Origin of the sequence: Cryobacterium gelidum (genome assembly GCF_004403985.1) — a bacterium.
Lineage (GTDB): Bacteria > Actinomycetota > Actinomycetes > Actinomycetales > Microbacteriaceae > Cryobacterium > Cryobacterium gelidum.
This window is the reverse complement of the sequence record NZ_SOHL01000027.1, coordinates 346,029-402,130: the sequence shown is the minus strand read 5'-3', so window position 1 is coordinate 402,130 and position 56,102 is coordinate 346,029. Positions and strand designations below refer to the sequence as shown.

Genomic DNA, 56,102 nt, shown 5'->3' with positions numbered 1-56,102 from the left:
GACGATGCCGGCAATCTCGTGGCCGGGAACCATCGGGAACAGTCCCACGCTCCACTCGTCGCGGGCCTGGTGGATGTCGGAGTGGCAGATGCCCGCAAACTTGATGTCGATGGCCACATCGTGGGCGCCGGGAGTGCGTACCTCGATCGTGGTGCGTACGAGAGGCTGGCCGGCCGCGGGGGCGGCGAGGGCGGGAATAGTGGTCGTCATAAAGAAGTCCTTCAATGCCGGTGGTGGAATGCGGGGGAACCCCGTGCCGTGGCACGTGTCGACGGTGACATCCGCTGCTTCAACGCTACGCCGTGTCAGCCCTTTTGTCAGGACAGAGGGGGGCACTGATTGACCCACCCACCAATCTGATCGGGCGAGACCTAGGCCTTCTGCACGGTGATGGTCCAGGCGGCGTCGCCGACGCGGTCGAAATTGGTGACCGGGTAACCTGCCTCCGCGGCCCAACGCGGTAAGGCATCCGTCGCCTGGGTGCAGTCGAAATTGATAACCAGCTCATCGCCGACATCGAGCAGGGCAATGGTTTCTTTGGCCTCGACGATGGGGAACGGGCAGACCTGACCGTCGGTTTCAAGTATGTGAACTGCCATGGTGAATCTCCTTGTTGGGTGGGGAATGGTTGAACTGGAATATGGCGCAGGGTGATGGACGCTAGCGGCGAACGGATGTCCGTGTCGCGTGCGCCGTCTGAGTGGGTGAACCCAGCGCTGCTGCACCCTGCCCGGGCGACTCGCGGGCCGCCGCGTTTCGGGCGGAGCGTGCCTTGGAAGGTCCGGTGATGAAAAGCCGGGTGGCGAGGCCGGTGCCGAGGATCATGAAGCCGAAGGCCACCCAGCCTTGAAGCTGGAAGGAAGCCGTGTTGACCATGGCATTACCGATGGTGCAACCGCCCGCCAGGCTGGCGCCGATCCCCATGAGGGCACCGCCGGCGATGCTGCGAACGGTGGTGACGGCGTCTGGAATTCGAATGCGGAATTCTCCGCTGCCCTTGGCGGCGATGAAGGCACCGGTGAGGATTCCGAGCACCAGATAGACACCCCAGTCGATGACCTCGGCGTCGCCGCTCACGAGATAGTTGACGATGTTCGATGACGGGCCAGTGATTCCGAGACCGGCTTCGCGGCCGGTGGCCCAGCTCAGCGGCCAGGCCAGAATCGCGAGGCCGGCGATCACGAGCGCGGTAGTGAACGCGCCCCACTGCTTCTCGAAGAGGAGGTGAGCGATTCCGTGTTTGCGGGGCGGCAGGGTGGCCAGGCGTGCTCCCGGGCGTTTGCGCAGGTGATGCCGGGCCAGCAGAACGACCGCGGTGGCGAGCAGGGTGACCATGAGCCAGGGCGAGACGCCGAGCAGCCCGTGCACAGTCGAGGCCTCCACCGTCACGCTGCGGATGCCTGAAACCCCGGTCGCCAGCACGCCGGTCTTCGAGATCGCGGAGAACAGCGCATAGAAGATGAGGGCCAGCCAGCTGCCCACCAGGCCCTCACCGGCCCGGTAGTAGGTGCCCGTGGCGCAGCCGCCCGCGAGCACGATGGCGAAGCCGAAGAGGAAGGCGCCGAGAACCGTGGCGAGCCAGGGAAAGGCGCTGGACGACAGCGAGATAACGCCGACGGCATCCAGGGTGAATACCCCGACGCTCTGCACGGCGATAACAATGAGAAAGGCCGTGAGCCAGCGGGTGTTGCCGGTGACCCAGAGATCGCGGAATGCACCGGTCACGCAGAAACGACCGCGTTGCATCGCGAAACCGAGGGCAATGCCCAGGACCAGACCGGTGAGAAGCATGTCGTATCCCCGTTCGTGTCGCGCCCTCCGCGAAGTCGTGAAGGCACTACCGACGCTACGACTCATTGACGACTCGGCGGCTCAGAAGTCGTGCAGTGACCGTGTGCGACGACACATTTGACTGCCACGCTGTGGAGTGTTACTAATCGCGGGCATGGACGCGCGAAGGTCGACGGTGATCGCGCCAGGAACCCACCACGCAAACACATCTCCGGTGTTTCACCGGGGGAAGCGATTTCGGGCGGCCTGCAGGCGAGCGGCTACGATTGGCCCATGAGCGACTTTGACGGGTTGCGGCCGGCCAGTCGGGGTTTCTTCGCCCGCGATGTGCTCGAGGTTGCACCGGAGCTTCTCGGCTGCGTCCTCCAGCGCACCGATCCCGAGGGCACCGTCTCCATCCGGATTTCCGAGGTTGAGGCGTATGCGGGCGAACGTGATCCCGGTGCCCATGCATACCGGGGTAAGACGAATCGGAACAAGACCATGTTCGGTGCGCCCGGGCATATCTACTGCTATTTCACCTACGGGATGCATCACGCTCTGAATCTGGTCACCGGGCCGCTCGGGCAACCATACGGTTGCCTCATTCGAGCCGGTGACGTCATTGCGGGCGCCGGTCTGGCCCGCGCCCGTCGCGAGCGGAAGCCACGGAAGATTCCGCTATCGGAACATGCCCTGGCGCGCGGTCCCGGGTGCGTTGCGCAAAGCTTTGGGGCTGACCTCAACAACGATGGCGACGATCTTTTTGACGGCCAATGGCGTCTCCTCATCCCGGAAAATGGAGCTGTGTTGCCACATGCGCGAGGTCCACGTGTCGGCCTCAGCGGGCCAGGCGGTGATGGAACCGCGTTTCCCTGGCGGTTTTGGCTAACGGATGCGCCCTCTGTCTCGGCATACAAGCCCGGACGCAGGTAGGACCGTCCCGGACTCCGACTGCTCTACGCGGTATGTCAGTTCATTCTTTGAGTGCGGTACGCTGTGCCGCATGAAAGCTGCCGTGTACCGTCGGTACGGACCACCGAACGTGATCCGGGTAGAGGATGCCTCGGCGCCGGTTCCCGACAGCGACGAGCTGCTGGTGCGAGTCTTCGCGTCAACGGTGAACCGCACGGACTGCGGGTTTCTGAGCGGCAAACCACGCATCGTACGCGTGTTCAGCGGGCTGCGAGTGCCCCGCGCGCCAATTCTCGGTTGCGAGTTCGCCGGCGAAGTCGCGAGTGTCGGTGCCGGCGTGACCGCCTTTGTGGTCGGCCAACGCGTGTTCGGCTATAACGGCGTGAAATTCGGCGGCCACGCGGAGTACGTCACCATCGCCGAAACCGGACTCGTGGCCGAGATTCCGGCGGGATTGGCCTATGCCGAGGCCGCGCCGACCATCGAGGGCGCCCATTACGCGCTCAATATGATTCGCGCGGCGAAGATCACGGTCGGGCAGAATGTGCTGGTCAACGGCGGTACGGGAGGTATCGGCTCAGCCGCCGTGCAACTGCTCGCACACCTCGGCGCTCGCGTCACGGCGGTCTGCGCCACGGCGCACCTGTCCACGGTGCAATCGCTGGGCGCGGAGCGAGTTGTGGATTACACCCGGGAGGATTTCACGGCGCTCGATGACCAGTTCGATGTGGTGCTCGACGCGGTCGGCAAGAGCTCCTTCGGGCGCTGCCGTCGGCTGCTCGCGCCGGGCGGCTTCTACGTCTCGTCGGAATTGGGCCCGATGTGGCAGAACCCGGTGCTGGCACTGACGACGCCGCTGCTGAGAAAGAAACGGGTGCTGTTTCCCATTCCGAAAGACACCCGAGCTGACGCGCTTTTTCTCCAGGGATTGATCGAGACCGGCGAGTTTCGGCCGCTACTGGACCGCAGCTTTCCGCTGGAGAAGATTCGTGAGGCCTACGAGTACGTGGCGGCCGGTCAGAAGATCGGCAACGTTGTCATCCGCGTGCGCGACGAGACGCCTCCGGCGTAGGTTCGGCGGCCTGGCGCTCGCGGAAGGCGATCATGTTCATGCGGTTGCCGCAGCGCACGCTGCAAAAACGCTTGGACCCGTTGCGGGAAAGGTCGAGAACCAGGCCGGTGCAGGCATCCGCTGCGCAGATTCGCAGGCGTCCCATCTCGTCGCTGCGGATCACATCGATCAAGGCGAGGGCAGCCTCGACGCGCATCCGCTCGCCGAGCGGCGCCTCGGGCACGGTCGCGTGCAGATGCCAATCCGACACGTCGTGCCGCGCGAGTTGGGGGAGTGCCCTGGCCTCGCGCAAGATGCGGTTGACCTCGATGACGGCGTCGTCGCGGTCGAGTGTCCAGACTCGCCGCAACAGGGCGCGGGTCTGCCGCACATCGCGCAGTTCGGCGGCGTCGGCGTCGATGCGGCCCGTGAACGGGATCGGGGCGAGCAACGCGGCGAGGTCGGCGAGCGTCTCGAGCTCGTCACGGCCACTGCGGGAGGCCCCGGGGTCGGTATCGCCGAGCGCCACCACGAATTCGAGGGCCCCCTCGGTGTCAGGGGCAAAATGCAAGTTGACTCCTTGTGATTCCAGTCATATTGTCAGAGGTGTAAGCCAGTTTAGACCATGACAAGATGGACCGGAGGGCTCCCATGCAGCTGTCATCGATTCCCGGCGGCCTGATGGTCGCAGCGGTCGCCGCTGTCTCCTTCGGTACCTCCGGTGCACTGGTCAAGCCGATGCTTGAGGCCGGATGGTCGCCGACGGCGGCGGTCACCGCCCGCGCAATGACCGCCGGACTTGTGTTGCTGCCGCTGGCGCTGTATTCGCTGCGCGGGCGCTGGGCGGCGCTCTGGCGGGGCCGGTGGCGGGTGCTCGGCATGGGGATGGTCGGTGTGGCGTGCACGCAACTCGCCTATTTCGCTGCCCTACAGACCATTCCGGTCTCGACCGCGCTGCTCATTGAATTTCTTGCCCCGCTGCTCCTCGTCGCCTTCGTCTGGGTGACGACACAACGGATGCCGCGCCGCACCGTTCTGCTCGGCTCGGCTCTCGCCGTGGCCGGCCTGGCGCTTGTCATCGGGCCCGGTGCGATTCGCGCCGTCGACCCCGTGGGTGTGCTGTTCGCGTTCGGGGCCGCGGTTGCCTGCGCGGTCTTCTTCGTCGTGGCCGCACGCCCAGCGGAGGGGCTGCCGCCGATCGCGCTCGCGGCGTTCGGGCTGCTGGTCGGCGGTGTGGCACTCGGCCTGCTCGGCGTCACGAGACTGCTGCCGTTCACGGCGTCATTTGCAGACCTGTCGTTGCTCGGAGCGGTGACACCCTGGTGGGTGCCGCTCCTCGCGCTCGCCGTCATCAGCACGGCGATCGCCTACGCGGCGGGGATCACCGCGGCCGGGGTGCTCGGGTCGAGGCTCGCGTCATTCGTCGGGCTCCTCGAGGTGATCTTCGCGTCTCTGTTCGCGTGGTTGTTGCTGGGCGAACTGCTCACGCCACTCCAACTGTTCGGCGGGCTGCTCATCCTGGGCGGTATTGCGGCCGTGGGGGAGGAACGCGTCGAGCTGGCCGCAAAGTCGCGAGTGCCGGACGAACCGGAACAGCACGAGGCGAGCGCCGCGGGGGAATCGACGGTTGCAACGTCCGCTCGCTGAACGGATCAGGGTCCCCGCACGTTGCCCCGCCCCGCGGTCGGCGGCGGGGCAACGTGCGGCGTTCTCTGGTCGACTCCGAGACCACCGCGACCTAGGCTGGCAGCCATGACCGGCAAGAAAGACCGCAGCGACTCTCGACGGAATGTGGCCCACTACGAGATTGACCGGATGCTGCCCCCCGGGCGCGTCGATATTCCCGAGCCCCGGCAGAACACGCCCGAGCAGAACACGCCCGAGCAGAACACGCCCGAGCAGAACACGGCCGGGCAGTCCGTGATGGAGGCGCGCGCCCAGTACGTGGAAATGGCTATTCAACAGGCTATTCGCCGCGGCGAGTTCGACAACCTGCCCGGAGCTGGCAAGCCACTGACGAATCTCGAGCGCGGCTACGACCCGGACTGGTGGATTCGCCAGAAGATCGAACGCGAGAAGATCACCGGTCTCGGGCCGCCTGCCCTCACCCTGCGCACCGAGAATGTCGAGCTCGACGCCCGCCTCGACCAAGCACACTCCGAGGCCGCAGTGACAGCGATTCTCAATGATTTCAACAGCCGCGTCGTGTCGGCACGCCGTCAGTTGCAGGGCGGGCCACCGGTAGTCACACCCACCCGCGATGTGGCAGGACAGCTCACGCTCTGGCGGGATCGCCGGGCAGCGCGAAGCGAGGCCGCGCGGCAGGAGCGCGACCGCGAAGCAGCCGCGCTCGCCGCGATGACCTGGCGTGAACGCCGCCGCGCTCGCTCCCGTTGAACCACCTTCGCGCCGGCCGTGAAATCACGACGGAATAACCGTGTCCCGGGGAATGGAAACATTCCCGCGCCTGTGGTGTTGGGCCTCATATGAAGACCATTGTGTATCGCGAGACCGGTGACCCGTCTGTACTTCAACTTGTCGATCGGCCGGTGAGCGATCCCGGGGCTGGCGAGGTGCGCGTGCGGATCGTGGTGAGTGGGGTGAACCCGACCGATTGGAAATCGCGCCGTGGCTCGGCACCGGGGGAGCCGCTCGCGTTCGCCGACGTCGTACCGAACCAGGATGGCGCCGGGGTCGTCGATGCCGTCGGCAGCGGAGTTTCGAATGTGGCCGTCGGTGACCGAGTCTGGCTCGCCCTCGCCGCGTACCAGCGAGCGCAGGGCGGCACCGCCCAAGAGTACGCGGTGCTCCCGGCAGACCACGTTTTTCTTCTGCCCACGCCGGCCAGTTTCGATCAGGGAGCCAGCCTCGGCGTGCCGGCGATCACCGCCTACCGGGCGCTGACGGTGGCCGAAGACGGGCCGCGGCGGCTGCATCCGGGGGCGCTTGACGGCAAGATCGTGCTCGTGGCTGGCGGTGCCGGTGCTGTCGGTCACGCAGCCATACAGCTCGCCGGCTGGGCGGGCGCTACCGTGATAACGACCGTGAGTGGGCCGGAGAAAGGAGCGCTGGCGACGGCCGCCGGCGCACACCACGTGCTCATCTATACCGACTCCGATGTCGCTGATGAGATTCGACGAATTGCGCCAGACGGCGTGGATCTCATCGTCGAGGTCGCCCCAGCCCAGAACTCCACCCTCGACCTCGCCGTTATTCGCAACCGCGGATCGATCGCGGTCTACGCCAATAATGGCGGCGACGAGATGACCCTCGACGTGCGCAAGCACTTCAGCCTGAACGTGCGCTATCAGTTCGTGCTGCTCTACACGGTCGGCGCCGAGGTCGTGCTACAAGCTGCCGCCGGCATCAATGAAGCACTGGTCGATGGCGCGCTGGCTATCGGAGCGGATGCCGGGCTGCCGCTGCATCGCTTTGACCTGGCGCACACAGCGGGTGCGCACGCCCTCGTCGAAAGCGGCGTCACCGGTAAGGTTCTCATCGACGTGTCGGCGGGCTGACCGCCATGCTGGCTTGAATGCAGAGAGCACCCTCGTCGTGAACGACGAGGGTGCTCTCTGGTATGGCTTAGGCCCTAGTACTCGCGGCGCGGAGCCCGCGGCGGGCGATCGCCCTGCTCGGCCGAGCGCGACGCTCCGCCCTTGTCAGCACGCAGCTCGATCAGTTTGCCGCTGATGCGGGTGTTCTCCAGCTTGGAGAACACGTCGCTCGACAGATCAGCGGGCAGCTCGACCAGCGAGAATTCCGGCAGAATCTTGATGTGCCCGAAGTCGTCACGGCTCAGGCCGCCTTCGTTTGCCAGGGCGCCGACAATCTGACGTGGCTCTACCTTGTGGCGCTTGCCGACCTCGATGCGGTACTGCGCCATTGGCTTGCCGCTGGAACGCACCGGGCGTTCGCTGCGCACCGGCCGGTCATCGCGGGCGCCGTAGCTGCCGCGATCGTCGCGGCTGCTGCGGTCGTCGCGGCCAAATCGGTCTGAGCGGTCCGGGCGGTCTGAGCGGCCACCACGTTCCGGACGGTCGCCGCGTTGTTCCGAGCGCTCGACCCGCTCGTCGCGTTCGACGCGCTGCTGCGCCCGAACATCCTCGGCCGAGAGCAGCAAGGGAGTCTCGCCCTGCGACACCACGGCGAGGGCCGCGGCCACGTCAACCTCCGGCACGTCGTGGTGGGACACGTAGTGCGCGATGATGTCGCGGAACTTGCTGATGCGATCGGTCTCGTCGAGTGCTGCGGTGATCGCATCGTCGAAGCGATTCAGGCGCGTGACATTGACGTCTTCTACGCTCGGCAGCTGCATCTGCGTCAGCGGCTGACGGGTGGCTTTTTCGATTGCGCTGAGCAGGCGCCGTTCGCGCGGCGTGACGAAGCTGATGGCTGCGCCACTGCGGCCGGCGCGGCCGGTACGGCCGATTCGGTGCACGTAGGATTCGGTGTCAATCGGAATGTCGTAGTTGACCACGTGGCTGATGCGCTCCACGTCGAGGCCGCGAGCGGCGACATCCGTTGCCACCAAAATGTCGAGCTTGCCGCTCTTGAGCTGGTTGACCGTGCGCTCGCGCTGCACCTGCTGCACGTCGCCGTTGATCGCCATGGCGGAGTAGCCGCGGGCGCGAAGCTTTTCGGCGAGCAGCTCGGTCTCGTTCTTCGTGCGGGCGAAGATGATCATGCCCTCGAAGTTTTCCACTTCGAGAATGCGGGTGAGCGCATCGAGCTTCTGCGGGTACGACACCATCAGGTAGCGCTGGGTGGTGTTCGACGAGGTGGTGGTCTTGGTCTTGACGGTGATCTCGGCGGGATCGTGCAGATATTTCTGGGAGATGCGGCGAATCTGCGCGGGCATCGTGGCCGAGAACAGGGCTACCTGCTTGTCGTCGGGGGTGTCGGCGAGAATCGTTTCGACGTCTTCCGCGAACCCCATCTTGAGCATCTCGTCGGCCTCGTCGAGCACCAGGTACTTGAGCTCCGAGAGGTCGAGGGTGCCCTTTTCGAGGTGATCCATGATGCGGCCGGGAGTACCGACGACGATGTGCACTCCGCGACGCAAGGCCGACAGCTGGACGCCGTAACCCTGTCCGCCGTAGACGGGCAGCACGTGCACGCCGCGAATGTGGGCGCCGTACTTCTCGAAGGCCTCACACACCTGCAGCGCGAGCTCGCGCGTGGGCGCGAGCACGAGGGCTTGCGGGTTCTTCTGCGAGAGGTCGAGTCGGTTCAGAATAGGCAGCGCGAACGCAGCCGTCTTACCGGTACCGGTCTGGGCGAGCCCGACAACGTCGCGACCCTCCAAGAGCGGGGGGATTGTGGCGGCCTGGATGGCCGAGGGGGTTTCGTAGCCAACGGCTTTGAGCGCCTTGAGCATGGCGTCATTGAGCCCGAGATCGGCAAATGTCTTGGATGCAGTGGCAGTTTCTGCCTCGTTCTGCGCTGCGGTGTCTGGTGCGGTCATGCTACCAACGGTAGTCGAAGAGTTCGTCCTCGGCGTAAAGGCTCGTGGGCACATTACCTTCTTGTCGCTGGGCGCAGTCGAGGCGCACAGTCCAGGCGCACAGTCGAGGCGCGCCGTCGCGGCGGCCAGTCGGTGAAGAGTGACCGGGAGCGGGCGCCCCCAACGCCGCACCGGTCTGGAATATATTGCCGTCGCTGGGTCTTGCAGCCCGTGTGACTACTATCGCGATTATCGGTGCAGGAGCAGGACTCGGGCAGCAGTAGCGCGTCGCTTTGGAGCAGAAGGGTTCACCGTTGCGCTAATTGCGCGAAACCAGGCGCGAGTAGATGCTGTCGCCGAAGAACTGGGCACAGAGGGAATCTCGGCGAAGGGTTTTGTCGCCGACGTGCGGGATACGGCAGCGATTACCCGGGTGCTGGAGCAGGTCGCTGAAACTCTCGGCCCGATCGAGGTCTTGCAGTACAGCCCCCTGCCGCAGAAGGACTTCATGCGTCCGGTGCTGGAAACAACGCCGGCTGATCTTGTCGGGCCGATTGAATTCTCGGTCTACGGCCCCGTCGCTGCGGTGCACCAGGTTATTCCCGGCATGCGTTTTCTGGGCAAGAACCGAGGCACCATCCTGTTCGTCAACGGCGGGACGGCCGTGACTCCGGCGAGCCACCTGACGGGGACGTCGATTGCCTTCGCCGGACAGGCTGCTTACGCGCAGTTGCTCAACGAGGTTCTCGGCAAAGAAGGCATCCAGGTGTCCCAGCTCATCATCGGCGGTGGCATCATTGCCGGCCACCCCGAGAAGGATCCGTCGAAGCTGGCCGAGCACCTCTGGGACTTCCACGCCATGCGCGACCGGTTCCGCCACCAGATCAGCGCCGACTAAGCGCTTTCCACTCGACAAATTGGGCGGCACGTGTTTGAGACGTTGGCCCGGGTTCACACCGGTGTCAGCCGCTCAAGCGCGTGCCGCGATGAGTCTGCCCTGCCATGATCGTGCGCGAACCCGCCCAGGACGGCGCCTTCGGCGGCATCTTTCACGGACACGTCGCCAACCCGAACAAAGTCATCGGGGAGATCGCGCATAACCTCGGATGGCGCGTCGACGACACCGGAACCGGTTCGCTCGGCTGATCCTCGGTCTTCTACGCCTTCAGAAACGCGATCGCTGCCTCCCGGAACGGGCGTGACGTGGGCGCGTTGAAGTGATTGCGGCCGGGAATCTCGAAGAAACTGCCGTGCGGTGTGGCTTTGGCCAGTGCCCGGGAGGCGTCGAGAATGGTGTCCTCGCTGCCGGTCGCGAAGAGCACCGGCTGCGTGGGCGCATTCGCGGCGCCGGGCTGCGGGCCATCGCGCAGGCCTTCGACCAGGGCGACGAGTGCCGCGAGGTCGTTGCCCGGCAGCGCCTTCGCCATCTCGAGGTACACGCCGGTGAGGTGATCGGTGATCTCGCGGCCGCTTTCGAGGTGGGCGCGGGCATCCGCTATCTGAAAACGCTTCAGCGGATCACCATCGGGGATGCCGCCGAGCACCGCCTGCGTGATGCGAACGCCGAGCTCTCGGGCAGCCTGCCATCCCACTCGGGCGCCGAGCGAGTAGCCGACGTAACGCACCTCGGTCAGGAGGTAGGCGTCGAGAACCGCCTCGACGTCGGCGACGAGCAATTCCATCGTGTACGCGTCGGCCGAGTCGGGCTTGTCACTCGCACCGTGACCACGCTGATCGATGCCGATCACGTGAAAGCCGGCCCGGGTCAGGTCGCGGGTCCATCCGGTAGCGTGCCAATTGGCGATTGCACTCGAGGCGAAGCCGTGCACCACGAACACGGTCGGATGCTCGGGGTCGCCGAGCTCGTAGGTGGCCAATTGCACGCCGTCGAGGGACGGAACAAAACGGTGCTCGGGGGTAATTCGGTGCAACATTCCCCTATTTCACCACGGATGCCGCGGCGCAGGTCCACCTCGCTTGCCACCCCTACCGGGGCGGGGCCGCTCGGACTATTCTGGAGCGAACACCGGCACGCTACGACCGGCCGTCGTGGCGGCTACGCGTGGAGTGGAGAGCGTCGTGACGATCGTCTTCGCTGATCGGGAGGATGCCGGGCGGCAGCTGGCCGCCCGGCTGGAGTCCCTGCGTGGTTGCGACGTCGTCGTCGTGGGGCTGCCGCGCGGGGGAGTCCCGGTTGCTTTCGAGGTGGCACGGGCGCTGGGCGCCCCGTTGGACGTGATCGTGGTGCGCAAACTCGGGGTGCCGAGTGAACCCGAGGTGGCCATGGGCGCCATCGGGGAAGGGGGAGCGCGGGTGCTCAACGACGATGTGATAGCGCAGCTAGGCGTGAGTGCGAGGCAGCGTGAAGTGGTTGAGGACCGTGAGCGGGTGCGGCTGGACGCCCGCGTCGCGTTGTTGCGCGGTGGTCGAGCGCGCGTCGATCTGGCCGGTCGCGTAGTGATCATCGTGGACGATGGCATCGCCACGGGTGCCACGGCACGCGTGGCCTGCCAGGTAGCCCGGCGCTTTGGAGCCACCCGGGTGGTGATAGCTGTGCCCGTTGCGCCGGATATCACGTCGCTCGCGCTGGGAGCTGACGAGGTGATCTGCGTTTTCGTGCCGGTGTGGTTCACCGCGGTTGGCGCGTACTATCGTGATTTCGCACCGACGACCGACGACCAGGTCGTCGCCCTCCTCGCCTTCGGCGCACTGAGCTGACCGGGTTACGGATATCTTCGATGCCGATACGGGAGCTCAGGACGATGACGGCTGTGCCGGCGACCGGCCGGCGAAAGTGAGGAAGTATTCAGGAAAGCCGTGCATACTGGAACCTTCGCCCGCGGACGCCGCCTGCGGAGTGCCGATTCAGAACCGCCCGCACGACAGCCAGCGATTCGTCTTTCCGAAAGTCAGGCCTATTTCTTCTTCAACCACGCCCACCACATCCCTTGAGACTGACGCCAGCCGCCTTCAAGCTACGCGTCGTCGCCGGAGCCGGAAGCGGAGTCGCTTCCTGGCAGCCGGCGCCATCATTGCCACCGCCGCGGTTGTCGGCACCGGCTTCGCGGTGCAGTCCAATGTCGCAGACGCAAACAAGCGCACAGCCGTCATGACAGCGCTTGCCTCCAGCGGCGCTGGACACGACGAGCAGTTGGAACTCAATGCGGAGCGCCTGCGAGTGCGCGCCGAGCAGGCCTCTGAAATCGCCGTATCTGGGGCCAGCGTCGTAATCGTTGCAGCGCAGGGCAAAACGGATGCCACGGGCCTGTCGGAGTCCGTTGCCGCGCTCTCCCACGTCACCCTGCTTGCTCCGGAGCGCATTTTCGAACTCGTCGACGTAACGACAACCGAAACCGCCAACGTGCAGGCCTCCACGACCGAGGTCGATCGCGTTGCCGCCGAGCAGGCAGCGGTCGCCCAGGCTGGCGCTGAGGCCGCTGCTGCTGAGGCTGCTGCTGCCGAGGCCGCTGCTGCTGCTGCTGAGGCTGCTGCCGCTAAGGCTGCTGAGGCTGCTGCTGAGCCCGCACCTGCCGCTGCCGTCCGGGCGGCACCGGCTCGCCCGTCCGCTCCAGCTGATCCCAACGCGGCGCAGCAAATCGCCCGTCAGCTCATGGCGAACCAGTACGGCTGGGGTGACGATCAGTTTGGTTGCCTGGTGAGCCTGTGGGACAAAGAATCAGGCTGGAACGTAAACGCCTACAACTCCTCCAGCGGCGCCACCGGCATCCCGCAGGCACTGCCGGGCAACAAGATGGCCTCGGCCGGAGCCGACTGGCAGACCAGCCCCGCGACCCAGATCACCTGGGGCCTGGGTTACATCGCGAGTCGGTACAGCACACCCTGTGCTGCCTGGGACAAGTCGGAAGCGTCGGGCTGGTACTAGCGCGCGGTAGCGGTACGTCGCAGCCAGCAGGCCAGGCGGTTCCGGATCTGTCACGTTCTGGTCAGGCAGGAGCCAGGGCTTGTTTTCGACCCGAAGGTCAGGCGGATGGTGCCTCCTCGGGGACGCGATCCGCGCCGACGAGTTCAGCTCGCGGGCAACAGGGCGGGCTGTACGATAACGACGTCGGGGCCGTATCGCTCGTCTACATAGTGCTGAATGGTGCCGTCGTCGTAGAGCACGGACACCCAGAGGTAGCCGTTCATCGGTACAGACGAGAGTGTTTGCGAACCGGCTAGTTCGTCGCTGATGCGCTGCAGAGTCGCGTCATCGCTCGCGCCCGCGTTCGTCGCATCCTGCCGCGGGTCGGGGGAACCGACCGGTGAGTAGAGAGAGAGCGGAATCGGAGGCTGCGTCTGGGTGAAGGCCGTGCCGTTCCACGTTCCAAAGACCGCGTACGTTCCCCAGGTCACCGTCGAGGCAGTTTCGGAGTACTTGGCCAGCGACCAGTCCCAGCCGCGAATCGCCGGTCCGTTGCACTGTGGAGGGTACGACTCCATGATCGCGCCCAAGCACAGTTGCGGCTCGCCCTCGCCCTTCTGCAAGACGGTGCCCTGGCCGACGAGTTCGTCGGTGTTCGTCACTGGCTCAGGAAGAGCTGCGGGCACTCCGGCACCCGGTACTGCCGTACCCGCGCACGCGGTCAGGGCGAAGAATGCGCAGGTCACCAGCGCGGCCATGACCGCGCGTTGAGATTTCATGCTCTGAGTGTGGCATCCCACCGATCGCGCCGCCAGTTCCAGCCGCGCCGGGAACCCAAACCGTAACATGCACCTCGCACGACGGGCCGAGACGGATACGCTAGGTACTCGACTGTCGAGCGGGAGTATCAGTGAACGAGAACACGCAAGTACCCGGCGGAGCTATCAGCCCACAGGTCATCGAGGGCGTTTTCGGCCTCGCCCGCGACGGCTTGACCGTTCCGCTGGGCGAGATGATCGACGCTGGAGTTCCCCTCAACGTGGTCAACCCGCGAGGAGACACGCTGCTGATTGTGGCGGCGTACCAGCAGCACCCCGGAACCGTCGCGGAGTTGCTGCGGCGCGGGGCGGACGCATCCGCTGTCAATGCCATGGGCCAGACCGCGATCTCGTGCGCGGTTTTTCGCGACAATGAGCCGATTCTGCGGTTGCTCCTCGAAGCGGATGCCGACCCTGACCTCGGCACGCACAGGGGCGTGGCCATCGCCGACCAGTTCGGCCTGCCGCGCATGCGCGAGGTCATCGAGTCGTACCGGCGCGACTGAAACACGCGCGACTGAAACAAGATCGAGAAACGAAAAGGGCGCCCCCCGAGTGGGAGACGCCCGCATTTCTATTCGGGCGCGTTAGCGTCCGAGGCCGAGGTCGCCGAGAACATCGTTGACGATCGAGTCGACCGAGCCGTCGATGTTTTCAACGTCGACGCCGCCGACATCGGTGCCGACATCCGTGCCGTTACCGGCGTCAACCGGGGCGTCGACCGGTGCGTCAACCGGGGCGGTGACGGGTGCCTCGATCGGTGCGACAACGTCGTTGCCACTGCCGACGGATGCGTCGTTGCCGACCTCGTTGCCCGACGCGACATCACCGATGTCACTGGTAAGGGAATCATTGACGACGCCGCCGTTGAGGATTCCGCCGTTGCCGACGCCGCCGACGGAGGTGTCATTGCCGAGCACGCCGTTGCCGGTCGAGTCGTTGCCGGAGAGATTGAACAGGTCGCCGATGACGTCCAGGCGGTTCTGCTCGGACGAACTGTCGGTGCTGGTGCTGTCGCCGTCAAACGCCTGGGCGGGGGCGACAAAGCCTCCAATGATGAGAGCGGATGCTGCCGCGCCGGTGATTCCCAGCGCGGTGATCTTGCGAATGTTCGTATGCTTCGTGATCGTATTCATGAGAGCTCCTATTCGTTGTTCTGTTCCAGCCCGATGTTTTCTCGAGCCGCACAAATGGTCCGGAGCCCCGGCTCATGTGGTTTGGTCTTCGTGCCCCAAATGGGTGCCATCGGACAGCTTTCGCGAGGGTCACACTTGTGGCGACGCGCTCAGATCGCCGCCACGAGAGGCATCCGCTCGCCGCGTGGCAAACCCTGAGAAGGGGCTGGCAGTCGGTGCTCGATGGCAATCAACGAAGCAGCGCTAAACGAGAAGACTCACAACACGCTCGCGCAGCACATTGCTGCGCTCCGTGAAACCGCGCTGGCGGCGCACATACTCCGCCTTACCGGCGGCAGTCTCGACCGCGACCGGCGCGTAGCCCCAATCGGCGAGGTCGTAGGGCGAGGCCTCCATGTCGAGCTGGCGAATGTCGCGCGCGAGTTCGAAGGAGTCGAGCAAGACCGCGCCGGGAATCAGCGGGCCCAGCTTGATGACCCACTTGTAGATGTCCATTCCGGCGTGCAGGCACCCCGGCTGCTCCAGAAGTGGTTGGTTCTCCCTCGTCGGTTGCAGTTGGTTGCGACCAATAGCGGCGGGGGTGAAGAACCGAAACGCGTCGAAATGGCTGCAGGCCACGCGGTTGCCGTCGACGACGGCGTCGGTGTCGCTCTGGCCGAGCCGCAGCGGTGCAACATGCCGGTGCTCGCCCTGGCGGTAGACCATCGCCCACTCGTGCAGTCCGAAACAGCCGAACTGGGCGGGACGCTGCCGAGTCGCACTGAGGAGTGAACCGATGAAGCGCATGACGCGCTCGTTCTTCTCGAAGAAGGCGGCGGCGTCCACCTGGCTGTCGCTACCTTCGCGACGGTACCACTTCCAATTCGCGCGAGGCTCGGCGGCGGCGCCCCGCAGCAGCACGCCGGCTCCGGGATGCCAGCGGCGCAACAAGCCGGGACGAAACGGGTAGTAGGTGAACAGAAAATCCTCGACCGGATGCGTCTGGCCGGTTGCCGCGCGCTCGCGGCGGCCACGGGTAAACGCGTCGGCGCGTTCTTCGTGCGCCTGCTCGAGGTCGCGCCACTCGGTGGTCCCGAGTACTCGGGTCTGGTCGGTTGGGTGCACTTGTCGAGGATACCCGCGGAACGTGGCGGCCGGCCGAGGGCCGAGCGGCGACAACCGGCCTGGATGAAGCTGTTCTCTGAATCTCGACGACGTACAGCATGGTGGCTGCAACCCTGAGGCCCCGACTTTAACTGACCGAAATCAGGCGCCCAGGCCCAGCCGGAGCAGGGTCGCCTCGAGTTCGCTGCGGGCAGCAGGGTCGAGGCCGAGCAGCGGCAACGGGAGGTTGGGGGAGTGCACGAGGCCGAGGGTCTCGGCCGCGGCGGACATGACGCGCAGGCTGCCGTACCGCTGAAACAGCGCCCAGAGCGGTTCGAGCCGGTTGGAGGCTTCGCGGGCTGCGGTGCTGTCGATGGCCTGGGTAGCTCGCGTGATCGCGAGGGCGGCCTCGGGAAAGAGTCCGCCGAGCACGCTGTACCAGGCATCGGCGCCGCCGAGGAGTCCGCCGGCGGCGAGCCAGTCCCCGGAGACGCCGATCGTGACGTGCGCGGGAATCACGGCGCGGAGGGCGGCGATTCTCGCCAGCGCGGCCGCGGCAGCCACGCCCGGAATCTTGATCGACCCGATGTTCGGCAGCGCGGCAATGCGACCGTGCAGCTCGTCGCTGAACGTGACATGGGTGGTGCCCGGATTGTCGTAGACGACGAGCGGAATCGTCGACTCGGCCGTGACCGTTCGGTAGAGGCCGAAGACCTCGTCGTCGGTGAGAGGCTGGTAGGACATGGGTGCGAGCAGCACCGCGGCGGCGCCGGCTTCTTGGGCATCCGCGGCGTGGTCGAGAACCTGTCGTGTACGAAGCGCGCCGATTCCCACGATGACCGGGGTCGTGCCGGCCGCCGCGACTGCCTCCCTGGCCGCCCAGGCACGCTGTTTCCGGCTGAGGTAGGCATACCCGCCGGTCGAGCCGAGCGCGCCGATCGAGGCGACGTCGGCCGCAGCGAGCCGCGCGATCAGGCCCACGAAGGCGTGTTCGTCGATACCGTTCTCGTCGGTCGGGGTGAGGGGGAAAGCGCTGAGCCCGCTGAACATAGCTGTGCCTTTTCGTCGGTGCGCGCGGAAGGGGCGCTCCACCATCCTCCCGCACTGTAGGGGGTCAGAAGGGCGGCCGAGCCACGATGCGGTCGACCGTGGGCATATTTCGCGTTCCGGAGATGGCCGGCGGAGTCGGTGGGTTATCCGCTCCTTGTTCGATCACCGGGGCGCCCCTGGGGGTAGCTATCTTCTCTCTCAGTTGGGCTTTTCGGCGGTGAAGACGGCGCTATTTAGCGGGCGGTTCGACACGTTGGGTGGGGCCGAGGTTGAGCCAGCAGGCGGGTATCTACGCGGCGAGGGGGGCGGCGCCGGCCAGCCAGCGGATGGCGCGCATGCCGACCCTGGTACCGTGTGGTTCGTCACCGTGGCCGCGCAGGCGTCGGCACTCGACGAGGTCCTCGGCCGGTGTGATGTGCGGATCGTGGCAGGAGCTGTCGTAGCCGGTGTAGTCGATTTCAAGCAGGAGTTCGTCGTCGGTCATGGTGGTTCCACTTCGGCGGGGCATCTCGTCTGAGGTGCCGGGCGAATGCACCTGCCGGAGCAGGCGCGTGCCTCGAGTCGATCGTGCGCGATACGTTGGCACCCGATCGGAATCGAAGCCCGATGTCACTCTCCGGCGGCGTCGGCGGAGCTGGTCTGTTCGTACGAGGCTAAGTTGTCATCGTGTGTTTGTCTGCCGAAAAGCGAAAATGTGTCATTTCGTTACATGGCGGTGATCTGCCGTTGACCTGCATTAGTGCTCGTCCCACCCGGGCCTATCCTCACAGTATGAAACGTGCACTCGCACTCAGCCTGGTGACCGGGCAATTCCTCCTGCTGGCAGCCCTGGCCGTTATACCGCACGGCACACTCTGGGCGACGAACGTCGGGGTGATCGTGGCAGCGATCTCGTTGGGTTTGGTCGGCGCCGTGCTCGTGGTTCTTGGCGTCATCGGACTGGGGTCGGCGTTGACCGCGAGTCCCATTCCTCGCGAGGAGGCCCAGCTGGTCACCACGGGGGTATACGGGCTCCTGCGCAGCCCGATCTACGCGGGCCTCGTGACCGGCGGTGTCGCGCTGGTGCTGGTGGGGGCATCCGCTTGGCACGTGGTGGCGTGGGTCGCGCTGGTCGGGCTGCTCTCGATGAAGACACGGTGGGAACAGCGGATGCTCGTGGCCAAGCACTCCGATTACCGCAGCTATGGTGCGCGGGTCGGGCGATTCGTGCCCGGGGTCGGCCGGTTTGTTGCGGGCGAGTGATGCCGCGGGCGAGTGATGCCCCGCGATTGACCCGACCAAGCGAATCCGGGCACCTTTCGGGAGCCGGGTATCGAATTCGGCGCAGCGGTGTTGCCCCCAGTATGACTATTGTGCTGTCCATACTCGACCTCGCTCCGATTGCCCCCGGGCAGACCGCTCGGGAGGGCTTTGCAGCGAGCGTCGCGCTCGCCCAGACGGCCGAGAAGCACGGGTATGAGCGCGTTTGGTATGCCGAGCACCACAACATGCCGACCATCGGATCGTCGGCGACGAGCATTCTGATCGGCCACGTCGCCGGGCAGACCAGCACAATTCGGCTCGGATCCGGCGGTGTCATGCTGCCCAACCACTCGCCGCTCGTGATCGCCGAGCAGTACGGCACCCTCGCCGAGCTCTACCCCGACCGCATCGACCTGGGTCTCGGCCGCGCTCCCGGCAGCGACCAGAACACCGCCAGGGCGATGCGCCGCGACCCGCGTGCCTCGGATCAGTTTCCCCAGGACGTGATGGAGCTGCAGGCGTACCTGCGCGGCCAATCGATCGTACCGGGTGTGCAGGCCGTGCCAGGTGCCGGCACCAATGTTCCGTTGTACATTCTCGGATCGTCGCTGTTCGGCGCCGGGCTCGCCGCGGCGCTCGGCTTGCCCTACGCCTTCGCGTCGCACTTTGCGCCCGACGCACTGCACGAGGCCATCGCGCTCTATCGCCGTGAATTCACTCCGTCGGAGCAACTCGCAGCGCCGCACCTCATCGTTGCGGCCAACGTCGTCGCGGCCGACGATAAGGCGGATGCCGAGCAGCAGTTTGCGACGACCCGCCGCACCCGGGTGCGCGGCATGCTCTCCCGCGGGCCAGCGACCCCGGAGTACAGCGACGACCAGATCGACGTCTTTCTCACCACGCCGGAAGGCCGCAATATCGCCAACATGATGCGCTATTCGGCGGTCGGAACGGCCGACGAGGTGCGCCTTTACCTCGAGGAGTTCGCCGAGGGGACGCAGGCCGATGAGCTCATCCTCGCCCATCAGTCACCGTTCGTCGAGGGCCGCCTGCGCTCGGTCGAACTCACGGCCAACGCGATGAACCTCGTCGCGGTCTGAGTCGGCACATGACGCCGGACGCGCTCGTCGACCTGTGCCTGAGCCTGCCCCAGGCGATTGAGACGTTTCCGTTCGGCGAGGAGACGAGCGTGTTCAAGACCAGCGGAAATGGCAAGATCTTTGCCCTCGCCGCCCTCGCGAGTGAGCCGCTCTCGGTGTCGCTCAAGTGTGATCCGGAGGAGGGCCGCGCCCTGCGTGAGGAATTTCCCCTGTGGATCACGCCGGGCTACCACCTGAATAAGAAGCACTGGATTTCGATTGACCTCGGCGGCAACGTGCCCGCCGTGCTCGTCGACCAGCTGCTGCGCGACAGCCATGCTCTCGTGCGACCGCGGGTTCCCCGGGCACGGCCACACGAGTGTTCTCCAGGCGCGAGCTGACGCTGGCTTTCTACGAAAGCTCAGTCGAGCGGCTCGCCCAGCGGATCGGCAGCACCCAGGTCGGCGAGGGCCATTCCGCCCACCGGTAGTCCAGCCCAGGACAGCAGAGTCCAGCCCTCCTCGGGTGAGCCGGTGAATTCGACCACACCGGTGTTATCGAGCTCGTGCTCTCTCGCAAAGGTCGGCGGCACGTTTCCCGCGCGACCTGCGGTCCACACGCGGATAGCCGCGCCATGGCTGAACACGACTGCGACGTCGGATTTCGCGGCGGCGACAGCGACGTCGGCATCGAAGCGCCGGAAGAAAACATGACCGTCGTGAGCCCCCGGCATCCTCTTATCGAGGTTGCCGGTGCCCCAAGCCATCACGGTTTCCAGATAGGTGCGAACGGAGGCCCGATCGCGCAGTCCCTCAAGCGAGCCGGCTTCGATCTCGTGCACCCCGGTCGCGACCTGTAATTGGAGGCCGCGATCGGCGGCGAGCGGATGCGCGGTCAGCCGGGTGCGCAGCAGGGTTGACACGAAGATGGCGTCAATCGGGTCGGAGCGCAGCGCATCGGGAATAGCAGCGGCCTGGCGCAGGCCGAGATCGGTCAGGCCTGGACCGGGATGCGCGGTGTCGAGCTGCCCGAGAACGTTGCCGGGAGTCTGGCCATGGCGGATCAGGAGAAGTCGCATATCCCCTCCAGCATAGGCAACGCGACTGGGCAAGAGAAGACGCGTGCCCCGACGGCACCAGCGTAGAGGGTTTCGAGTTTCAGCTCTGGCGGTTGCGTCAGATGTCCGTGGCAATCTCGTACTTGGTGAGCACGGGCGTACCGGACACGATCGATCCCAAGGACGATTTACCCGGTCCAGCACGAAAGGCGCGATAAGCGGTGTCGTGCTCCATCGAGATCCACTTTTCCACGAGAACGAAGTGGGTGGGGTCTTCAGCGTCGACGAGAACATCGACACCGAGGCATCCGTCGAAGGCTCGGGTGACCAGGAGAGTGTCGTGCAACACCGTCGCAGACTGGGCGAGGGACTCGGGCTTCACATGGATATCGAGAAAAGCGGTGATAGGCACAACAGCTCCAAACGGCTTGAGGTCACGGGGCAAAATCGGTGACGAGTGGTCGATCGCGTCGGCAGTCCTGCATGCCCTGACGAATCAGGAGAAAATCCACATACTCCCAGCATAGGGAATGCGGTGGGCCTGGGGGAGAGAGATGCGCCGACCGCACGGCTTTGCCCGGCCGCAGCAGGCCCTCGGCGCGGCCTGGCAGCAGAGAGTGGCAGCATGGAGGAAATACATGTCGAGCCTTTGACCAGAAAGCAGTTTCATGACAATCATCAAAATCAATGCCATCACCGTGCCGAACGACGGCGGCGACGAGCTCGCCCACCGATTCGCGGCCCGCGCTGGCGCTGTCGACGACCGCCCCGGTTTCGAGGGCTTCGAGCTGCTGAAGCCGACCGATGACCGCCTCACCTGGCTTGTCGTGACCCGCTGGGCCGACGAGGAATCGTTCCAGGCCTGGTTGAGTTCCCCGTCCTTTGCCCACGGGCACCGCAGCGAGACGCCGAAAGAGGGCGAGCCGGCGGCGCGCCCGGTCGGTGTGAGCAGCGAGCTGTGGTCGTACGCCATCGCCGGCGGTACCGGGCACTGACCCGGGGCGGCAGCCGCGTGCCGGACGGAACTCGCGCTAGGTGTCCAACCCGCGAGAATCTATCGGAGACGGCTGCTCCTCCAGTAATTCGGTAATGGACCGCAGTGTCTCGGGAGACACATCCCCGAGAAGTCGCGCTGCGAAACTAACTACTCTCTTCACCCGCAGGCTCTTCACAAATGCGAGTTGGGCGTCTACGCGGTCGGGGAGATCGCCATCGGAGTGAAGCAGATATTCCGGAGGGATGCGGAAGAATTCGCCGATTCCAGTGAGCAGAGCGGAGTCAGTGACGAGCGGGCCCTCTCCCGTGATCATGTACGCCCAGCGTGCTCGCGACAGGGCGACACCCTTGTCCTTGAGCCCCTGCGCTATCTGCTTGTAGGTGTACGGGGTGTTGCCTTCGGCCACAACCACATCGAGCAGCAGATTGAGTTTTCGAGCCAGCTCCACCTGGGACGGACGGTGGACCGTCGGGTCGAGCAGCAGATCGGTCGATCGGACCGTGGCGAATCTCCCGGCCGTTCGCGCAGCCTGGCGCATCGTCCAGTCCGGTCACAGCGTCGGCTGGATTGTGACCGGGGAACCCGGTGGCGCCCGCCGCTCGCCGTGACCCCGGCAGCAGCCAACGCTCAAAATCGCGCACGCTAAGAAACGTTACTTCGGGGCCTCGTAGAGTTCGGACCCTCCATTAAACTGTCCCGATGAGCACTGTGCTAACTATTGACGCCCAAACACCCTTCGTCGCGGCGCGCCCGGCTCGATCTCAAGCACTGCTGAATGCCGTCACCAACTCTGTCGTCATCGCCGACGGCGCCATGGGCACCATGCTGCAGGAACACAACCCCACCCTCGACGACTACCAACAGCTCGAGGGCTGCAACGAAATTCTTAACGTGAGCCGTCCCGACATCATCGCGGCCATTCACGACGTCTACCTCGAAACCGGCATCGACGCTATCGAGACCAACACCTTCGGTGCGAACTGGTCGAACCTCTCGGACTACGGGATCGAAGATCGCATCGAGGAGCTCGCTCGACTCGGCGCCGAGATCGCACGCGCCAGCGCGGAAAAATTTGAAGTCCGCGACGGTCGCGTGCGCTGGGTGCTCGGCTCGATGGGCCCCGGCACCAAGCTGCCCAGCCTCGGCCACACCACCTATGCCAACCTCAAGGCCACGTTTGCCGAGCAGGCGGTCGGCCTGATCCGTGGTGGCGCTGATGCGTTCCTCATCGAGACCTCGCAAGACCTGCTGCAGACCAAGAGCGCGGTGAACGGATGCAAGCAGGCCATTAGCGAGACCGGCATCCGCTTGCCCATTTTCGTCGAGGTGACGGTGGAGACCACCGGAACCATGCTGATGGGCAGCGAGATCGGCGCCGCGCTGACCGCGCTCGAGCCACTCGGCATCGACGCTATCGGCTTGAACTGTGCGACCGGGCCGACCGAGATGAGCGAGCACCTGCGTCACCTCTCCAAGTTCTCGCGCGTGCCCGTCATCTGTATGCCCAACGCGGGCCTGCCCCAGCTGACGAAGACCGGCGCGAGCTATCCGCTGACGCCCGACCAGCTGGCCACGGCGCACGAACAGTTCGTGAAGGAATTCGGGCTGGGTCTGGTCGGCGGATGCTGCGGCACGACTCCCGCACACATGACGGCCGTGGTCGAACGCCTGCGTGGCGTCACGGTGAAACCCCGCACCCTCGAACAAGACCCGGGTGTCGCAAGTCTGTACCAGCACGTCAGTTTCGACCAGGACAGCGCCTTTCTGGCCATCGGGGAGCGCACCAACGCCAACGGCTCGCGCGCTTTTCGCGATGCCATGCTCGCTGAAAACTGGGACGACTGCGTCGACATCGCCCGCAGCCAGGTGCGCGACGGCGCCCACCTGCTCGACGTCTGCATCGACTACGTCGGTCGCGATGGCGTCGCCGACATGAAGCAGGTCGTCTCCCGACTGGCCAGCGCCTCGACCCTGCCACTCGTCGTCGACTCCACCGAGCCGGCCGTGCTGCAGGCCGGTATGGAACTCATCGGTGGTCGTCCGGTCGTGAACTCGGTCAACTTCGAAGACGGCGAGGGGCCCACGTCGAGGTTCGGCCGCATCATGCCGCTCGTCAAGGAGCACGGCGCGGCCGTGATCGCCCTGACCATCGACGAGGAGGGCCAGGCCCGCACCGCCGAACACAAGGTACGCATCGCCACCCGTCTGGTCGACACCCTCGTGAACACGTGGGGCATGCGGGTTGAGGACATCATCGTCGACGCGTTGACCTTCCCCATCGCGACCGGCCAGGAAGAAACCCGCCGGGACGGCATCGAGACCATCGACGCGATCCGGCAGATCAAGGCCAAGTACCCCGGCATCCACACCACGCTCGGCGTCTCGAACGTGTCGTTCGGGCTCAACCCCGCCGCGCGCTCGGTGCTCAACTCGGTCTTCCTGCACGAAGCCACGGAGGCCGGCCTTGACTCGGCCATCGTGAACTCGGCCAAGATCGTGCCGCTCGCCTCGGTGCCCGACGACCGCCGCAAGGTGGCGCTCGACCTGGTCTGGGACCGCCGCGAATACGACGCCGAAGGAACCCTCACCTACGATCCGCTGGTGGCCCTGCTCGACCTGTTCGCCGGCGTCGACTCCGCCGCCCTGAAAGACGAGCGCGCCGCCGAACTCGCCGCCCTTCCGGTGGGCGAACGCCTGGAACGCCGCATCATCGACGGCGAGGCCAAGGGCCTCGAGGCTGACCTCGACCTTGCCAGAGCCGAGGGGTTGAGCGCGCTCGATATCGTCAACGTGCACCTGCTCGTGGGCATGCAGGTCGTCGGCGCCCGCTTCGGCAGCGGCGAGATGCAGCTGCCGTTCGTGCTGCAATCAGCCGAGGTGATGAAAGCCGCCGTGGCCCTGCTCGAGCCGCACATGGAGAAATCCGAAGCGGCCGGCAAGGGCACGATCGTGCTCGGCACCGTGCGCGGTGACGTGCACGACATCGGCAAGAACCTCGTCGACATCATCCTCACCAACAACGGCTACGACGTGATCAACATCGGCATCAAACAATCGATAGCCGAGTTCATCCGCGTCGCCGAGGAGAACAACGCCGACGTCATCGGCATGAGCGGGCTGCTCGTGAAATCCACTGTGGTGATGAAAGAGAACCTGCTCGAGCTTCAGTCGCGCGGCTTCGCCGACAAATGGCCCATTTTGCTCGGCGGCGCGGCCCTCACCCGTTCCTACGTCGAGGACGACCTCGACAGCGTCTTCGCCGGGCAGGTGCGGTACGCCCGCGATGCCTTCGAGGGCCTCGCCCTGATGGAACCGCTCGTGGCCATCGCCCGTGGCGCTGACCCTCTGTCGGTTGGCTTGCCACCGCTCAAGAAACGTATTCACAAGAAGAGCCTGCTCACCCTCACCGAACCCGAAGAGATGCCCGGGCGTTCCGAGGTCGCGAGCAATAACCCGATTCCGGTACCGCCGTTTTGGGGCACTCGCATCGTCAAGGGTGTGGCCCTCGCCGATTTTTCGGCCTTTCTTGACGAACGCGCCACCTTCATGGGGCAGTGGGGGCTCAAACCCAGCCGGGCCGAAGACGGCGCGAGCTACCAGGAACTGGTCGACACTGTCGGTCGGCCGCGCCTGCGCTACTGGCTCGACCGCATCCTGGGCGAGGGCATGCTCGATGCCTCCGTCGCCTACGGCTACTTTCCCGTGGTCGCCGACGGCGACGACATGGTCGTGCTGCACCACGGTGATGACCCGACCGGGCGCCTCGGCCAGGCCGGACTACTCGCGCCCGACGGCGGCTCCGGCGGCGAGCTCGGCGCTGACCGACTGCGGTTCAACTTTCCCCGGCAGCGCCGTGACAAACACCTGTGCCTGGCCGACTTCGTGCGCGGTCGCGGCACCGGTTCGTCCGGAGAACGCGGGGAAACGGATGTCGTCGCCCTCCAGCTGGTCACCGCCGGCTCGCACGTCGACGAGGTCACGGCGAAAATGTTCGCCGAGAACAAATACCGCGACTACATGGAACTCAACGGGCTCACCATGCAGCTCACCGAGGCCCTCGCCGAGTATTGGCACTCTCGCATCCGCTCGGAATTCGGTGTCGGCGACGAGGACCCGAGTGATGTGGCCGGCATGTTCAAGCTGGAGTATCGCGGAGCCCGGTTCTCCCTGGGCTACCCGGCCTGCCCCGAGATGGAGGACCGTCGCAAGGTGGTCGAGCTGCTGCAACCCGAGCGGATGGGCGTGGTCTTGTCGGAGGAACTGCAGCTGCACCCCGAGCAGTCGACCGACGCGTTCGTATTCCACCACCCGGAGGCGAAGTACTTCTCGGTGTAGTTGAACGGCGGTGAGTTGAACGGCGGCGAGTCGCGCGGCGCGGCGGCTTTTGCCGTGGATCGCTTGACGGTAAGGGCATTCTTTTACGGTGGGGTGAGCGCACGCTTCAGCACGAACCCCGGTCAGTAGGATTTATTTATGCAGTTGAAGGGGTACGAATCGTCGGTAACGTTGGAACCTGTTCGATATGAGCTCGCGAACCCTGCGGGTGATGAGTGGGATGACAATTGGCTGGTCATCAAGGGGGACGTATCGGCGCCTGATGCGGAGTGGCAATTTGCTGTTCCGTGTTTGACGACGTTTGAAGCGAAGCGCATTTCGGCTTGGTTACGTGGCGTGGCCAACGGTGACGTCCCCGTAAGCGTCAGTGGAGACGCCGGGGTTGTGCCGTCGCTCGAATTTACCGAACCTAATCTTGCGTTCAGTGTTGGCAGCTATCACGGCGGGTTGATGTCGGTCAGGGTGCACTTTGCGCTTGAAAGCATGCCTGTCGGCCAGAGCAGCGATGAGCGTGATCAGTTTTGGGTGGGAATCGCAGTGACGGCTGCAGATCTTGAGTCGTCGGCCAATCAGTGGGATAAAGCGCTCTCAGTCTTCCCGGACCGCTAAGCGCTGGGCGGATTCAAGCGGTCGCCTGGTCAACGGCGGGGGCTCAGGCGTGCTCGGCGCAGGGCCGCGAGCACGGCCGGGCCGACCAGCGCAATACCGACCACGGTCGTGATGGCGCGTACGGTATCCCAGGTGAGGGTCGACGTGACGAGTGAGTAGAGCGCGAACGAGGCAAGGTTCTGGCCGGGGTCGGCTCCCGCCGTGTAAGAGATATCGGTGCCACTGCCCACCGCGAACGGCCAGAACCAGAGGTTCATTACGAGCCCGAACAGGTACGACGCGACTACCCCATAGGCAGCCAGCAGAAGGATTTCGCGGGTGGCGCGTATGCGCTGGCCGGAAGAATTCTGCCGCGTGGCGTTCTGCCAGCGCGGCAGCAGCCCGGCACCGGCGCCGACCCAGCCGCAGGCGAACATCTGGAACGGGGTCCACGGGCCAAAGCCGCCCCAGAGCAGCGAGGACACCGCGATGGTGAGCAGGCCGAGCAGAAAGCCGAACCGGGCGCCGTAGACCCGCCCGGCCAGAATGAGCAGCACGAATACGGCCTCGACCCCGCCGACGCCGGCTCCGGCGATGCGCACCGCGGCGCCGACGGCGGAGAGCACGCCGAGCAGCGCGACGGTCTTCGCCGTGTACATCTCGCGGTCGAGGGTGAGCGCGAGGGCCACGATGAGCGCCGGGATGAGCGCGAACGCCACAATCGGAACCGCGACCTGCGCGTCGGCCGGCACGGCCCCGACGAAGAACGGCCAGGCGAACGCGGCGACGGCGAGCAGGCTGCCGCCGCCGAGAATCCACGAGGTCCAGCGGATGCTGCGGCGCGGCCGCGCACGATCCGTGCGCCGGCTGGGGCGGGCACGTCGATCTGCGGGGGCGTCAGAAGAGTTGCCGGGGGCGGCCGTGGAGATCTCACTCACGAGAGAACCTGACACGGGACAGACAGTCGGCCGTGGTGCATGAGCAGGGTACGCGTGGCGAGGCCCCGTGCGAAGTCCTCATCGTGGGTGGCGAACAGCACCGCCCTGCTGTGGCCGGCTGCCCGCACCAGGGCCGCGCTCACGAGCGTGCGCGCCCCGAGATCGAGGCCGCGGGTCGGTTCGTCGACCAACAGCAGGGCCGGCCGAGCGGCGAGCTGAATGGCCATCACAAGGCAGAGCCGTTCGCCCGCAGAGAGGTCGCGCGGATGACGCTGCAGCAGATGCGCAGCATCCGTTACCGTGTCGAAGCCGAGCAGACCGGCGAAGGTCTGCGCGGTGCTGGCGCCCGCCAGGGTGCGGTCCGCGCGGCGGCATTCCTCGGCCACGGTGATTGTGAACAACAGGTCGTCGAAGTTCTCGGGCACCAGGCCCACGGCCTGCCGGCGCGCTCGTCGCTTGAGGGAACGCACATCGAGCCCTCCGACGATCACGGTTTCGGCGTCTGTCGGCAGGGCGATGGCCCGCAGCAGGCTGCTCTTGCCGGCGCCGTTACTGCCGCGCAGGGCGATGAGTTCGCCCGTGGCGATGTCGAACGACACGTCGTCGACGACCAGTTTGGGTCGGTGCAGAACACTGAGCTGGCGGATGCTCGCAAGCGGCACCGCAGACACGGCCGCGATGCCGCCCGTGCTGCCACCTCTCGTCGCATCGATAGCCGGCACGCTCCGTGGTATCGGCAGTGCGCCAGCGGGCCGGTCAGCGGGCCGGTCAGCGGCGGAGAGCTGGTGCACTCGGCTGCCCCGAATCTGCAGCCAGGCATCCGCTATCAGGTTGAACTCGCGCGTGTTGTGCTCGGCGATCACAACGCAGACGCCGGCCTCGTGCGCCAGCTGGCCGAGCACGGCGCAGACCCGGTCCCGGGCGGCCGTATCGAGGTCGGCGAGCGGCTCATCCACGAGCAACAGGATGGGATGGTTTACGAGGGCGGCGGCGATCGCGACGAGGCTGGCCTCACCGGCCGAGAGCTGGTCGATCGAACGGTCGACCAGGTGCTCGATTTTCAGCCGGGCGGCCACCTCGAGAACGCGGGCGTGCACGATCGGCGGGGCGACGCTTCGCACGGCGAGGGCGAAGCCGATCTCGTCGTGCACCGTTTCGGCCGCGAAGCCGAGACGCACGTTCTGCGCGACGAGCCCGACGAATCCGGCGGTGTCGCGCGGGGGAGTGCGGGCCCGATCGGCGCCGGCAATGTCGATGCGTCCCTGCTGGGTGCCGTCGTAGAAATGCTGGAACAGGCCGCTCATGCTGTGCAGCAGGCTGGTTTTGCCCGACCCGGTCGCGCCGACGATCACGGTGAGGGTGGCTGGCTTGAGGGTGACGTTGAGCTCGTCGAGGTGCCAGCCCGTCTTGTCAGGCGCAGCACCGAAGTTCAAACCGGCATCCCGGAGCACCACCGGTGCCTCGCACACGCCGGTCACGACGCGGGTGGCCGCGAATCCGCGGGTTTCCATCGACGCGGCCAGCGCGAGCGCGCGCTCGATCGTCTGCTCGAAGATGGGCACGAGCAGCGACTCGATCGACCGTTCTCCGCGCAGGGAGCGGGCCACCCGCACGCGGCGCACGGATTCCAAAAGTGCCGGAAAGGTGGCCCAGGCGATCACGAGCGAACGGGAGATGGCACGCAGCGGCCCACGACCGGCACCGCGTGCGAACAGGGCCTGCACGTTGATGATCGCATTGAGCAGGCCGAAGAACACGATGACTGCGGCGACCGGCAAGGCGCTCAGCGCCGCGTTGCCGAGCCCGACCAGGGTGATCGGGCCGAACAGGGTGATGTGGCTGAACGGTCCGTCGAGCCGCAGCAGGGGCATGTCCAGCAGCAGCGGGCCCGTGCCCGTGCCCGCGCCCGCGCCCGCACCGCCGAAGACCACCCGGTAGACGACCCGCAGCAGCACGAAGCCCGCCGCGAGTACGACTGCCGCGCGCAGCGGGGCCAGGCGCAGGCGAAACACTAGCTACCGGGCGTGGGCGTTTCGGTACCCGTGGTGTAGACGAGCCCGACGGACTGGCCTGGCTCGACCTGGAGCGTGCCGAGGCCCTCCTGGGCGTACTCCCAGTTGGCGTCGGGGGTGGCTTTCACCCAGAGCGCCCAGTATGCGTACGCGGGCGGCATCGAGGCGCAGGTTTCGGTGAATGATTCCTGGCCCTCGACCACGACGGTTTCGTCAGCGGCCGGGCGGTCGTTGACACGGCAGACGATCTGGTCGCCGTATTCCACGCTTCCCGCGGTTGTGACGCCGGTTGTGGCCAGGGCCTCACTCGCGGCAGTCGCTGCGGTCGCATCGACGCACTCGGTGACCGGGGCGGCGTCGAGCGTGCCGAAGTCGACGACGACGTTGACGCCGGCGCAATCGACGGCCGCAGCACCCGCTTCAGCTGTGGCGGTGGCGGTGGCGGCAGCGGATGCCGGCGAGCCGGCCCCGGAATCAGCGGTGGCGCATCCGCTCAACGCGGCGAGCAGGACGAGCGCGCCCAGTGCAGCCGAGGTGCGTGCAGCCGCGGTGCGTGCAGCCGAGGTGCGTGCACCCGTGCTGCGGAAGAAAGTGGGCGCAGAAAAATTTGGCGCGATGAGTTTCATGAATTCAGAGTACCTAGCGTTTAGAGGATGCCGGCGACTCGGTCGAGCCCCCCGCGGAGGTCAAGCAGAAGGTCGTCAAGCGATTCGATGCCCACCGACAGGCGCAGCATGCCGGCCGTAATGCCGAGGCGTGCGTTCAGATCGGGGGCAAAGGACGCGTGGGTGGTGGTTAGTGGATGCAGCACCATCGAGCGGGTGTCGCCGATACCGGTCATGCGGCTGAACACCCGCAGACCGTTCGTGAACGCTCGGGCACCCTCGGTCCCGCCCTTGACGGTGACCGCGAATACCGAGCCGGTCCGGCCGTTGTAGTACTGTTGCGCGATCTCGTGCAGCGGGCTGCTCGGCAGGCCGGCGTAGTCGACGACTTCGACCTCTGGCTGCTCCTCGAGCCAGTGCGCGATGGCGATCGCGTTGTCGACGTGTCGTTCCATACGCAGCGACAGGGTTTCGATGCCCTGGTGCAACAGAAACCCGTTGAACGGCGACAGCGATGGTCCGACGTCGTTGACGACGGCCTCGCGCACATACTGGGCGTAGGCGGCCGGGCCGAACCGGTCGAGCAGCGACGGCAGGCCGGGGCGCAACGAGTCGGTCAGCAGCGGGTAGCGGCGGGAGCTCGCTGCCCAGTCGAAGGTGCCGCCGTCGACGACCGCGCCCGATACGCCGGCGCCGTGGCCGCTGAGGAACTTGGTAGTCGAGTGCACGACGATGTCGGCGCCGTGCTCGAACGGGCGAATCAGGTACGGCGTGGCGACGGTGTTGTCGACGACGAGCGGAATGCCGTGGCGGCGGGCGACGGCGGCGACGCGGGCAATGTCGACGACGTCGTTGCGCGGGTTCGGAATGGTCTCGGTGAAGATCGCCTTGGTCTCCGGCCGAATCACCGCGTCCCAGGCGGCATCGGAGTCGGTGTCCCAGACGTAGTCGACCGCGATGCCCATGCGGCGAAAGCTCCGGCCGAGCAGAATGCGGGTGCCGCCATAGATGCTGGCGGTCGAGACGATGTGCTCGCCTGATTCGGCCAGCGCGAACAGGGCGGCGCTGATCGCGGCCTGTCCGCTCGACACGGCGACACAGGCGGAGCCGCCTTCGAGTGAGGCGAGCCGCTGTTCGGCGACCGCGTTGGTGGGGTTGCCCTGCCGGGAGTAGATGGGTTCGCGGGAACCGCCGTTGAACCGGGCGGCCCCGTCATCGAAGGAGTCGAAGACGTAGCCGGCGCTCAGGGTGAGCGGCGGAATGCGCGCGCCGCGGTTCTCGTCGGCGTACTCGCCGACGTGCACCTGGCGGGTGTCGAAGCTGAAGGCGTCCCAATCGGTGATCGGCGCGACCACCTCGGTGGCGTCAGAATTCAGTGAAGTCGATGCTGGTGCGGGCGTGGCCATGAAACTTCCTGTTGCGTCGGTGTTGGTCGGGAGCGGGGCATCCGTTGTCGTCATCAGACGGTCGCCGCCGTCGGGCCAGCGGCAGAAGCGGCAGCGACCCGTGCGACGAGCGCCGCGATACGGGCGACGGCGTCGCGCAGGGTGTCGGGCGAGCAGGCCAAATTGAGGCGGGCGAACCCCTGGCCGCCGAGGCCGAAACACTCGCCGTTATTGAGGGCGACGCGGGCCTCGTCGAGAATGCGCTGGTACGGGCTCTCGCCGAGGCCGAGGTGGCGCAGATCCAGCCAGGCGAGGTAGCCGGCGCGCGGCCGGTGGTAAATCACGGCGGGCAGGTGTTCGCGAAGCAGGGAATCCAGTAGAGAATCGTTGTCGACAATTTGATCGATGGCATTGTCGAGCCAGTCGGTACAGGAGAACGCGGCGATGTTGGCGTGCAGGCCGAGGATGCTGGTGCGACAGGCGACCTCTTCGGGCAGCCGGTTCAGCAGGTCGTTGGTGGCGTCATCGGCGGCGATGACGAGGGCACACTTGAGCCCGGCCACATTCCAGCCCTTGCTTGCCGAGGTCACGGTGACCGCGCGAGCGCCGGCGGCCAGGGCCAGCGGGGCGAACGGCGTGAACGCGACGCCCGGGTAGGTGAGCGGCGCGTGGATCTCGTCGGAGATGACGAACACGTCGTACTGCGCGGCGAGGCGGGCAAGCGCCTCCAGAGTCGAGCGTTCCCAGACGATGCCATGCGGGTTGTGCGGGTTGCAGAGCAGAAAAGCGTCGATGCCGCTGGCAAAGCTGAGCTCCAGCGCGGCGAGGTCGAGCGCCCACCGCTCACCCTGTTCGAGCAGCGATATTTCGAGAACGGATGCCGCGGCCTCCTCGACGAGTTCGTAGAACGGCGGATAGACCGGCGGGGTGATCGCCACCCGACCATGGGCCGGCACGGCCAGGCGTAGCGCTTCGACGATGCCCACGCTCACGTCGGTCGCGAGGTGCACGTGGCTCGGGTCGACTCTCCAGCCCCACCGGTCGAGCGCAAACTGGGCGAAGGCCGGAGCCAGCGGGCCCGGGCCATCGAGATAGCCGGTGTCGGAGGCCTGCACGCGCTCCACGAGTGTCGCGACGATGGCCGGAGCCAGGGGGTAGTCCATCTCGGCAACAAACAAGGGAAGTACGTCGGCGGGAAACCGAGTCCACTTGATGCTGCTGCGCTCGCGCCGGATATGCTCCAGCGGTGCGACCTTGATGACTGACATGACCACAGCTTGTTCCCGCGCCCGACAATAAGCGAACACGTGCGTAAATATTCGACACATGAGCGGATGCGGACACACAGCAATGCCCACACTGACCGCGACTAAACTAGGGGCTTCGGTTTAAGGGGAGTTTTGTGATCGACCAGGAGCTTGTTCGGGAACAGAACTATGTCGGGGCGCTCTATGCGCGGCTGGACGCGCTGGCGAAAGAGGCCGAACACCAGCTGATCGCGGTGCGCCGGCTCGATGTCGGCGGCAACCACCAGTCCCGCAGTGAGCGCGACACCTTTGCCCGCCTCTACGAGGACCGCATCGTGCAACTGCGGGAGGTCGACGATCGGCTCGCCTTCGGCCGGCTCGAAACCGTGCCCGATGACTCGGGCGATTCGGTCTACCGCTATATCGGCCGGGTCGGCCTGCGCGATGAAGACCACAAGCCGCTGCTGTTGGACTGGCGGGTGCCGCAGGCAAGCGCGTTCTACCAGGCCACCGCTGCCACTCCGCTCGGCGCCCGGGCTCGCCGCCACCTGCTGTCCAAGGGGCGCAACATCATCCGCATCGAAGACGAGATTCTTGACGTCGCCCTGCTCGCTGACCCGGATGCCAGCGCGCACCAGGGCGAAGGAGCCCTGCTCGCGGCGCTCACGGCGCAGCGCACCGGGCACATGTCCGACATCGTCTCGACCATTCAGGCCGAGCAGGATCGCATCATCCGCTCGGATCTGGCCGGTGTTCTCGTCGTGCAGGGCGGCCCCGGCACCGGTAAGACCGCCGTGGCGCTGCACCGCGCCGCCTACCTGCTCTACACCCACCGAGATCGACTGCGGGACAGCGGCGTGCTCATCATCGGCCCGTCGCGTTCGTTCCTGCAGTACATCGAGGCTGTGCTGCCCTCGCTCGGTGAGACCGGCGTGGTGCTCGCCTCGGTCGGCCAGCTCTTTCCCGGCGTCGAAGCGACCCGCGAGGATGCCCCCGCCGTCGCGGCGCTGAAGGGCCAGGCGTTCATGGCCGACCTCATTGCGCGAGCCGTGCACTCCCGGCAGCGCACCCCCGCCGCCCCGCAGCAGCTCGTCGTGAACGGCGACCGCATCGTGTTGCAGCCCGAGCTGGTGTCGCACGCGATTGCGCGCGCCCGCGGCACCGGCAAGACCCACAACGAGGCCCGGGTCACATTCGTGAAGACCGCCATCAACGCGCTCTCCCGGGTTTGGCTCGAGCAACTGCAGCAGCAGGGCCGCTCGATGGACGACACCGACCTGCCGATGCTGCGCGAAGACCTGCGCCTGGCCGACGATGTGCGGGTCGCGCTCAATACCGCCTGGCTGCCGCTGACCCCACAGAAGCTGGTGCAAGATCTGTACGCGCGGCCGCAGTGGCTGGCCGAGTTGACCCCGCGCTGGCGGTACGCCCAACGCAAGTTGCTGGCGCGACCGCGCACGGCGGAGTTCACGATCGCCGACATTCCGCTGCTCGATGAGGCCGCCGAGCTGCTCGGAGAATACAACGCGGTCGACCAGGCGAAGAAGCGCGCGCTCAAGGAACAGCGTAAGCGTGACGTGGAGAACGCCGAAACGGCCATTGAGAACATGCAGGTGAAAGGGCTCGTCAACGCGAAGGACCTCGCCGCTAATTTCGCCGAACTCGATGAACGATCCACGACCAGCGAACGCGCCGCACGGGACCGCAGCTGGACCTACGGCCACGTCGTCATCGACGAGGCGCAGGAGCTGTCTGCGATGCAGTGGCGTCTGGTGGTGCGGCGCGGTCCGCGCCGGTCGTTCACGATCGTCGGTGACATCGCGCAGGCGGCGAGCGCGGCGGCATCCGCGAGCTGGAAAGAGGCGTTGCAGCCGGTGCTCGACGGCTCGCCCGAAGCCGATCGCTGGCGGCTCGAAGAATTGACCGTGAACTATCGCACACCGAGCCAGATTGCCACGGCGGCCGAGACGGTCGCCATGTCGCACCGCTTGCCGATCACGCCGTCCCGCACGGTGCGGTCGAGTGAATGGCCGGTAGAAACGGTCGCGGAGGCCGCGGTGGCGGTGCGCCGCGACCTGGCGCTCGCAACCGGCGGCACCCTCGCCGTGATTGTGGTGGAGGCCGGTATCGACGACCTTGACACGACGCTGCGGGCCGAATTCGGCGACCTGGTCGGCGTGGGGGCGCTGGGTCTCAGCCGCCAGATCGCGCTGCTCACCCCGCAAGACGCCAAGGGGCTGGAGTTTGATGCGGTCGTCGTCGTCGATCCAGCGGCCATCCTCGCGGCCTCCGAACGCGGCGCCGGGGCGCTCTACGTTGCGATGACCCGGGCCACCCAGCGGCTGTATCTGGTGGGCGCGGCGCCGCTTGGAACTGCGCCGCTCGGAACGTAACGGCGCCGCGACCCGCTAGCGTCAAAGCATGACATCGGAGTCTCACCCCATGCCCTTCTCCAGCCTCGACGACTACATCGCGTTGCCCCGCGTGGAAAGTCTCGCGCTCTCGCCCGACGCCCGCAGGGTCGTGCTGACCGTCGCCACCCTGACCCACGATCGCACGAGCTATGAGCGCGCACTCTGGTCGGCGGCCGCCGACGGCAGCGGTGTACCGACGCGCCTGACCCGGTCGGCGAAGGGCGAATCCGGGGCGGCCTTCACCGCCACCGGCGACATTGTGTTCGTCTCCGCCCGCCCCGACACCGCCGCCGACCAGGGTGCCGTGAAAGTCTCGGAGGCCGCCCAGCTCTGGCTGCTGCCCGCAGCCGGCGGGGACGCCCGCGCGATCACCCGCCTCGCCGGGGGAGTATCCGGCATCGCCGCGGTGGCCACCGCGGCTAACTCTCTCGTGATCGCCGCCGACCTACTGCCGAGCGCCACCGACCTCGAAGCGGAAGGCTTTGCCCGCAAGGAGCGCGCCGACAAGAAGATCGCGGCCATTCTGCACGAGAGCTACCCGGTGCGTTATTGGGACCACAACCTCGGCCCCGCCGAACCACACCTGCTCGCGCTCGACCTTTCCAGCCTGCACGACATGATCGCCGTCGACACGGCCGAATCTGCTGCCCCGTCCACGCCGGATGCTCCCGCCCCCTACCCGGCCGACCTCCCGCGTCCCCGAGACCTCACGCCCACGCCCGGCCGCACGGCTGATACCGCCGGCCAGGCCCTGACCCCCGACGGATCCACGCTGATCGCCGCGCTACGGGTCGCCGAGCAACGCTCCGGCCGCTATATCCTGGTGTCGATCGACGTCACGACCGGCACCCAGACCATCCTGTTCGACGAACCGAAGGTGCACTTCGAATCACCGGCGGTGAGCCTCGACGGCCGATTGATCGCCTTCGTGCGTTCCGCTTTCAGCACCCCGGAGGGCCCGGCTGACCAGGAAATCTGGGTCGCCGACCTCGACGGCGGCCACCCGCGCCGTCTCGCCGCCGATTGGGACCGCTGGCCGTCGAGCCTCGTCTTCGACGCCCAGCAGGGCGGCGCTCCGGGCGACGTAAACCACGCCCTCATCGTCACCGCCGACCACGACGGTCGCGGGCCGATCTTTCGCGTACCGCTTGACGGAAGGCCCCCCGAACAGCTCACCACCGATGACTTCAGTTACACCAACGTTTGCGTCGACGCCGGGACCGGCGACCTTGTGGCGTTGCGCTCGTCCTGGATCGCGCCGGCCCATCCGGTGCGCATCGGCCGCTCCGGCGCTGGCGTAGCGAGCATCACAGCGCTCGCTACGCCGGCCGTGCTGCCCGATGTTCCCGGCACGATCACCGAGGTCGAGACCCGCGCCGAGGACGGAACACGGGTGCGCGCCTGGCTGTTGCTGCCTGATGGAGCCGCACCGCAGCATCCGGCCCCGCTGTTGCTCTGGATTCACGGCGGCCCCTTGAACAGCTGGAACGCCTGGAGCTGGCGGTGGAGCCCGTTGCTCGCCGTCGCCCGCGGCTATGCGGTGCTGTTGCCCGACCCCGCGCTGTCGACCGGGTACGGCCTCGATTTCATCGCGCGCGGCTGGAACGCCTGGGGCGCCAAGCCGTACACCGACCTGCTCGCGATCACCGATGCCGCCGAAGCCCGCTCCGAGATCGACGAGACCCTCACCGCCGCGATGGGCGGATCGTTCGGCGGCTACATGGCCAACTGGGTCGCCGGTCACACCGACCGGTTCCGTGCCATCGTGAGCCACGCGAGCCTGTGGTCGCTTGATCAGTTCAACGGAACGACCGACAACTCCGAATACTGGCAGAGCATTTTCTCGGCGCAGGGCATGATCGACAATTCGCCGCACCGTGCCGTGCGCGACATTGTCACCCCCATGCTCGTTATCCACGGTGATCACGACTACCGGGTGCCGATCGGTGAGAGCCTGCGATTGTGGTCGGAGCTTGCCGAACACCACGCCAATGCCGACGGCAGCACCCACCACAAGTTCCTCTTCTTTCCCGACGAGAACCACTGGATCCTGGGACCGCAGCACGCGGTGCTCTGGTACGAGACCGTGTTCGCGTTCCTGGACCAGCACGTGCACGGCGCTGACTGGAAGCGGCCGCGCCTGCTCGGCTGAGCGCCCGCGGGTCAGGTGCGCCCGGGCCAGTCGGTTAAAGTGGACAGCTGGAGAGGGAACCAGCTCATGAGTGACATTGCAGGCGAATTGGCGCGGGTGCGCGAGGCGTTCGACAAACCCACCCTGCGCCTGCTCGACCGCAAATGGGCGCCCTTCGTACTCGCGGTATTCAAGAGCTCGTTCAGCAGGGACCGCCGCAGCGTTCCCTGCGAGTTGCTGCATACCCAGGTGGATGCCTACCTCGCCGACCTCCGCAGTACCGGCATCGACGCCCCCGAGAAAACCGGTCGGGCCCTCTGCGTGCAGTGGATGAACGACCTGTGGCTGTACCGGGAGATCCGCGGGGCCGCCGACGGAAACGGTGACGGCAACGAGGAGCACTACTCGCTCACCAGCCACACCCTGGAAGCCCTGCTGCTCGTGGACGGTCTCGCCAGCACGAGGGCGCTGATCAGCGAATCCCGACTCAGCACGATCGTCGATACCGTGCGCCACCGGGCCACCGAAGCCAACCCCGATCGCGACGAACGGGTGCGGCGCCTCGACCAGCAGATCGGGGAACTGACGAGCGAGCGTGACCGTCTCGTCAACGGCGGCGACATCGAATCCGCCTCGAACGAGCAGATGCACGAGGGCTATGCAAACCTCATCGACCTCATCGCACAGCTGCCGAGCGACTTCAAACGGGTCGAAGAATCGGTCGCGGCCATGCACCGACAGATCGTCAGCGACTTTCGCGGCGAGGAACGCCCGATCAGCGAGGTACTCGACGACTACCTGGCCAAAACGGATACGCTCATGTCGTCGACCGCGGAGGGTCGCGCCTTCGAGGGCGCATTCATCCTGCTGCGCAACGACGCTCTCATGCAGGGGCTGAAGGCTGACCTGGAGACGATTCTGCTGCATCCGTTCGCCCTCGAACTGAGCCTTCATGAACGGCGCAGCTTCATGAGCACGGTGACCGTGCTGCGCAAGGGCATCGACGACGTACTCACCCAGCGCAAGGGCCTCACCACCACACTGCGGGAGCACATCGTCAACCACGACGTCGTGAAAGATCGTGAGTTGGAGCTCGTACTGCGGGGCATCAATCGCGAACTCGCGACGTGGATGCAGACCGCAGGGCCGCGCTCCACGGTCACCGCGGAGCTCATGCCCGGCACCCTCGAGGTGGAACACCTGCGCGAGCGTTTCTACGACCCGATGGCCCACAAGGGTCCGCCCGCGCTGGCTGACGTGTCCGCCGCTGCACCCGCGGCGCCGAGCCTCGGCGACCTGCGCCAGCAGGGCGGGCCGCTGCTCGGCGAACTGCGCGATGCCCTCGTGGCGGCTTTCGGGGCGGGGAAGGCGGCATCCGTCGGTAACGCCTTCAACGGTTTCGACAAGAGTCTGCGCCGGCCGGTGGAGATTCTCGGCCTGCTGCAACTCGCTGCCCAGCTGACGGCGCCGACCGGCCCGGCGGGCCTGGAGAGCTATGAAACGGTGCGACCGGACGGCTCGGTGCGACTCTTCGACGTGCCGCGCCGCATTCTGACCGACGACGACAGGGCGGCTCTGGCCGCCCAGAATTTGGGTTCACGGCATGACTGACGACCTGACCGACAACATGACCGACGACCTTCCCGCTGATGACAGCGCTATCGACAGCGACCCGGTGAGCCTCTCCCTGTTCGAGGGCGACGAGGGCGGACTCAGCGCGGAACAGCGCCGCACCCTCGTGCTGCTGCTGAAGCACCGCTACATCTCGGCAGCCCTGCAGCCGGCTGAATGGCAGACCCTGCTCCGGTCGAAGGGCCTGATCAAGTCGCGCCTCAACGACGTCTTTCTCGACCTGCACGTTGACCTGCACTACGAGGTGGCCTTCAAACGGCAGGCCGTCGCCGAGGGCGGCGAACGGTTTCCCACGCTGTTGCACGACGTCGCGTACACCCGCGAAGAGACCATTCTGCTCGTGCTGCTGCGCCAACGCTTTCGCAGCGAACGGGCCAACGGCCAGGAGATCGTGCTCGTCGACCGAGACAATCTGGTCGAGAACGTCGCGCACTTTCGCCCGGAACACGCGACCGACCTCTCCGGCGACGCCCGCAAGGCGTCGGCCGCGGTCGACAGTCTCGCCAAGGCGCGGGTGCTCCTTAAAACGAGCGACCCCGACCGTTTTCGTATCTCGGCGGTGATCGAGGTGCTGTTGTCGGTCGAACGCCTCGGCGAACTGCTCGACTGGCTGCGCCAGGAAAACAGTGAACCGCTCGCCGCCTCGCACCTGGAGCCCCTCGTATGAATGATTCTCCGCTGTTTTACATCGACGGCGCCACCGCGGGCACCACCCAATGGCGGGCCGAATCGATGCAACTGGTGAACTGGGGCGGTTTTCACGGGCACCATGAGATCGTCTTCAGTGCGGCGGCCACGCTCGTCTCCGGAGCGTCCGGCACCGGCAAGAGCAGCCTGCTCGACGCCTATCTGGCGCTGATGATGCCCTCCGACACCCCGTTCAACGGCGCGTCGAACGATGCCGGTTCCGGCCGCGCGCGCAGCGTCGACCAGCGCAACCTCATGACCTACCTCCGCGGCAAGACCGACGCCAACCGTGAGGCCGACACCGGGGAACTGACCGACCAGGTGCTGCGCGGTGCGCACGAGGCGACCTGGGGCGCCGTCGCCATGACCTTCATCGACGACAACCAGCGCCGGTTCACCGTGTTGCGGGTCTACTTCGTGCCGCGTGGCGCCCACAAATTCGCCGACGTCAGCATGAAAATGGCCACGACAGACGGATGCCTCGACCTGCGCGATCTCGCCTCCGTCGCCGACAGCCGGTTCGACAAGCGTGCCCTCAAGGCGCGGTTTGAGGGCCTCGAGGTGTTCGACACGTACGCGGCGTTCGCCCAAACGCTTTACACCCGCCTCGGCATCGGCGCCAACGGTGAGGGCGGCAAGGCCCTGCGACTGCTCGCCCGTATCCAGGCCGGCCAGCAGGTGAAAACGGTCGACGGACTCTACAAGTCGATGGTGCTTGAAGAGCCCGCGACCTTCGCCGCCGCTGACAAGGCGGTCGACCACTTCGAAGACCTCGAACGCTCCTACGGCGCCATGGTCACCGAGGCGCAGAAGGCCCAGGTGCTCGAACGCCTGCCTGAGCTGCACAAGTCTTTCGTGGCCGCGACCGCCACCGCTGACCTGGTCGACACCTTCGGGGCGCAGCGGCCGGGGGACACCCCGTTCGTGCTGTGGCAGCTGCTCACCGAACAGACCCTGCTCGAAAACGCCGCCGACACCAACCGGGCCGCACGCCGCGCCAACCAGACCGCGCAGGCGCAGGCCCGCGACGGGGAAACCGCGCTCAAGACCCGGGTCGTGCAGTTGCAACAGCAGCAGCGCGACAACGGCGGGGACGTGCTCGAACGGCTGCAGACCGAACTCGAGCACCTTAGCGACCGGCACGACGCCGCGGCTCGTGAGCGTGCCGGTTTCGACGATCGGGCACAGGGCCTCGGCTCATCGATCGATTCGGCCACCGCGTTTGCGGCCGCCCAGCGGCAGGCTGACGCGTTCATCAGTGGATTCGCCGCCGCCGAGACGGCACTGGAGGCGACCCGCTCGGCGCTGCAGCGCGCGGCCTACCCGGTGGAGGAGGGTATCCGCTCGCTCAAACAGGAACGTGCGTTTCTGACCGGGCGGGAGAGTCTGGTGCCGTTCGCCCTGCACAATGCCCGGCTCATGATCGCCGAGGCCTCGGGCATTCCGGCCGAGGAATTGCCGTTCGTCGCCGAACTGATCGACCTTGCCGCCGGTGAAGAGCAGTGGCGGCAGGCCGCCGAGGTGACCCTGTCATCGGTCGTGCGAGTTCTGCTCGTTGACGACACCCGGCTCGCGCACCTGAGCGCGGCGATCGATCCGCTGCAGCTGCCCCTGCGTATCCACTTTGAGGGTGTGACGCTGCAGCCGCACCAAACCGTCGCCGGTGACTCCCGCTATGTGTCGGGCAAGCTCGACGTGAAGGACTCGCCGTTCAGCGCCTGGGTGCAGGCGCGTCTTCGGGGATCGAATCTCGACGCACTGTGCGTGGCAAGCCCGTCCGAGCTGGGAGGCCCGTCCGAATCGGGGGGCGCAGGCGCACGGGTGACCCCGAGCGGCCAGACCCGCAACGGTTCCCGCGGCGCCCACGGCACGAACACGGGCCAGAAATCGATCATCGGGTTTTCCAGCCGGGCCCGGCTCGACGACATTGCGGCGGAGCTGGCCGCGCAGGGGCCGGAGGCGGACGCAGCCTGGGGTCGGGCATCCGCTGTTGCAGAGCAACTCTCTCAGCTGCGCGACCAACGGGCCGCTCACCAGCACATTCTTGATACCGACTGGCCGACCATCGACGTCGCGGCCGCCGCAGCCCGCATTCTCGAGAAGAAGTCCGAACAAGAACGGATGCTGGCCGGCAGCGATATTCTGCGCGCCCTGAACGATGAAGAGGGCCGGCTCACCCGCGAACTCGACGCTGCCCAGAAGCTCAAGCACGGCACCGACCAGACCGGGGCAGTGCTCAACGAGGAACAGGGCAGCATCGTCGACGCGCAGGACACGGTCAACGACCGACTCGACCAGATCGAACGGACTGCGGCACTGAGCCTGTCAGCCGAGCATTCCGCACATCTCAGCGAGCAGTTCGCGCTGGTCACCGATAGGAACGATCTCGTCGGCTTTCCCGGAGGCCTGAAGCGCCTGCGCGAGAGGCTGATCGCCCAATCGGCGCAAGAGCGGGGCCTCGCCGCCCGCGATCGCGCGACCATGATCGGAATCTTCGAAAGCTACCAGGGCCGCTGGCCCGACCCCAACATCGGCGTGGCGCTCGAATCGGTCACGAGCTACACCGACATCCTCGATGCCATCCGCACCCTCGGCCTCTCCGAGCGGCGCCAGGAATGGAAACGTCGACTGTCGGCGTGGAGCGGGCAGGACCTCGTGCCCCTCACCGGCGCGTTCAACACGGCGATCGAAGAGATCGAAGATCGCCTGCGACCGATCAACGAGATCCTCGCGACCCTGCCCTTCGGCGCCACCCGCGACCGCCTCCAGATTTCGCTGCGCCGCCTGCACCGCGATGACGCGACAGCGTTTCGCAAGGAGCTCAAGATGCTCTCCTCGGGGTCGACGGAACAGTTCACCGACGACGAAACCGCAGACCGCTTCACCCGGCTGCAGCAGTTCATGGGCCTCATTCGCCGGCCCGACGGTCTAAACGGCTTGCATGGCTCGCAGCGCGACCTGCTGCTCGACGTGCGAGCGCACGTGGAGATCACCGCCGTGCGCGTGACCCAGGACGGCGTCGAAGTCAGCACGTACTCGTCACTCGGCGGTAAAAGCGGTGGCGAGTCGCAGGAGCTCGTGGCCTTCGTGGTCGGAGCCGCCCTGCGCTTTCAGCTCGGCGATGAAAGCCGAACCCGGCCCCGATTTGCCCCGGTGTTCCTCGACGAGGGCTTCGTGAAATCCGACGCCGAATTCGCCGGCCGCGCCATCGCCGCGTGGAAGGGACTCGGCTTTCAGCTCATGGTGGGTGCGCCGCTTGACAAGGTCACCGCGCTCGAGCCGCATATGCAGCTCGTACTGTCGATCACCAAGAACACCGCCACCGGTTACTCCTACATCACGCCGTTGGCGTCGCCGGAGGCGGTTGTGGCCTAAGCGCAACGGCTTGGGCGTAGCATGTCTGCATGTCGGTCCGAAGATCTTCTGACTGACTTGGACCGCACTCACCCACCAGCACCGAGGACTGGAGCAGAATCTTGACCAGAATGCGGCGACTCCATCGCAATCCCAGCTTTCGCAACCCCACTTTTCTGTCTACCTGGCTGCTCTGGCTGGTCGGATTTCTCGCGTTCCCAATCGCGGGTCTCGCCGGCACGGCGGTCGGTGGGCGCGTCAGCAACCCCGTCTCCGCCCTCATCGGTGGCGCGGTCTGTGGGGTCGTCATCGGCGTCGGTCAGGTGCTGGTCAGCCGGCGTCGTCTCAATCCGTTGAACTGGATTCCGCTGACCGGGATTGGTCTGGGTTTGGGGCTACTCCTGGGCTCGACGGTGGTCGACTATCGTACGACGCTGCCGGAGCTGGCTCTCATGGGAGCGATCACCGGGATCGTCCTCGGCGCGGCGCAGGCCGTAGGGTTACCGCCGCGCACACGGCGACGCTGGCTGTGGGCCCTCGGCATGGCCACGCTGTGGGCGCTCGGCTGGACCGTGACGACGCTGGCCGGGGTCAACGTCGAGGCGCAGTTCATGAATTTCGGTGCCATCGGAGCGGTAACCGTCACGGCGCTGTCCGGACTCCTCCTGCATGTTCTGCTGCCGTTTCATCCCTCGTCGGGCATGTGGTTGCGCTCACGCCCGATTACTACTGTGCCCTAGGCTCGCACCCTATTCACGGTGCCGGCTCCCGCGCCAGGCCCGCCAGGCACCGGTAGCCCACAGCACCCAGAGCACGAGCAGGGGCTGAAAGGCGAGACGGATGCCCCGCGACAGATCCGAGTTCAGCCCAAACGAGTCGGTCGCCGTGGCGAATTGCGAGATGTTGCCAGGAAATATCGCGACGAAGAATGCGGCAACAACCCAGCCGACCTGAACCCGCCAGCGGTGCAGTGCGAGCAGTGCGATTCCGAGGGTGATCTCGGCGATTCCGGAGAGCACGACAACCAGGTCCGTGTTCAGGGGAACCCAGGCTGGAACCTGCGCCTGAAATGCTTCCCGATTGAACGTGAGATGGCTGATTCCCGCCAGCAACAGAAAAGTCCCGAGGGCCAGCTGGCCCAGTAGTCGCGGCAGCGAACGACCTGAGTGGGCGGCCGCCTCTGCGGGTTGTGAGGGAGTCATTTCATCGAGTGTAATTGCCGTCACCAGCAACCGGCCTACAGCGCCTCAATTGGTGTGCAACGTCAAGCGGGAATGAATTCGCACGTCCACGCGTCCCGCTGCCACCAGGTCGACCGTGCCCCTTGGCCCGCGCGGTCTTTCTGGTGCCGCCGCTGGGCGGTGTCGACGGCCTGCGGCATGCACCGCGCTGACACGCGGCTTCATGGCAGCGTGAGGTGCATCGGTTTGGTTCCTGTAAAGAGACGCGCGGAGCCGTTCGAACAGCCCCGCAGTCGATGCAGTCGATGCAGGCGGTGACGCAGGCCCCGCAGTCGATGCAGGCGGTGACGCAGGCCCCGCGGTTATCGGCCGAGCAGGCGAGCGAAGAAGCCGCCGGTGGATTTCTCTTTCACGTGGCCCTCGCAGCGCTGGTTTCGCGGCACGCCCTTCATGACCTGGTCGACGTGCTGGCCGCACCCGGCCCAGGTGGTCTTCTGACAGGTCTTGCAGGTGACAGCTCTGCACATGGTGGGTACCTTTCGTTGGGAAGTATCTCCACATTATACCCGTGGGGGTATAAAAACTTTTACGGTACCAACGGATGCTCCTGCCCGCGTCGGTGTATCGTGCCAGCGACGAGTGCGTGGCCGACCAGTCGCGTGCAGGAACCCCAGGAGAGCGGTGCAGCATGAGCAGTAAACCCCCGATCCACGACGTCACCGACGCCGACATCGAAGTCACGCATTCCAAGGGGTGGGCCGCCGGCGTCCCCGGGGTACGGCACTCCCTTCAGCCGGCGATCACCCAGATGGGCACCGTGCGGGGAATGCGGGCGCTGCTGGCGATGAACCAGAAAGACGGGTTCGACTGCATGAGCTGCGCCTGGCCCGACCCGGGCGAGCGAAAGACCTTTGAATTTTGTGAAAATGGTGCCAAGGCCGTCACCTGGGAGGCCACCCCGGTCACTATCCCGACCAGTTTTTGGGCCGAGCATTCCTTGCCCGACCTGCGAGAGAAGAGCGAATACTGGCTCGGCATGCAGGGCCGGCTGGTCGAACCCGTCTACAAGCCAGCCGGCAGCGACCACTACCGCCCGGTCAGCTGGCCCGAGGCCATTCGGGTGATCGCCGCCAAGCTCAAAGGTCTTGACTCGCCCGATCAAGCCGCCTTCTACACGAGTGGCCGCGCCTCCAACGAGGCCGCATTCGCCTACCAGCTGTTCGCGCGCGCTTACGGCACCAACAACCTGCCGGACTGCTCCAATATGTGCCATGAATCCACCGGCTGGGCCATGGGCCTGACCGTCGGCATTGGCAAGAGCACGGTCAGCTACGACGACTTTGCGAAATCCGACCTGATCATCATCATCGGCCAAAACCCCGGCACCAACCATCCGCGCATGCTCACCGCGCTCGAAGAAGCCAAAGATGCTGGCGCCCAGATCGTCGCGATCAACCCGCTGCCCGAGGCCGGTCTGCGCCGCTACAAGAACCCGCAGCGGGTGCGCGGAGTGATCGGCCATGGCACCGACATGGCAGACCAGTTTCTGCAGATTCGCCTCGGCGGCGACATGGCGCTGCTGCAGGCCGTCTCGAAGCGAGTGCTCGACGCCGAGGCCGCTGCCCCAGGAACCGTCCTCGATCAGGCTTTCCTTGACGAACACTGCCACGGGCTGACCGAGCTGCGCCAGCATCTCTCCCAACTCGACGAGCGGATGGTGTTGGCCGCGACCGGCTTGCGCGCGGCCCAAATCGACGAATTGGCGCAACGCTACCTGAGCGCTGATCGGGTGATCGTTACCTGGGCGATGGGAGTGACGCAACAGAAAAAAGGCATCGACACCGTCAAGGAAATCATCAACCTGCTCTTGCTGCGCGGCAACATCGGCAAGCCCGGTGCCGGCGCCTCACCGATTCGCGGCCACAGCAACGTGCAGGGTGACCGCACCATGGGCATCTGGGAGCAGATGCCGCCGGCTTTTCTCAACGCCCTGCAAGCCGAGTTCGGTTTCGACCCGCCACGCAAGCACGGTGTTGATGCCGTCGGCGGAGTGCGTGCGATGCGCGACGGAAGAGTGAAGGTGTGGATGGGGCTTGGCGGCAACTTCGTCTCTGCCATGTCCGATACCGACATTGCCGAAGCCGCCATGCAACGCACCGAAATGAGCGTGCAAATCTCTACCAAATTGAACCGATCGCACGCCGTGACCGGCGAGGAGGCACTGATACTACCGACCCTGGGGCGCACCGAAATCGACGAGCAGGCCGGTGGGGTGCAGTTTGTCTCCGTGGAGGACACAGTCTGCGCTGTGCACCCATCATGGGGAAAGCTCAAACCGGTCGCACCAAACCTGCTCTCGGAGGTCGCGATCATTTCGCGACTGGCCAGCGCTGTGCTCGCCGACTCGGTCGCGGTTGACTGGGCCGGATTCGAGGCCGACTACGACCGTATCCGTGATCACGTCGCCCACGTGGTCGAGGGGTTTGAAAACTATAACGAACGCATCCGGCAGGAGGGCGGATTCATGTTGCCGAACGGCCCGCGGGACTCGCGCACCTTCAACACTCCGATCGGCAAGGCCATGCTGACCACGAACACTCTGGAGTATCTTGAAGTACCGCCCGGGCGTCTGGTGCTGCAGACGCTGCGCAGTCACGACCAGTTCAACACCACCATCTACGGCCTCGATGACCGCTATCGCGGTATCAAGAAGGGTCGCCATGTGGTCTTCATCAACAAGAAAGATCTGATCACCCTCGGTTTCGCCGATGGCGATCTGGTCGACGTGCACAGCGAGTTCAGTGACAACGTCGACCGGGTGTTGCGCGGCTATCGTCTGGTTGCGTACCCGACGCCACGCGGTTGCGCCGCCGCCTACTATCCAGAGGCGAACGTGCTCGTGCCGCTCGATAGTGTCGCCGACGGCAGCAACACACCGGTGTCGAAGGCGGTCATCATTCGGCTGGAGCGTGCTGCTTGAATCTTTACGCTACTGAGCGGTGTTCACCCAGCCGGTCGTGTCGGGGTGGTCATTATCGGACTGCTGGCAGACGGCGATGACCACATCCACAGCCCGGGCAACGGCGGTGTGTGAGGGCATCGCCGGGTCGGCTGCGGCGAGACCGGCGGCATAGCCGACCATGAACGTCGTGATCGGGGCGGCCATCGGATTCACCGCCTGAGCGGCTTCATTGGCGACGGTGAGCACGAGGTCATTGTCTACCTCGAGGTCCACGATCTGCAGTGCTTGGCTGAGCCGGCGGATCCACTGCTTGAGAATCTCTTCGTCTACGGCGCTGTGGGTCACAGCAACTCCTTCAGTTTCGAGTACGTCGGATGCCTGGCTGGTCCGAGGCTACCCCAGGCTCAGAAATTCCGTGCGATGAAATCGTGTAGAACCATGGGCTACCAGCCCAGGGTGCCCGCCGCACCCTTGAATGGCCCGACGATCTTCGCGGTTATCCATCCGCCGTAAAAGTCGCCGTCTTGTGCGCGCACCGTTTCACCATCGACCGTGCACCGGTCCATCGCCCCCGGATAGACAGCGACGCGGTCGGCTAACAGTTCGTAACCCGAACTCGGTGTGGGATAGAACCAGGCGGACCGGGCCCGGGGGCCGACCGAGAGATATCCGGCAGCGCCCTTGAATTCGCAGTAACTGTGGCCAGCAGCCGGTTGAAGCACGCCTGGCGTGAAGGCGCTCCGCGGCAGATAGTACACCGGTGGGTGGCTGGTCTCGAGCACCCGCACGACATCCTTCGTGTCAGCGATTGTGACACCGTCGACTTCAATGGTGATGTGTTCCCCGGTGTGTTCGACGCGGGGCGGGCGTGGATAGTCCCAGACGGATTCCTGGCCGGGGCGGATGGGGTCGCGTTGCACTCGCTCAATCATGACCCGATGCTAGATCGGCAACCTGCGAAGAACGCTCGCGTGCGCCTGTGCCAGGTTGAACGAGTCGTTGGCGAGTCGAAAACCGAGATAGTTGTCTGGGGTGACGAACCCGCCCAGAAACCCGCGGGCAGACAGTGCGAGCAGGCGCGGAGACCTGCGGTTGCTGCGCACGAGCAGGATCAGGCTCAGGTCGGTGCCGCGCTCGCGCACACGGCGAGGGACGAAACGCTCGCCGCAGCGTCATCGATGTGTGCGGGCTGAGCACGTACCTCGGTCATTGTGCCCACGGAATATCTTTCAGGGGTGAGTGGTTCCCTCTACACGTGCACGCAGTCAGGCAGATGGACCTGACAGCCCGACCTCCCCGGCCAGCCTTCACCGGGGGCGGAAACATCCGCAGCACGGTCACTGTCTAAAGCTGGATCTATTCACGTATAGTCGCACTCACATTTCGAACGAGGAGATATACCCATGGCCGCAGTCCCCACCGTCACCCTCAACGACAGCACGACGATTCCGCAGCTCGGATTCGGCACCTTTCAGGTCACCCCGGAGACGACGAAGGCGGCGACCCTTGCTGCCCTTGAGGCCGGCTACCGACACATTGACACGGCCGAGATGTACGGCAATGAAAAAGAGGTCGGTGAAGCCGTAGCCGAGTCTTCGCTGGACCGGTTCGAAATTTACGTCACGAGCAAGCTCAACAACGGTTTCCATGACCGTGCCGACGCTCTGGCCGCTTTCGACCGCACTCTTGATGCCCTCGGCTTCGAGTACCTCGACCTCTTTCTCATCCACTGGCCGCTCCCGGCTGTTGGAGACTTCGTCGAGACCTGGAAGGCGATGGAGGAAATGCAGCGCTCCGGCCGGGTGAAAACCATTGGCGTGAGCAACTTCCAGCAAGAGCACCTGCAGCGTCTGTTTGATGAGACTGACACAGTGCCGGCCGTCAACCAGATCGAGGTGCACCCGTACCTCACGCAGGATTCGCTGCGTGCATTCAACACCGAGCACGGCATTGCAACCGAGGCCTGGTCGCCGCTCGCGCAGGGAGCAGTTCTTTCCGACCCGGTGATCCTGGCAATCGCCGACCGCCTCGATAAGACCGCCGCTCAGGTCACCCTGCGCTGGCACTTGCAGCGGGGCGACATCGTCTTCCCGAAGTCGGTTACCCGCAGCCGAGTCGACGAAAATTTCGCCCTGTTCGACTTCGTCCTCACCGACGCGGATATTGCGGCGATCACTGCGCTGAACCGCGACGAGCGCACTGGCCCGAACCCCGACGAGTTCAACTACATCCCGTAGCCTCTGTTCAGTGACAGCTGGAAACTGGCGCTGCCAAAAAATTTGGCTACAGTGTGCGCATGAGCTCTGATGCGGTGGTTCTAACGGTTGCTGGCCCGTGTGGCCCGCGCGATGTACGCCTGTCCAGCCCGAGCAGGGTGCTCTGGCCCGATCCCGGAATCACCAAACTCGACCTCGCCCACTACCTCATGGAAGTGGGCGAGGCGTTTGTGCGGGCCAACGGTGATCGTCCTCTATCGCTGCAACGCTTTAGCAGCGGCATCGGCGGTGAGCAGTTCTTCTCGAAGAACCCGCCGAAGGGCGCGCCGTACTATGTACGGGCCGTTTCCGTGGTCTACCCGAGTGGGCGCACGCATCCGCAGCTCGTGATCGACGAACCGGCCGCCGCGGTATGGGCCGTGCAGATGAACACGATCGTGTTCCACCCGTGGCCGTCTCGGGCCTCACTCTCGGACAATCCCGACGAACTGCGCATAGACCTCGATCCGCAGCCCGGCACAGACTTCGCCGACACCGTGCCGGTCGCCGTCTGTCTGCAGAGTGTGCTGGCCGAGGCCGGTCTCACCGCATTCGTGAAGACCTCCGGAAATCGTGGGCTGCACGTCTTCGCGCCGATCAAGCCGACCCGCGAATTTCTCGACGTGCGACACGCGGTCATCGCCGCGGCGCGCGAGCTGGAACGACGGATGCCCACCCAGGTGACCTCAAACTGGTGGAAGGAAGAGCGCGGAGAGCGCATCTTCATCGACTACAACCAGGCCAATCGCGACCGAACTATGGCCGGCGCCTACAGCCCCAGGCCACTGCCGCACGCGCCGGTCTCCTGTCCGCTGGAGTGGAGCGAGCTCGCCGACGCCGACCCGCAGGCGTTCACGATCCTCACCGTGCCGGACCGGCTACGGGATCGCGGTGACCCGTGGGCGGCGATGCACGCACAGCCCGGCACGATCGACACTCTGTATTCCTGGTGGGAACGCGATCTCGAATCCGGGCTTGGTGAGTTGCCGTTTCCGCCGGATTTTCCCAAGATGCCGGGGGAACCACCACGCGTGCAACCCAGCCGCGCCCGCCGACCGGAATAGCCGGGGCGCGACCGCACGAAGCAGTCGGCGCAGGATCAGCCCGCGATCCGCTCGGCGGGAACCGGGGCGTTCGGTGGGGTGCCGGCGCCGAACGGGCGGCCTCCGAGATCTGCGCGAGAATGTGGTGCCAGCCACGCCGCAGCATCCGGCCCCTTCGGCACAATGCCACTGGGATTGATATCGACATGGGTCACGTAGTAGTGCTTCTTGATCTGGTCAAAATCGATGGTGTCACCAAAACCGGACGTCTGGAACAGGTCGCGGGCATAGGCCCACAGCACTGGCATCTCGCTGAGCTTGTTGCGATTGCACTTGAAATGCCCGTGATAGACCGCGTCGAAACGAGCGAGGGTGGTGAACAAGCGGATGTCCGCCTCGGTAATCGTGTCGCCTACGAGATATCGCTGCCCGGCCAGGCGCTCTTCGAGCCAGTCGAGCCGGGCGAACAGGGCGTCGTAGGCCCGCTCGTAGGATTTCTGGTTGCCGGCAAAGCCGCACTTGTAGACGCCATTGTTCACGTCGTGAAAGATCAGGTCGGCTACCTCGTCGATCTCGGCCCGCAGGCCTTGCGGGTAGAGATCGGGGGCGCCGACACGGTGGTACGCCGCCCACTCTGTCTCGAAATCGAGGGTGATCTGCGGGTAATTGTTGGTGACGACCTTTCCCGTGGGCACATCAACGATCGCCGGCACGGTGATACCACGCGGGTAGTCGGGAAAACGGGCAAGGAACGCCTGTTGCAGGCGTTCGATGCCGAGCACCGGGTCGACCCCGCCCGGATCAAGGTCGAAGGTCCAGCTGTTCTTGTCGTGGGTGGGGCCGGGCAGGCCGAGGGAGATGACACCCTCGAGGCCGAGCAGGCGGCGCACAATCGTAGTGCGGTTCGCCCACGGGCAGGCGCGGGCCGCCACCAACCGGTAGCGGCCAGGTTCGACCGGCCAGCCATCTCGGGCATCGCGGGTGATGCGGTCCTCGATGTAGTTGGTGTCGCGGTTGAAGTCTTGGCCAGGCTGAATGTAACTGGGTTTCAGGCTCATACGTCTACGCTACGCGACTCGAGGCTGACCGGTGCGGCAGATTCGAACCTACCCCTCGCCGCCGAGTGCGACGGTGAGCTCGGCATCGCTGCGCGCATCGATGATGCCCCACATCATGTGGGTGGGACCGCTGCCGTCGCTCGGCTCGACCCGTGGTCGGCTGGCCCAGCCGCGCGCGACGGCTGCGGCACCAAGTTGCGCAAGCGAGGCGCTGACAAGCATCTTGCGAATCTTGCCAGTCAGCACGCTGCCATCGGGTGCTTGACGCCAGCCGCGCTTGTGGGCGAGTACCCGACCGATTTCTTCGTCGGTCAGCCAGCGCGAAAAGCTGCGGGTGGGCGGGTCGATGGCGATCAGCTTCATGCCCACACTGTACCCGCCCGCACCGCATCGCCGTCCGCCCGGGGCTATTGCACGGCCGCGCCCCCGGCTCAGGGCTCGTGGTGCTCACGGCTCGTGTGGATGACTGATTCAGGCAATAATCACAGAACCACCGTCGATATGGAGTCACCAGACCAGAGAGGAGAATCAACCATGCGCAGTCGTCTCAACCCGTACCTCGGATTTCGCGACAACGCCCGCGAGGCGATGGACTTCTACCAGAGCGTGTTCGGGGGCGACATCGCTCGCACCACCTATGGGGAATACAACGCGAGCGAAGATCCGGCCGAGAAGGACAAGATCATGCACTCGGAGCTGACGACCACGAGCGGATTCTCCCTGATGACCTCCGACACCCCCAAGGGTATGGAACTCTCGACGAGCAGCAGCATCACCGTCTCCCTCAGCGGCGAGGACGAGGCCGAACTCACCGGGTACTGGGAGAAGCTGGTCGATGGCGGCTCCGTCATGATGCCGCTCAATAAGGCACCCTGGGGCGACAGCTTCGGCATGGTGACGGACAAGTTTGGTACAGGCTGGATGGTCAATATCAGTGGGACGCCCAGCTAAAGAAAATTCTGAGCGCGACGGTGTGTGTCCATCTATGCTGAGGCCGTGATGAAAGCATCGGCGACACACATCGCCCGCGACGCGCACAACAGTTCCATACTGCAACTGCTGGCGCGGATGGGGTTCGCCGTCAACGGGCTGCTGCACATCCTGATCGGATTCATCGCTATCACCGTAGCGTTCGGTGCGGGCACCGGCTCCGCCGACCAGAGCGGGGCGCTGGCGCAGCTGGCATCGAGCCCGGGCGGAGTGTTTGTGCTCTGGACCGTTGTCGTTGGAATGTCCGCCCTCGGGCTGTGGTTGGTCGTCTCGGTATTCGTCATGCAGGGCGAACCCAAACGCAAATGGTCTCGGCGGTTAGCGAATATCGCCAAGGCCATCGTCTACTTTGCCCTCGGCGCCACCGCGCTCACCTTCGCCAGGGGCGGCTCGGCGAGTTCGGCCAGCAGCACCCAGAGCGCCAGCTCGTCGCTGCTGGCATCGCCCGGCGGCGCCATCGTTCTGTTTCTGGCCGGAGTAGCTGTGCTCGGGGTCGCCGGCTACTTCATCTACAAGGGTGCAGCGCAGAAATTCCGGTCCGACCTGACCGTTCCGAGCGGAACGGTCGGCCGCACGGTCGTCGCCCTGGGTGTCGTCGGTTACATCGCCAAGGGTGTCGCGCTCGGCGTGGTGGCGATCCTTGTCGGCGTCGCTGCTCTGACTCGCGATGCTAGTAAGTCCACCGGGCTCGACGGGGCGCTCAAGGCACTTGCCGCCCTCCCGTACGGAACGATCGCCCTGATCCTCATCGGCTTCGGCCTGCTCGCTTATGGTGTCTACTGTTTTGCTTGGGCCCGGCGCGCCCGCTTGTAGTCCGCCCGCCGCCTGACGGGTGTCCAGGCGATCACACCGCCGAGCAGCACGAGCGAGATCGACAGTGCGGCCAGCAATGCCAGGTCGGCTCGAACTAGTCGATCGTGATGTCGCCGGATATTTTGTCGGGGCGCCACCCCCGCCAGGAAGGCTGGCGAAGCCGACCGGTCGCGGTCCACTCGGCGAACTCCACCTCGGCGACAAGCGTGGGGTGCACCCAGACCGCGCCCTGAGCATCCGGAATCGGAATATCGTTGAACGGGGTGGTCTTCTGCACGAGCCGGGTCAGCCGCGAACGGATGTCGGTCAGGTCGCGTTCCCCGAACCCGGTGCCGACCCGGCCGACATAACGCAGCCCGGTGTCCGTCGGTAGCCCGAGCAGCAGCGACCCGATCGTGTCGGACCGGTTGCCCCGGCCGGGTCGCCAACCTCCCACGACCACTTCCTGGTGGCGAACATGTTTGATCTTCACCCAGTCGTGCGACCGGCGACCGACCGTGTAGCGACCATCGAGCCGTTTGGCCATGACCCCCTCCAGCCCGAGCTGGCGGCTGGCCCGGAATGCTCCAGAGAAGTCGCCATCGAAACGTGGCGGCAGCTGCGTGGACCCGGTCGCGATCACCGTGGCCTCCAGTCGGTCCCGGCGCGCGCTGTAGATCAATGCGGTGAGCGCGTGGCCGTTCACCTCGAGCAGGTCGAAGAGCATGAATTGCACCGGTGCCCGTTTCGACGCTGCTGCGACCTCCCGGGCCTCGGTGAGCTTCATCCGTGTCTGGAGCAGACCGAAGTCGGGGTGCCCGCGTTTGTCGACGACCACGATCTCGCCGTCGAGCACCGCGGTATCCGTTTCCGATTTTGTGGCTACTGCAGCGAGCAGGTCGGGGACGAGATCTGGATACGATGCGGTCACATCGTTCCCGTTGCGGGTGTCCAGGCGAACGCTGTGTTCGGCCAATGACACGTAGGCGAGCGCCCGCATGCCGTCCCATTTCATTTCAAATGCCCAGTCATCGTCGCCGAGGTCTGCTTCGGAACCGGCGGCAGCGAGCATGGGGGAGTAGGCGCTTTTCGGGGGCGCTGGAGCGCTGTCCGCCACCGGTCCGCCGTGCGGGCGGGCATTCGTGCGTGAGCCGCCGGAGGCTCCGGCGCTCGCCTTCATGCGGTGAATCAGCCAGTTGTCCGCTGGCTTAGACCCAGACCCAGACCTAGCCCCATGTCCGGCGCTCGTGCGAATCAAAGCAAACCGAGCGGTACCGCCGAGCCCAGCATCGGGTTCACCGTGCAGGGTCACGATCACCTCGTCGGCGCGCCACTTTTCGAGCTCGTAGTCGCCGCGGTCCCAGATTGATACGTCGCCGGCACCGTACTGTCCAACGGGAATATTTCCCTCGAAGCTGCCGTACTGGAGCGGATGATCCTCCACGTGGACCGCGAGCCGGTTCTGCGCGGGCGAGACCGGCACTCCGCGGGGCAGCGCCCACGACACGAGTACCCCGTCGTGTTCCAGCCGAAAATCCCAGTGCAGACTGCGGGCATGGTGTTCCTGAATCACGAAACTCTGCCCGGTTTTTTCGCCGGCGAATGCCCCGGCGGGCGCGACCGGAACCGGCTCGGGCGTTTTGCTGGCGTCGCGCTTGCCGCGGTACACCGTGAGGCGGTCCGGTGTGACGAGCGCCGCGGCCGCGCGGCCGCTTCCCGCGCGCCCGCTTCCCACACCGGCCGCGTGTTCGAACGACCCGGCCGTGAGCTGGGCAAGCGGATCCTCCCGACGTTTCACGCGGGCGAGCACCTGCTTGTAGTCGAGCTGCTGCAGGTCGGCCGAGGCCAGCTCCCTCCAGGTGCGCGGGGCTGCGACCATCGGGTGGCTGCGCCCCCGCAGCGAATACGGCGTGATCGTCGTCTTCGCGGCATTGTTCTGGCTCCAGTCCACGAACACCTTGCCCGAACGCACGCTCCTTTTCATCTCGCTCACCACGAGGTCGCGGTGGTCGGCTTCGAGGGCGCGCGCCAGTTCGTGCGCCACGGCCGACACCTGGTCGGAGCTGTAGGACAGGTCGAGGGCTGCATACAGGTGGATGCCCTTGCTCCCACTGGTCAGCGGCATCGGATCCAGCCCCATGTCCTGCAGAATGGCGCGGGCCAGTCGGGCGACCGCGGCGCACTCGATCAATCCCACACCCGGTCCCGGATCGAGGTCGAGCACGAGGCGGTCGGGATTGCGTGGGGTGCCGGTGCGACCGAACTGCCACTGCGGCACGTGAATTTCCAAGGCGCTCATCTGCCCGAGCCAGGTAAGGGTGGCGAGGTCGTTCACCAGCGGGTAGGTGTTGACGTGGTCTTTGTGCTGGATCTCGCGCCGTTTCACCCAACTCGGAGTCGACGGTTCCAGGTTCTTCTGGAAGAACATCGGGCCGGGTTTCTCACTCGTGCCAACGCCATGCACCCAACGTTTGCGGGTGGCTGGCCGGTTCGCCGCATGCCCGATGAGCACTTCGGCGATCGCCGCGTAATACGCCAGCACGTCGGCCTTGGTTGTACCTGTTTCGGGGTACAGTACCTTGTCGAGGTGGGTGAGCGTGATGCGGTGTCCCTCGACGGATACCACCTGGCTGCTGGCGTTCATGCGTCAACTGTGCTCCCAAATCTTCTGGCCGACTAGGCGACGGATGGGCCATTCGGGTGTGTACTGGTCGCATGAGAAGCATTTGGACCGGTGCGATCACCTTCGGGCTCGTCAACGTGCCCGTCAAGGTGTACAGCGCCACCGAAGACCACGACGTCGCATTGCATCAGGTGCACGATGCCGACGGGGGACGCATCCGCTATCAACGTCGCTGCGAGATCTGCGCCAAGGTTGTTCCCTACGACCACATCAGCAAAGCCTTCGACGACGGCGACCAGACAGTACTGCTCACCGCCGACGACTTCGCGTCGCTCCCTTCCGAGCACAGCAAGGAGATCGACGT

The 56,102-nt window shown here is 65.8% G+C and carries 55 protein-coding genes (2 of these 55 cut by a window edge); 28 read left to right on the top strand and 27 right to left on the bottom strand.

The genetic code is table 11. The annotated features are described in order from the left end of the window. The 3 genes from E3T50_RS14935 to E3T50_RS14925 all read right to left on the bottom strand — a co-directional run. Nucleotides 1–210, bottom strand: partial view of an NAD(P)-dependent alcohol dehydrogenase gene (locus E3T50_RS14935; RefSeq protein ID WP_134552984.1) — the start only. The gene continues 858 nt to the left of window position 1, outside the view; the window shows 210 of its 1,068 coding nt (coding positions 1–210); it begins with the start codon at nt 208–210; its stop codon lies beyond the left edge, outside the window. A 161-nt stretch (nt 211–371) separates the two neighbouring features. Beyond that, the gene (locus E3T50_RS14930) at nt 372–599 is read right to left on the bottom strand and encodes a sulfurtransferase TusA family protein (protein ID WP_134552982.1); all 228 of its coding nucleotides are present in this window, start codon (nt 597–599) and stop codon (nt 372–374) included. 61 nt (nt 600–660) lie between these two features. Continuing rightward, nucleotides 661–1,791 (bottom strand): YeeE/YedE family protein, encoded by a 1,131-nt coding sequence (locus E3T50_RS14925; RefSeq protein ID WP_134552980.1) that lies wholly within the window; start codon nt 1,789–1,791, stop codon nt 661–663. A 273-nt stretch (nt 1,792–2,064) separates the two neighbouring features. Here E3T50_RS14925 and E3T50_RS14920 point away from each other — a divergent pair, with 273 nt between their 5' ends. Together E3T50_RS14920 and E3T50_RS14915 are read left to right on the top strand one after the other, a co-directional pair. Further along, nucleotides 2,065–2,706, top strand: a complete 642-nt coding sequence (locus E3T50_RS14920) for a DNA-3-methyladenine glycosylase (RefSeq protein WP_134552979.1) — start codon at nt 2,065–2,067, stop codon at nt 2,704–2,706. A 70-nt stretch (nt 2,707–2,776) separates the two neighbouring features. Next, on the top strand, nt 2,777–3,757 hold the full coding sequence (locus E3T50_RS14915; RefSeq protein ID WP_134552977.1) for an NAD(P)-dependent alcohol dehydrogenase: 981 nt from the start codon (nt 2,777–2,779) through the stop codon (nt 3,755–3,757). Here E3T50_RS14915 and E3T50_RS14910 read toward each other — a convergent pair. After that, on the bottom strand, nt 3,723–4,307 hold the full coding sequence (locus tag E3T50_RS14910; protein ID WP_134460987.1) for a CGNR zinc finger domain-containing protein: 585 nt from the start codon (nt 4,305–4,307) through the stop codon (nt 3,723–3,725). The genes E3T50_RS14915 and E3T50_RS14910 overlap by 35 nt on opposite strands. Before the next feature lie 80 nt (nt 4,308–4,387). On the opposite strand from E3T50_RS14910, the gene E3T50_RS14905 reads away from it, so the two are divergent. The 3 genes from E3T50_RS14905 (at nt 4,388) to E3T50_RS14895 (ending at nt 7,254) form a co-directional block, all read left to right on the top strand. Continuing rightward, complete coding sequence (locus E3T50_RS14905) at nt 4,388–5,383, top strand: EamA family transporter (protein ID WP_134552975.1); 996 nt, start codon at nt 4,388–4,390, stop codon at nt 5,381–5,383. Nucleotides 5,384–5,488: 105 nt separating this feature from the next. After that, nucleotides 5,489–6,133 carry a DnaJ family domain-containing protein gene (locus E3T50_RS14900; RefSeq protein WP_241990950.1) on the top strand — a complete coding sequence of 215 codons (645 nt, stop codon included), beginning with the start codon at nt 5,489–5,491 and terminating at the stop codon, nt 6,131–6,133. 89 nt (nt 6,134–6,222) lie between these two features. Continuing rightward, a complete protein-coding gene (locus E3T50_RS14895) occupies nt 6,223–7,254 on the top strand; it encodes an NADPH:quinone reductase (protein WP_134552973.1) in 1,032 nt (343 codons plus the stop codon). 74 nt (nt 7,255–7,328) lie between these two features. Here the strand turns inward: E3T50_RS14895 and E3T50_RS14890 are convergent, their stop codons facing one another. Beyond that, entirely contained in the window at nt 7,329–9,203 is a 1,875-nt protein-coding gene (locus tag E3T50_RS14890) for a DEAD/DEAH box helicase (protein WP_134552971.1), read from the bottom strand. Nucleotides 9,204–9,342: 139 nt separating this feature from the next. Here E3T50_RS14890 and E3T50_RS14885 point away from each other — a divergent pair, with 139 nt between their 5' ends. After that, on the top strand, nt 9,343–10,080 hold the full coding sequence (locus E3T50_RS14885; RefSeq protein WP_241990949.1) for an SDR family NAD(P)-dependent oxidoreductase: 738 nt from the start codon (nt 9,343–9,345) through the stop codon (nt 10,078–10,080). Nucleotides 10,081–10,184: 104 nt separating this feature from the next. Next, the gene (locus E3T50_RS14880; protein WP_241990948.1) at nt 10,185–10,328 is read left to right on the top strand and encodes a hypothetical protein; all 144 of its coding nucleotides are present in this window, start codon (nt 10,185–10,187) and stop codon (nt 10,326–10,328) included. A gap of 11 nt (nt 10,329–10,339) precedes the next feature. On the opposite strand, the gene E3T50_RS14875 is transcribed toward E3T50_RS14880, so the two are convergent. Continuing rightward, nucleotides 10,340–11,116, bottom strand: a complete 777-nt coding sequence (locus tag E3T50_RS14875; RefSeq protein WP_134552969.1) for an alpha/beta fold hydrolase — start codon at nt 11,114–11,116, stop codon at nt 10,340–10,342. Between the two features lie 145 nt (nt 11,117–11,261). Between E3T50_RS14875 and E3T50_RS14870 the strand changes: the two genes are divergently transcribed. Further along, complete coding sequence (locus E3T50_RS14870) at nt 11,262–11,900, top strand: phosphoribosyltransferase (protein ID WP_198417998.1); 639 nt, start codon at nt 11,262–11,264, stop codon at nt 11,898–11,900. A gap of 391 nt (nt 11,901–12,291) precedes the next feature. Further along, entirely contained in the window at nt 12,292–13,065 is a 774-nt protein-coding gene (locus E3T50_RS16300) for an aggregation-promoting factor C-terminal-like domain-containing protein (protein ID WP_166784320.1), read from the top strand. Nucleotides 13,066–13,208: 143 nt separating this feature from the next. Here E3T50_RS16300 and E3T50_RS14860 read toward each other — a convergent pair whose 3' ends face one another. Continuing rightward, a complete protein-coding gene (locus E3T50_RS14860) occupies nt 13,209–13,823 on the bottom strand; it encodes a hypothetical protein (protein ID WP_134552965.1) in 615 nt (204 codons plus the stop codon). 131 nt (nt 13,824–13,954) lie between these two features. Between E3T50_RS14860 and E3T50_RS14855 the strand changes: the two genes are divergently transcribed. After that, a complete protein-coding gene (locus tag E3T50_RS14855) occupies nt 13,955–14,368 on the top strand; it encodes an ankyrin repeat domain-containing protein (protein WP_198417997.1) in 414 nt (137 codons plus the stop codon). Nucleotides 14,369–14,449: 81 nt separating this feature from the next. Here E3T50_RS14855 and E3T50_RS14850 read toward each other — a convergent pair whose 3' ends face one another. From E3T50_RS14850 to E3T50_RS14835, 4 genes are all read right to left on the bottom strand, one after another. After that, complete coding sequence (locus tag E3T50_RS14850; protein WP_134552963.1) at nt 14,450–14,998, bottom strand: hypothetical protein; 549 nt, start codon at nt 14,996–14,998, stop codon at nt 14,450–14,452. Nucleotides 14,999–15,241: 243 nt separating this feature from the next. After that, complete coding sequence (locus tag E3T50_RS14845) at nt 15,242–16,102, bottom strand: 3-methyladenine DNA glycosylase (protein WP_134552962.1); 861 nt, start codon at nt 16,100–16,102, stop codon at nt 15,242–15,244. Between the two features lie 141 nt (nt 16,103–16,243). Then, on the bottom strand, nt 16,244–17,131 hold the full coding sequence (locus E3T50_RS14840) for a dihydrodipicolinate synthase family protein (RefSeq protein ID WP_134552960.1): 888 nt from the start codon (nt 17,129–17,131) through the stop codon (nt 16,244–16,246). A 289-nt stretch (nt 17,132–17,420) separates the two neighbouring features. Next, nucleotides 17,421–17,615, bottom strand: a complete 195-nt coding sequence (locus E3T50_RS14835) for a hypothetical protein (RefSeq protein ID WP_134552958.1) — start codon at nt 17,613–17,615, stop codon at nt 17,421–17,423. Nucleotides 17,616–17,902: 287 nt separating this feature from the next. Here E3T50_RS14835 and E3T50_RS14830 point away from each other — a divergent pair, with 287 nt between their 5' ends. The 3 genes from E3T50_RS14830 to E3T50_RS14820 all read left to right on the top strand — a co-directional run bounded on the left by E3T50_RS14830 (nt 17,903) and on the right by E3T50_RS14820 (nt 19,853). Then, a complete protein-coding gene (locus E3T50_RS14830; protein ID WP_134552956.1) occupies nt 17,903–18,373 on the top strand; it encodes a methyltransferase family protein in 471 nt (156 codons plus the stop codon). 101 nt (nt 18,374–18,474) lie between these two features. Continuing rightward, nucleotides 18,475–19,473, top strand: a complete 999-nt coding sequence (locus E3T50_RS14825) for an LLM class flavin-dependent oxidoreductase (protein ID WP_134552954.1) — start codon at nt 18,475–18,477, stop codon at nt 19,471–19,473. Nucleotides 19,474–19,481: 8 nt separating this feature from the next. Beyond that, on the top strand, nt 19,482–19,853 hold the full coding sequence (locus tag E3T50_RS14820) for an MmcQ/YjbR family DNA-binding protein (RefSeq protein ID WP_134552952.1): 372 nt from the start codon (nt 19,482–19,484) through the stop codon (nt 19,851–19,853). Nucleotides 19,854–19,873: 20 nt separating this feature from the next. On the opposite strand, the gene E3T50_RS14815 is transcribed toward E3T50_RS14820, so the two are convergent. Next, the gene (locus E3T50_RS14815; RefSeq protein ID WP_134552950.1) at nt 19,874–20,530 is read right to left on the bottom strand and encodes a histidine phosphatase family protein; all 657 of its coding nucleotides are present in this window, start codon (nt 20,528–20,530) and stop codon (nt 19,874–19,876) included. Nucleotides 20,531–20,627: 97 nt separating this feature from the next. After that, entirely contained in the window at nt 20,628–20,921 is a 294-nt protein-coding gene (locus E3T50_RS14810; protein ID WP_134552948.1) for a putative quinol monooxygenase, read from the bottom strand. A 256-nt stretch (nt 20,922–21,177) separates the two neighbouring features. Here E3T50_RS14810 and E3T50_RS14805 point away from each other — a divergent pair, with 256 nt between their 5' ends. Then, nucleotides 21,178–21,504, top strand: a complete 327-nt coding sequence (locus E3T50_RS14805) for an antibiotic biosynthesis monooxygenase family protein (RefSeq protein ID WP_134552946.1) — start codon at nt 21,178–21,180, stop codon at nt 21,502–21,504. Nucleotides 21,505–21,540: 36 nt separating this feature from the next. On the opposite strand, the gene E3T50_RS14800 is transcribed toward E3T50_RS14805, so the two are convergent. Then, on the bottom strand, nt 21,541–22,044 hold the full coding sequence (locus E3T50_RS14800) for a hypothetical protein (protein ID WP_241990947.1): 504 nt from the start codon (nt 22,042–22,044) through the stop codon (nt 21,541–21,543). Between the two features lie 161 nt (nt 22,045–22,205). On the opposite strand from E3T50_RS14800, the gene metH reads away from it, so the two are divergent. Further along, nucleotides 22,206–25,841, top strand: coding sequence for a methionine synthase (gene metH / locus E3T50_RS14795; protein ID WP_134552944.1), 3,636 nt, complete (start codon nt 22,206–22,208; stop codon nt 25,839–25,841). A gap of 138 nt (nt 25,842–25,979) precedes the next feature. Further along, nucleotides 25,980–26,450 carry a WapI family immunity protein gene (locus E3T50_RS14790; RefSeq protein ID WP_134552942.1) on the top strand — a complete coding sequence of 157 codons (471 nt, stop codon included), beginning with the start codon at nt 25,980–25,982 and terminating at the stop codon, nt 26,448–26,450. A gap of 29 nt (nt 26,451–26,479) precedes the next feature. Here E3T50_RS14790 and E3T50_RS14785 read toward each other — a convergent pair whose 3' ends face one another. Genes E3T50_RS14785 through E3T50_RS14765 form a run of 5 tightly spaced genes read right to left on the bottom strand, consistent with a single transcriptional unit; the run spans nt 26,480 to nt 32,637 of the window. Beyond that, nucleotides 26,480–27,367 carry an ECF transporter S component family protein gene (locus tag E3T50_RS14785; protein ID WP_198417996.1) on the bottom strand — a complete coding sequence of 296 codons (888 nt, stop codon included), beginning with the start codon at nt 27,365–27,367 and terminating at the stop codon, nt 26,480–26,482. Next, entirely contained in the window at nt 27,364–29,379 is a 2,016-nt protein-coding gene (locus E3T50_RS14780; protein ID WP_134552940.1) for an ATP-binding cassette domain-containing protein, read from the bottom strand. The genes E3T50_RS14785 and E3T50_RS14780 overlap by 4 nt, the downstream gene beginning before the upstream one ends. Continuing rightward, a complete protein-coding gene (locus tag E3T50_RS14775; protein WP_241990946.1) occupies nt 29,379–30,005 on the bottom strand; it encodes a hypothetical protein in 627 nt (208 codons plus the stop codon). Before E3T50_RS14775 ends, E3T50_RS14780 begins: the two co-directional genes overlap by 1 nt. Before the next feature lie 20 nt (nt 30,006–30,025). Then, a complete protein-coding gene (locus E3T50_RS14770) occupies nt 30,026–31,444 on the bottom strand; it encodes an O-acetylhomoserine aminocarboxypropyltransferase/cysteine synthase family protein (protein WP_420898735.1) in 1,419 nt (472 codons plus the stop codon). Next, nucleotides 31,444–32,637 (bottom strand): MalY/PatB family protein, encoded by a 1,194-nt coding sequence (locus E3T50_RS14765; protein ID WP_134552938.1) that lies wholly within the window; start codon nt 32,635–32,637, stop codon nt 31,444–31,446. Before E3T50_RS14765 ends, E3T50_RS14770 begins: the two co-directional genes overlap by 1 nt. 134 nt (nt 32,638–32,771) lie before the next feature. Here E3T50_RS14765 and E3T50_RS14760 point away from each other — a divergent pair, with 134 nt between their 5' ends. The 6 genes from E3T50_RS14760 to E3T50_RS14735 all read left to right on the top strand — a co-directional run bounded on the left by E3T50_RS14760 (nt 32,772) and on the right by E3T50_RS14735 (nt 43,574). After that, nucleotides 32,772–35,009, top strand: coding sequence for a UvrD-helicase domain-containing protein (locus E3T50_RS14760; RefSeq protein ID WP_134552936.1), 2,238 nt, complete (start codon nt 32,772–32,774; stop codon nt 35,007–35,009). Between the two features lie 28 nt (nt 35,010–35,037). Then, nucleotides 35,038–37,182 (top strand): alpha/beta fold hydrolase, encoded by a 2,145-nt coding sequence (locus tag E3T50_RS14755; RefSeq protein ID WP_134552934.1) that lies wholly within the window; start codon nt 35,038–35,040, stop codon nt 37,180–37,182. A 66-nt stretch (nt 37,183–37,248) separates the two neighbouring features. After that, the gene (locus E3T50_RS14750) at nt 37,249–38,772 is read left to right on the top strand and encodes a DUF3375 family protein (protein WP_134552932.1); all 1,524 of its coding nucleotides are present in this window, start codon (nt 37,249–37,251) and stop codon (nt 38,770–38,772) included. Then, nucleotides 38,765–39,460 carry a DUF4194 domain-containing protein gene (locus tag E3T50_RS14745; protein WP_134552930.1) on the top strand — a complete coding sequence of 232 codons (696 nt, stop codon included), beginning with the start codon at nt 38,765–38,767 and terminating at the stop codon, nt 39,458–39,460. The genes E3T50_RS14750 and E3T50_RS14745 overlap by 8 nt, the downstream gene beginning before the upstream one ends. Beyond that, nucleotides 39,457–42,855, top strand: a complete 3,399-nt coding sequence (locus tag E3T50_RS14740; RefSeq protein WP_134552928.1) for an ATP-binding protein — start codon at nt 39,457–39,459, stop codon at nt 42,853–42,855. Before E3T50_RS14745 ends, E3T50_RS14740 begins: the two co-directional genes overlap by 4 nt. Before the next feature lie 110 nt (nt 42,856–42,965). Then, nucleotides 42,966–43,574, top strand: coding sequence for a hypothetical protein (locus E3T50_RS14735; protein ID WP_134552927.1), 609 nt, complete (start codon nt 42,966–42,968; stop codon nt 43,572–43,574). A gap of 9 nt (nt 43,575–43,583) precedes the next feature. Here the strand turns inward: E3T50_RS14735 and E3T50_RS14730 are convergent, their stop codons facing one another. Next, the gene (locus E3T50_RS14730; RefSeq protein WP_134552925.1) at nt 43,584–44,036 is read right to left on the bottom strand and encodes a DoxX family protein; all 453 of its coding nucleotides are present in this window, start codon (nt 44,034–44,036) and stop codon (nt 43,584–43,586) included. A 341-nt stretch (nt 44,037–44,377) separates the two neighbouring features. After that, entirely contained in the window at nt 44,378–44,542 is a 165-nt protein-coding gene (locus E3T50_RS16295; protein ID WP_166784319.1) for a hypothetical protein, read from the bottom strand. Nucleotides 44,543–44,703: 161 nt separating this feature from the next. Here E3T50_RS16295 and E3T50_RS14725 point away from each other — a divergent pair, with 161 nt between their 5' ends. Beyond that, nucleotides 44,704–46,995: an FdhF/YdeP family oxidoreductase gene (locus tag E3T50_RS14725; RefSeq protein ID WP_134552923.1), complete on the top strand. Its 2,292-nt coding sequence runs from the start codon at nt 44,704–44,706 to the stop codon at nt 46,993–46,995. Nucleotides 46,996–47,004: 9 nt separating this feature from the next. Here the strand turns inward: E3T50_RS14725 and E3T50_RS14720 are convergent, their stop codons facing one another. The 3 genes from E3T50_RS14720 to E3T50_RS14710 all read right to left on the bottom strand — a co-directional run bounded on the left by E3T50_RS14720 (nt 47,005) and on the right by E3T50_RS14710 (nt 48,119). Next, nucleotides 47,005–47,322: a DUF6457 domain-containing protein gene (locus E3T50_RS14720; RefSeq protein WP_134552921.1), complete on the bottom strand. Its 318-nt coding sequence runs from the start codon at nt 47,320–47,322 to the stop codon at nt 47,005–47,007. A gap of 98 nt (nt 47,323–47,420) precedes the next feature. Continuing rightward, nucleotides 47,421–47,909, bottom strand: coding sequence for a DUF427 domain-containing protein (locus E3T50_RS14715; protein WP_134461085.1), 489 nt, complete (start codon nt 47,907–47,909; stop codon nt 47,421–47,423). Nucleotides 47,910–47,918: 9 nt separating this feature from the next. Beyond that, on the bottom strand, nt 47,919–48,119 hold the full coding sequence (locus E3T50_RS14710) for a hypothetical protein (RefSeq protein WP_134552919.1): 201 nt from the start codon (nt 48,117–48,119) through the stop codon (nt 47,919–47,921). A gap of 261 nt (nt 48,120–48,380) precedes the next feature. On the opposite strand from E3T50_RS14710, the gene E3T50_RS14705 reads away from it, so the two are divergent. Both E3T50_RS14705 and ligD read left to right on the top strand, forming a co-directional pair. Then, complete coding sequence (locus tag E3T50_RS14705; protein ID WP_134552917.1) at nt 48,381–49,214, top strand: aldo/keto reductase; 834 nt, start codon at nt 48,381–48,383, stop codon at nt 49,212–49,214. 59 nt (nt 49,215–49,273) lie between these two features. Then, on the top strand, nt 49,274–50,296 hold the full coding sequence (ligD, locus tag E3T50_RS14700; RefSeq protein WP_134552915.1) for a non-homologous end-joining DNA ligase: 1,023 nt from the start codon (nt 49,274–49,276) through the stop codon (nt 50,294–50,296). A 35-nt stretch (nt 50,297–50,331) separates the two neighbouring features. On the opposite strand, the gene E3T50_RS14695 is transcribed toward ligD, so the two are convergent. Together E3T50_RS14695 and E3T50_RS14690 are read right to left on the bottom strand one after the other, a co-directional pair. Further along, nucleotides 50,332–51,333, bottom strand: a complete 1,002-nt coding sequence (locus E3T50_RS14695; RefSeq protein WP_134552913.1) for a glutathione S-transferase family protein — start codon at nt 51,331–51,333, stop codon at nt 50,332–50,334. Between the two features lie 48 nt (nt 51,334–51,381). Then, a complete protein-coding gene (locus E3T50_RS14690; protein ID WP_134552911.1) occupies nt 51,382–51,696 on the bottom strand; it encodes a hypothetical protein in 315 nt (104 codons plus the stop codon). A 171-nt stretch (nt 51,697–51,867) separates the two neighbouring features. Here E3T50_RS14690 and E3T50_RS14685 point away from each other — a divergent pair, with 171 nt between their 5' ends. Together E3T50_RS14685 and E3T50_RS14680 are read left to right on the top strand one after the other, a co-directional pair. Next, the gene (locus tag E3T50_RS14685; RefSeq protein ID WP_134552909.1) at nt 51,868–52,284 is read left to right on the top strand and encodes a VOC family protein; all 417 of its coding nucleotides are present in this window, start codon (nt 51,868–51,870) and stop codon (nt 52,282–52,284) included. Between the two features lie 48 nt (nt 52,285–52,332). Then, nucleotides 52,333–53,136: a DUF1206 domain-containing protein gene (locus tag E3T50_RS14680; RefSeq protein WP_134553085.1), complete on the top strand. Its 804-nt coding sequence runs from the start codon at nt 52,333–52,335 to the stop codon at nt 53,134–53,136. A gap of 94 nt (nt 53,137–53,230) precedes the next feature. On the opposite strand, the gene E3T50_RS14675 is transcribed toward E3T50_RS14680, so the two are convergent. Next, on the bottom strand, nt 53,231–55,759 hold the full coding sequence (locus E3T50_RS14675; protein WP_134552907.1) for an ATP-dependent DNA ligase: 2,529 nt from the start codon (nt 55,757–55,759) through the stop codon (nt 53,231–53,233). Nucleotides 55,760–55,830: 71 nt separating this feature from the next. Here E3T50_RS14675 and ku point away from each other — a divergent pair, with 71 nt between their 5' ends. Then, a protein-coding gene (ku, locus tag E3T50_RS14670) for a non-homologous end joining protein Ku (protein WP_134461105.1) crosses the window boundary here: on the top strand, nt 55,831–56,102 show its 5' portion. Its footprint extends 568 nt past the window's final position; 272 of the gene's 840 nt are visible here — the first part of the coding sequence; it begins with the start codon at nt 55,831–55,833; its stop codon lies off the right edge, out of view.

Excerpts from the sequence above, each read along its gene's own strand:
- E3T50_RS14765 (WP_134552938.1), bottom strand. The coding sequence starts at position 32,637 with ATGTCAGTCATCAAGGTCGCACCGCTGGAGCATATCCGGCGCGAGCGC.
- E3T50_RS14690 (WP_134552911.1), bottom strand. The coding sequence starts at position 51,696 with ATGAAGCTGATCGCCATCGACCCGCCCACCCGCAGCTTTTCGCGCTGG.
- E3T50_RS14725 (WP_134552923.1), top strand. The coding sequence starts at position 44,704 with ATGAGCAGTAAACCCCCGATCCACGACGTCACCGACGCCGACATCGAA.
- E3T50_RS14850 (WP_134552963.1), bottom strand. The coding sequence starts at position 14,998 with ATGAATACGATCACGAAGCATACGAACATTCGCAAGATCACCGCGCTG.
- E3T50_RS14770 (WP_420898735.1), bottom strand. The coding sequence starts at position 31,444 with ATGACGACAACGGATGCCCCGCTCCCGACCAACACCGACGCAACAGGA.
- E3T50_RS14825 (WP_134552954.1), top strand. The coding sequence starts at position 18,475 with ATGACTATTGTGCTGTCCATACTCGACCTCGCTCCGATTGCCCCCGGG.
- E3T50_RS14920 (WP_134552979.1), top strand. The coding sequence starts at position 2,065 with ATGAGCGACTTTGACGGGTTGCGGCCGGCCAGTCGGGGTTTCTTCGCC.
- E3T50_RS14675 (WP_134552907.1), bottom strand. The coding sequence starts at position 55,759 with ATGAACGCCAGCAGCCAGGTGGTATCCGTCGAGGGACACCGCATCACG.
- metH (WP_134552944.1), top strand. The coding sequence starts at position 22,206 with ATGAGCACTGTGCTAACTATTGACGCCCAAACACCCTTCGTCGCGGCG.
- E3T50_RS14860 (WP_134552965.1), bottom strand. The coding sequence starts at position 13,823 with ATGAAATCTCAACGCGCGGTCATGGCCGCGCTGGTGACCTGCGCATTC.
- E3T50_RS14925 (WP_134552980.1), bottom strand. The coding sequence starts at position 1,791 with ATGCTTCTCACCGGTCTGGTCCTGGGCATTGCCCTCGGTTTCGCGATG.
- E3T50_RS16295 (WP_166784319.1), bottom strand. The coding sequence starts at position 44,542 with ATGTGCAGAGCTGTCACCTGCAAGACCTGTCAGAAGACCACCTGGGCC.
- E3T50_RS14715 (WP_134461085.1), bottom strand. The coding sequence starts at position 47,909 with ATGATTGAGCGAGTGCAACGCGACCCCATCCGCCCCGGCCAGGAATCC.
- E3T50_RS14830 (WP_134552956.1), top strand. The coding sequence starts at position 17,903 with ATGAAACGTGCACTCGCACTCAGCCTGGTGACCGGGCAATTCCTCCTG.
- E3T50_RS14685 (WP_134552909.1), top strand. The coding sequence starts at position 51,868 with ATGCGCAGTCGTCTCAACCCGTACCTCGGATTTCGCGACAACGCCCGC.
- E3T50_RS14895 (WP_134552973.1), top strand. The coding sequence starts at position 6,223 with ATGAAGACCATTGTGTATCGCGAGACCGGTGACCCGTCTGTACTTCAA.
- E3T50_RS14820 (WP_134552952.1), top strand. The coding sequence starts at position 19,482 with ATGACGCCGGACGCGCTCGTCGACCTGTGCCTGAGCCTGCCCCAGGCG.
- E3T50_RS14835 (WP_134552958.1), bottom strand. The coding sequence starts at position 17,615 with ATGACCGACGACGAACTCCTGCTTGAAATCGACTACACCGGCTACGAC.
- E3T50_RS14890 (WP_134552971.1), bottom strand. The coding sequence starts at position 9,203 with ATGACCGCACCAGACACCGCAGCGCAGAACGAGGCAGAAACTGCCACT.
- E3T50_RS14755 (WP_134552934.1), top strand. The coding sequence starts at position 35,038 with ATGACATCGGAGTCTCACCCCATGCCCTTCTCCAGCCTCGACGACTAC.
- E3T50_RS14905 (WP_134552975.1), top strand. The coding sequence starts at position 4,388 with ATGCAGCTGTCATCGATTCCCGGCGGCCTGATGGTCGCAGCGGTCGCC.
- E3T50_RS14730 (WP_134552925.1), bottom strand. The coding sequence starts at position 44,036 with ATGACTCCCTCACAACCCGCAGAGGCGGCCGCCCACTCAGGTCGTTCG.
- E3T50_RS14815 (WP_134552950.1), bottom strand. The coding sequence starts at position 20,530 with ATGCGACTTCTCCTGATCCGCCATGGCCAGACTCCCGGCAACGTTCTC.
- E3T50_RS14930 (WP_134552982.1), bottom strand. The coding sequence starts at position 599 with ATGGCAGTTCACATACTTGAAACCGACGGTCAGGTCTGCCCGTTCCCC.
- E3T50_RS14735 (WP_134552927.1), top strand. The coding sequence starts at position 42,966 with ATGCGGCGACTCCATCGCAATCCCAGCTTTCGCAACCCCACTTTTCTG.
- E3T50_RS14680 (WP_134553085.1), top strand. The coding sequence starts at position 52,333 with ATGAAAGCATCGGCGACACACATCGCCCGCGACGCGCACAACAGTTCC.
- E3T50_RS14750 (WP_134552932.1), top strand. The coding sequence starts at position 37,249 with ATGAGTGACATTGCAGGCGAATTGGCGCGGGTGCGCGAGGCGTTCGAC.
- E3T50_RS14880 (WP_241990948.1), top strand. The coding sequence starts at position 10,185 with ATGATCGTGCGCGAACCCGCCCAGGACGGCGCCTTCGGCGGCATCTTT.
- E3T50_RS14775 (WP_241990946.1), bottom strand. The coding sequence starts at position 30,005 with ATGAAACTCATCGCGCCAAATTTTTCTGCGCCCACTTTCTTCCGCAGC.
- E3T50_RS14790 (WP_134552942.1), top strand. The coding sequence starts at position 25,980 with ATGCAGTTGAAGGGGTACGAATCGTCGGTAACGTTGGAACCTGTTCGA.
- E3T50_RS14840 (WP_134552960.1), bottom strand. The coding sequence starts at position 17,131 with ATGTTCAGCGGGCTCAGCGCTTTCCCCCTCACCCCGACCGACGAGAAC.
- E3T50_RS14745 (WP_134552930.1), top strand. The coding sequence starts at position 38,765 with ATGACTGACGACCTGACCGACAACATGACCGACGACCTTCCCGCTGAT.
- E3T50_RS14695 (WP_134552913.1), bottom strand. The coding sequence starts at position 51,333 with ATGAGCCTGAAACCCAGTTACATTCAGCCTGGCCAAGACTTCAACCGC.
- E3T50_RS14900 (WP_241990950.1), top strand. The coding sequence starts at position 5,489 with ATGACCGGCAAGAAAGACCGCAGCGACTCTCGACGGAATGTGGCCCAC.
- E3T50_RS14740 (WP_134552928.1), top strand. The coding sequence starts at position 39,457 with ATGAATGATTCTCCGCTGTTTTACATCGACGGCGCCACCGCGGGCACC.
- E3T50_RS14805 (WP_134552946.1), top strand. The coding sequence starts at position 21,178 with ATGACAATCATCAAAATCAATGCCATCACCGTGCCGAACGACGGCGGC.
- E3T50_RS14915 (WP_134552977.1), top strand. The coding sequence starts at position 2,777 with ATGAAAGCTGCCGTGTACCGTCGGTACGGACCACCGAACGTGATCCGG.
- E3T50_RS14875 (WP_134552969.1), bottom strand. The coding sequence starts at position 11,116 with ATGTTGCACCGAATTACCCCCGAGCACCGTTTTGTTCCGTCCCTCGAC.
- E3T50_RS14705 (WP_134552917.1), top strand. The coding sequence starts at position 48,381 with ATGGCCGCAGTCCCCACCGTCACCCTCAACGACAGCACGACGATTCCG.
- ligD (WP_134552915.1), top strand. The coding sequence starts at position 49,274 with ATGAGCTCTGATGCGGTGGTTCTAACGGTTGCTGGCCCGTGTGGCCCG.
- E3T50_RS14800 (WP_241990947.1), bottom strand. The coding sequence starts at position 22,044 with ATGCGCCAGGCTGCGCGAACGGCCGGGAGATTCGCCACGGTCCGATCG.
- E3T50_RS16300 (WP_166784320.1), top strand. The coding sequence starts at position 12,292 with ATGACAGCGCTTGCCTCCAGCGGCGCTGGACACGACGAGCAGTTGGAA.